The following is a 41,544-nucleotide window of genomic DNA, read 5'->3' on the forward strand; positions in this document are numbered from 1 at the left end:
TAGACGCGGTCGAGCCCCAGAGCGTCTTGGTCGATGACGCCATCGACGCCGCCATCACCAGAACCTCCGATGCGCCTACCTCGCTGTTCGGCTCCCCCGTAGCCCATGGCGAGCAGCAGGTCGACGACTGCCTGCTCGAAGAAATCAGGGTGACTATCTCGAAGGCGGCTGAGCAGCTCCTCGCCTACCTCCGCTTCAATGCGCCTGATTCCGTCTTCGATCTGCTCAATCGGGTCGAGGATGTCAGCGTCGGCCTGAGCGATATCACTGCCGGGCGTCGATGCAGTTACCGTCTTTTTCACCGCAGTGGGCCAGAACGGTTTGAGCACCTCGCGAGCCAGCGCGTAGTCGAACCCCTGAGGGAAACGTTCGAGGGCTGCTCGACCAGCGTCAGTGATGGCGTAGTGCCCGCGGGTGGGCCTACTCACCCAGCTCGCCTTGGACAGGTGACTCAAGGCCCATCCGAGGCGCTGCTCATACCTGAAGCCGCCCGACTGCAGAGTTTCGGAACGAGCTTCACGGGATAGATCCGCTATAACGGCCGCTTCGTCTGCCACGTCTTTCCGATGGAGAGTCTGACCGCCCTCGAGTACCCGAAGTACGGGGATGACGAAGGCGGGCCAGATGGGGACGATCGTGACGGAGTCGTCGGTAGGAGTGCTCACTCTCTCACTGTGACGTATGGCAGCCGCTCTGCGGAATTCCTAGCCAAATTTTCGGGCAGCAATTCGGCCACGGTAACCGGCGCTCCTGCAAATGTGACCTTGCCCAAGGTCAGCTACCGGCCGCTGACCCTCTAACGGGACTGGCTAGATGCACGGCGGCGTCCCGAATCAGGCAACTCATGACCTAAGGTCATGAGAAACCGTCACAAAGGGGACAACGATGGAGTTTGCCGAGCGGCTCGCCGCACTCGCCTTGAAGGTCAAGAACCAGCGCGAGGCCATTCAGACCGAAGAGGCCACGAAGAACGCGTTCATCATGCCGTTCATCTCGACGATCCTCGGCTACGACGTCTTCAACCCCCTCGAGGTGGTGCCCGAATTCACGGCCGATGTCGGTGTGAAGAAGGGCGAGAAGATCGACTACGCGATTATGCGCGACGGCGAGGTGCAGATCCTCATCGAGTGCAAGAAGTCGACTGAACCGCTCCGCATCGAGCACGCCTCGCAGCTGTACCGCTACTTCGCGGTCACCAACGCCCGTATCGCAGTTCTCACGAACGGCGAGAGCTACCACTTCTACACGGACCTCGACGCGCCGAACCGGATGGACGACAAGCCGTTCCTGGTGCTCGATCTGTCGGACATCGACGAGACCCTGCTGCCCGAGCTGAGCAAGCTCACGAAGGACGTCTTCGACCTCGACTCCGTCATCAGCGCCGCCGAGGAGCTCAAGTACGTCGGCCAGCTCAAGCGGGCCATCGCCGCGCAGTTCCGCGAGCCGTCTGACGACTGGATCAAGTTCGTGACCACGCGGGTCTACGAGGGGTCGTTCACGCAGAAGGTGCGCGAGCAGTTCACGCCGCTCGTGACGAAGGCCTCGAAGCAGTTCTTGAACGACCAGGTGAACGATCGTCTGAAGACGGCACTCGGCTCGTCGAGCTTCCCGTCGATCCCCGCGGAGGCGCCCGCCGGTGCGGTGACGAGCGAGGCCGTCGTCGAGGCGGATCTGGATCGTGACACGGAGACCGAGACCACGCTGGAGGAGCTCGAGGGCTACCAGATCGTGAAGGCGATCGCGTGCAGCGAGGTCAAGCCGCAGCGGGTCGTCCACCGTGACGCGAAGTCGTACTTCGCGGTGCTGCTCGACGACAACAACCGCAAGCCGATCGCGCGCCTGCACTTCAACGGCAAGAAGCAGAAGTACCTCGGCCTCTTCGATGCCGCCAAGGTCGAGACCAAGCACCCCATCGAGTCTCTCGACGAGATCTACTCCCACGCCGACGCCATCCGCGAGTCCGTCAAGGCCTACGCCTAGGCACGCACCGTCGACGCGACGGGGGCTCATCCGCCCGTCGGCCGTATCAGCCCCGTCCCGGGAGCACCGGCACCGAATGCCACATCTGCGAGTCGCCGGGCGAGAGCCTGCGCCTCTCACACCACTACGACCTCTCGAACTGCACTGGAGCCACTTGTGACAACAGCCCCATCCTCGTCTTCCTCCACGGCGTCGGCGACGGCGATCAAGACGACAAATGGAAGGCCACCCTGTCGGAGTCTCTGGTGCGCTTGGGGTACCCGGGTCTCGAATCGGCGGAGGTCATGGCCCCGAAGTACGCCCATGCATTGAAGGACTGGGATGTCCGCGAGACGCTCCCGGACTACACCGGGAAGGCTCCCACTCGCGAAGCGGCGAAGACCAACCGCCGGGCCTTCGAAAGCCGGATGGGTGCTGTCGAATGGCGCCTGGGCAAGCACGCGCGGGGAAACGGCTTGCTGGGGTTGGACACCGCCGTGAGTGCTGCCGTGGCCGTACCCTTCTTCAAGCAGGCCCGAAACTACCTCTCGAACCCGCAGATCCGCGCTCAGGTGCTCAACCGGGTGTTGAACGCCTTGCCGTCGACGGGTCGCATCGTGCTCGTGGGCCATAGCCTCGGCTCGGTCATCGCGGCCGATCTCTTGCGCCGCCTTCCTGCCGAGGTCGAGGTGGTCGGGATGGTCACCATCGGGAGCCCTCTAGCGAACGGTGCCTTCGACGTCGACAAGTTGAAAGACGGCCTGAAGGAGCCTCCCTTCAACCTCGCCTGGTGGGTCAACTTCTGGAACGCGTCGGACCCCGTCGCGGCTCACCGCGGGCTGTCGTCCGTGTTCCCGTGGATGGTGGACTTCCGCATCGCCACGACTCCGTCATTCATCCGAGGACACCTCGCCGAGGAGTACCTGGGATCAGACGCCGTCGGCGCAGCGATCGGGTACGCCCTGTTCGGCTCCCTGTCCACCGAGCTCGAGGCTGTCGAAAAGGGCGTGGACATCCCTCTCGATCCGGCCGAATCGATGGCGCTCATGGCGCTGCGTTATGCCCATCTCATGCGGAGGCGACTGAAGGGCGACGAGCTGGACCGATTCACCGGCGCACTCCGCCGTGTTCAGACGGATGTCGTGACGGACATCGTCACGCGCAATGACGCTGAGGGCCGACAGGTTCCCCTGAACGTGACGCGGCTCATGGTCCATCAGCCCAGCCCGACAGGTGACCTCGTCGAACCGCAACCGGGGCGCTATTTGGGCAAAGACGAAGCGGTCGTCCTCCTCACCGTGCTGGCGGCCGAGAACGTCCTCCGTCCCTTCGAGATCGACCTGCCGCGTGAGAAGTGGCTCGAGGCGATGAAAGAACTCTGCGCCGAGATGGGGCTGGGCACGCAGTACGGCATCGACATCTTCGAGGCTGCTAAGCGCGCCCGGAGTGTCCTCAGCCCGGGCCGCGGCGCCGGCTGGATCAAGTGGGGCGCCCTCAGTGTCGGCGCGGCAGCGATAGTCGTAGCCACCGGGGGTTTGGCGCTGGCCGCCGCGCCGGGCCTCGCTGGAGCTGCAGCCATCACGAGCGCGTTGGCGACGTTCGGACCAGGTGGGATGATCGGCGGCCTTTTGACGGCCGGAACCCTCGTCTCGGCAGGCGGCGGTGGCATCGCCTTCGGACTCGCCGGGCAGGGCACGACAGCCGAGACCCTCGAGGCCATCGTAGAGCGTCGCCTCGCCGCGACCATCCTGAGGCAGCTGCAGGGCCTCGAGCCCGACCCCGCGGTCTGGAGCGTGCTCGCGCAGATCGAGATCGAGGTCCGCCGCCAGCACGAACGCATGGACGAATTCAGCGACGAATCCGCACCGGGCCTGAAAGACCTGAAGCGGAAGATCCTCACCGTCGAAAGGGCTCTGCGCTACCTGACGGAGAACGGCCTGGAGCCCGGAGGAGTTTCCGCACAGCAGTGACGGTGCCGCATCGACTAGGACAACTCCCAACCCCCGGGCGTTGGTAGAGAGCCATGCTTGAGGCGAAGCACACGCTCAATATGACGGAGACTCTCTTCAATACCCGTTCGAAGTTCCATGAGTTCGAATTGCCAACGATCGGGCCTGACCTCCACAGCCTCTTTGTACTTGACGCACAGATACACCATCCTCTGGAGATAATCACGCAATGACTCGTTAGGGTGCACCTCGTCTCGGATCTGTGAAATACGATCCTGTGCCGCTTGCACACTCACCCGGCACCGCATTGCTTCCTCCGTGTGGGGACTTAGGCGAGGGGGCTCAATGTGACGTAGGGCACGCCGTGCAGATAAGTCGTCAGCTAGGTTACGGACAAGCTGATTATTGCGGCGGCGGCGTTGGAAATCGAACGCAACCAACGCTACAACGACGGCAGATATCGATCCAAAGAGATCACCGAGGGTTATGGTCATGTCCATCTCAATATCTTCCCCCATCTAGAGCCGAGTGTCTTACCGAAATCGTCGTTGGCGCGCTCGTGATCGACCATGGTTGCGTGGCGCAAATGACATCACGGTTGCGTACGCGGACTAGCTCCCCAACACGCTCAGCATTCCCGTGGCCGGCATCGCTAGCCCAGATGTGTAGAGCACGATCACGTCGGCCTGCCCGAGCATGACCCAGCCCTTGGAGAGGCCGCGGTCGGTTAGGGTCGCGGCAGTGAACACATTTGGGCGGGCGAGCGGGGCGAGGAGGCTGCTTCCGGGGACTCCAACCCTCACCAGCCAGTGCTTTAAACGCTTCTGGCCCTTCTTCTCGGGCTTGCGCCCGAACGTCTCCTCGGGCACCTGCCCCACCAGTTCCTGAACCAGCCGAACGGGCCTTCGGGCAGAGGACCCGTGGAACCGGACGCACCAGGCAGTGCGATGGACGTGATGGATAAAGCAGTCAGCGTGAGGGACATGGTGATCTACTCCGATAGGTGTCGCTGAAGCGGACAGGCGGACCCAACGGTTTAGCCGAGTGGGTCGAGCCGTTGGGTGCGGCGCGTCGGTGTCATCCGCGGCGGGTCAGCGCTGACCAGCCACCGATGACAGGAACCCGCCCCACGCCGCCAGAACGCACCTCACTCCCCCTCCGGGGAAGCGCGTCCTCGAGGGCGGCCAGCGCGTCGAGGGAACCGGTCCTGATCAGGCTGGCGCGATAGAGCACCTCGCGCTGGGCGCCCCTGTAGAGCTCGCCGACCGACTCTGCGACGGTCGCCTCGGCCGAGGAGGCGCTCCCCCGTGCCCGAGACCCCGGATCTTTCAACCACGGATACTTCTCGACCACCGCGGCGAGAACGGGCGCGTACTGCTCGCCGAGACGGCGGCGGGTGGCGCGATCGGCGTCGGCCGGCAGCTCGTCGAGCGCGATGTCGGCCGGGGTGCGCGGGGGGGGGGCGACGAGCATCTGTCGCAGGTCGCGCATCGCGTCGTCGTCGAACACGCGAGATCAGATGAGGAGGAGCGACTGGTCCGCAGCACTCAGGTCGCGCCCCGCTTCGGCGAACCCCTCGGGCAAGGAGGCGCTGGTCCCGTGCTGCAGGATGGCCGCCAGTTCGCGCCGAATCCGTTGCAACCGTTCGATCGTGGCGGCGAGTTCGGCGTCGATGGTGCGCAGGGCACCCTGGGGGTCGTCGTCGGTCGAGACGATCGCTTCGATCTGGGCCAACGGAACGCCCAGCTCGGTCAGCCGGGTGATCTGCAGGAGGCGCACCAGGTGTCGCACCTCGTACTGCATGTATCCGTTACCGAGCCGTTCGGGCTCGTCGAGCAACCCCAGCTGGTGGTAATAACGCACCGACTCCACAGTCGTGCCGGCCAGCTCGGCCAGCTCGCGGGTGCTCCAGGCCACGGGTGGGCTCCTCTCCGTCGCGCCAGCTGGTGTGCCGGCGTGTACCCAGTAGAAACCGTGACCGCGGGGCAGGGTCAAGTGGCGCGTGCACATCGACCAGGAGCTGCCGCCACTGGGTTGCAGCAGCTACTCCGTCCGCGCTCTCCACGTCCTCGCGATGGCCTCCACGGTGGCGCCGACTTCCTCGTGTTCCCAGAACCGCAGCACCGTCCAGCCGAGCGCTTCGAGCCTGGCGGTCGTCTCGAGGTCGCGCTCCGCATTGCGCTGGAGCTTGGGCACCCAGTAGTGGGAGTTGCGCGTCGGTCGCGTGGCGTGCACCGGACACCCATGCCAGAAGCAGCCGTCGATGAAGACGGCGATCTTCTGTCTGGTGAAGACGATGTCCGCGCGGGTGCGCAGTTCGAGGCTCGGCCTGACGTCCACGCGGTAGCGGAATCCTGCTGCATGCAGTGCCCGGCGAACGGCCAACTCGGGCTTCGTGTCCCGTGCCTTGTTCGAGAGCATGGAGCGACGGGTTCCCTCGCTGGATGCCCACGTCATGTGGTCAGCCTAGATACCGCCGAGCGGAAATCGATCTCGTGGTGAGCCGCTCCCCAGCGAGGTAGGCTTTCGGCAGGCTGTGGAGGTTACGGCGACCTCACCTACGAGGCCATCTAGCTGCCGGTCATGACGTGGACGGACAGAACATCACGGGACTAAGTCGCGTTAAGTCCTGCAGCCTTACGGCTGAACGCCAGAAACGGCGTCAAGAACTCGCGGAGGGCCAGGTCGACGACTTATACGTAAGTCCCCCGGATCCCCCGAGTGAGCAGGACGCCGTAGACGTTGAGGACAAACTGGCGCACCTCGCCGTCCGTGTACCGCCGTCCGAGCGATTCAGAACGCTGTAGGAACCATCGGCGGACAGGAGCTGGATGAGACGGGACTCGAGGTCAAGGCAGGCCGACTTGTTAAAGGTCTCGTCGACGATGACGCGGATGCTGTCCAGCTGGCGCTTCTCGGGGTTTACGAGGTGCTGTCTGAGCCGGGCGACGGCGTTACGGGTCTCCCCGACGTAGATATCGCGGAGCCGTTCTTCCGGGTGCCGGCCCGACTTCATCGGACTCGTCTGGTCGAGCTCGTAGACGACTGGCCAGTCGCTGTTCCTCGGGTCGACGAGGCCCCAGACATGGACGGACTCTCTGTCGAACTCGAGCGGAACGATCTCGGAGGGCGTCGTATTTGTCACTTCGCCCCGCGCCTTGTCAACCGGGTACTTCTGGCGAGTCAACTCGAGCTTGTCCAGCACGATCTGATCCGGGTCCACTCCGAGACGATCGGCCAGGAGCCAGCAGTCCGTCAGCCAGCTCGCTCTGAACACGTGCCGCGTCGGAGTCCGCCCCCATTGAAAGCATTCGAGTAGTTCGCCCGCCTCGACTGCGAGACTCCGTGACAGATTGTCCTCCGAATGAAATTGACACCACTCACGCTCACACACAAAGGAGCGGACCGCGTCCTAAGCCTTAGATGATGCCATGACCGAACGCTAACAGCCGTCGTTGAACGGTAAGCCTATTCGAGTGTCGGCTCATATCAACGCCGTCGACGCGTTTGACCCCAACCATCGCTTCAGCCTCGGAGATGGGATGCCTTGGGAGGGCCTCTTGCTGCTGCCCGCCTTTGTGGGCCCACAGGCGGCTCCATGATAAAGTCCGCCCGCGTACACGAAAAGACGACCACGCGGATGTGCCGTCTGTCATCTGATCGGGCTGATAAGGACCGAACCCACGGCCCCTTGACCCCGAGGTGGTAGGCGTAGGGCTGATAGCCCACCTAACCTGCAGTTTTCTGTTTCAAAAACGTGCTCTGGCCACCTCTTTTGCGGGATTTGCAGGCAGTTAGTCACCTAATTGGTCCATTTCCGCTAACGAAGGATACCGGTGCCGTAACCTCTCAATCCCGCATGTTTTGGATCTGTTGTGAAGTTACCAACAAACATTAGAACCCGGTTATCCAACAAGGTTCACATTTGTATCACCAAACCACTCCCGAGCTTGCGCCAACGTCGCCTCGGCTGGCTTATGAATGTAGACAAGCAAGTTTTTCTTTGCCCGACTGCAGGTTACATAAAGCATCATCCGGGACCGATTGTGAACAGAGCTATTACCTTGCGGATCGGACAGTAGTCGTTCGAAGTTGTAGTTGTTCCAGCCTCCGTTATCGAGGGATACGAAGATGTTGTCCCATTCCGATCCCTTCACCCCATGCTGCGTCGAATAGGGAGAGTAATCTTCGACATACTCATGGAGGTTCACGATTTCCTGAAAGGGAACCGCGCTCACGAGTTCGTAGCGATAGGGGTGCTTTGCCTGAAAGCGAAGTACCGCGTCTTTGCGTTTTAAAATCCCTGAGCTCTCCGCGAAGGCTATTACATCACCAATAACTGAAGTGTCCATCGAGTCAAGCGCCTTCAGATCGGTAGCAACTTGCTCACGATCCGCAATACTGGTGATTGTTTTGTCCACAGCACGCATCACTGGACTAAATCTACCTTGTCGGAATAGAACACGAAGCTCCTGAATCGCTATGAGGTGGTTGATGAGCGGGTCGCGTTTCTCTCCACGGTCGCGATCGTCCAGCTCCGAGACTTTCTTGGTACCGAGGAGCCGGTCGGAACTTGAAGAGGTGGTTGTGATGTCCGCAAAAAGGAATCGTCCTGCCAAGGTCAGCAGATTAGGATCACCGTCAAAAGCCTCTTGCTGTCCTCTCGTGGGCGGAGCAAAACTTCCATGAAGCTCGATTACTTCACTGAGAGTCGCATCATCGTTTGGCGAGATTCCCCTCTTGGCCAGCGCCTCCTTTAGCCTCTTGCTGTAGTCAACGGCGCGGTCTTTGTCGTATATCGCCATCAGTCTGAGGAACTGCTTCTCGCGCGCAATCATTGATTTTCCGAGATAGAGCAGCTTGGTGTCTTCTGACGAAAATCTCCAATCTTGACAGAACCCTAGGCTCCTGAGCCCATCTGTATTCAGTTCGTTGCGATCGGTATAGACGAACCTTGCCGTGCCTTCTTGGCCAAAATTGGGCGCGTTCCTGTCTGTAGACTGCACCTGCACAAGTCCATCTGCCCGTAGCCGATTAATAACACTCAGCACGGCGGAAGGGTTACGTCGGTTTTGGTCTTTAGTTATAAGTTGAAGTTGTCCAGAATCAATTGACGACTTGACCACGAGTTGACCCTTTTCGCCCTCATGAATTGCCTGCTCACCATCGCCGAAAAACCCAATCCGCAGGCTACGCTCTTTTGATTCCGGAAGCTTTTCTAGAAGAATGGATAGGACGTCCACGGGGGTATCCTGATACTCATCGATGAGTAGAACGTCATACTGATCCGAAAGAATTTTAGCCAGCGTGGGATGTTCGGAAAAGAGATGTTTCGCAACCTTAAGTAGCTCATCATGGGAGATCTCACCCGCCTCAAGACTAAGCCATTCCTTATAAGTGATTGGCTGTTCCCAGAAGCTGGACGATATAGGCAAATCAAGCGCGGACTTTACCACCCCTTCGTTTACCAAAGTTGCCAGTGATTCGCGAATGTTCTTCTGGAATCGTCCTACAAGCGACCATAAAAATTCGTGAATGGTAGACACTCTCAGGGCTGGTGTCGGGAAGCGGCCTCGGATCTCATTTACTGCCACGTTCGTGAATGTCACACACGCAACACTCGTCTCTGGGCGTAATGCGTACAGCTCTTCAAGGAAGCTAAGCATTGAATGGGTCTTACCGCTTCCAGCTCCTCCCTGCATGATAAAGTCTTTGCCGGTTTGTGCGTATTCCAGGGCTTTCCTGACTTCTGGTTCCACTTCCTTCATCATGCGTCCCTTAGCCACCCAAGGCCTTCCATAATGTACGCCGGGATACTCCACGAACTAATGGAAGCCGTCTCTGCATATATGACATCCAGCGCAAAATGTGTCTTTTTGCTGACGCAGGAATCCGCAAGTTCGTAGGCATCTATAGTGCTGTCGTTGAACTTTCCAGTATTCTTCAAACCTCTAAAGCTACTGAGATTGTCGGTAATAAAATCGCGATTCAGGTGTATGAATGCATCCTCGTAGCTACGCGCTTCATAGCCGTTCTCCGAAGTCTGATAGGCAACGAAGAGGGACGAATCTGCGCTGTCTCTCTTCCAGGCGCCTGACTGCTTTTTCAGTTGCTTGGCCTCGGACGTAAGCTTCCGAAGGTTATTGAGGTCACCGGTATCATCTACGCCTGACTGTTTCAGACCGAGGAAGTGCTTGAGGGCACCGTTGGTTGTATGAGTTCCTTTGTCTACGGCACAGGCAGTAAGCACTTTGCCGCCAGCCGTGCTCGTTGCCACCTCAGCACTATCTATGTCAGTGATGATGAGCGTCTTCAAGCCCGTGAACTCGATGAAGTGGTCGAAAACCTGAGAGTGCGCTCCAACTTCAACTACCGAGATATTCTGGGATCCAAGTGGCGATTCATGCTCGGGATTCACTTCGTCGATCTTGCGCATCATCGCTCGCATGAGAATTCGTTCGGTGTCGCCTTCGATGAGGATGGCTTTATCGGCAAAGAAGAGTTCAGCCCTTGTGAGAGTTAGGTACTGAGTGAGAAACTGATACTGCTTCTCATCTTCGCCATACTTCTGTTGGAGATCAGTCATATTGCGCGCTTCGACACGATCCCCGATACGGCGGAAGTATTTGATATCTTCGAAATCACTTTCTGCAGTAATGTGCGACGAATGAGTGGTAATTATCGTCTGAAGCTGAATGCCTCCGTCTTCACGATGCTCTTTGAGTAGCTCCTTTATCTTCTTGATGAATATGTACTGAAGTTGTGGGTGGGTGTGCGCTTCCGGTTCTTCGATCACCAGTAAGTTGATATCGGCAGGTGCAGAGTTGTTTGCTGATTTTATACGCAATAGCCGAATTTCAATCTCCATGATGATGGCGATTAGGTTCAGATAGCCCAATCCGTTATGGTCCTCTGGAAGCAGAGTGTCAGGCTCTCCGTACTTTACCGATGTGCTGTCGTTCAGGAGTGTGCTTGGCTGAATCGTTGACATCACATGAATGTCACCCCCTAGCCCTGCCACTGCCCCAAAGCGCTTCACTTTGGCTATAACGTCCTCGAAGACCCGTTTGTAGGCCTTTGTGAATTCACGATCGGTGACGGCCGCTTGTGCAGAGAGCTGAATAAAGGGCACGCTCTCTTCGTTGCCCCCGGTGTGATCCTCGAAGTAGTCACTTGAAAGCCGAGAAAGAGCACGTGCAGATGTTTTCCCGCCTTTGCCTGAATCTCTGTTCTCAACAGACCTTCTTGCACTCACATATTCGATGTTGAGTACTCGTCTAACCGAGGAGAGCTGGTCAGTGAGGTTCAGGTCAGCACTGGCATCATCCGGGTCAAACGAGACCACTTTACGCACGAGGTAGTGTTTGATCTTCTTTGACAAGAAACGCTGAACTTCATCTCGCTTTTGATCCGCTTCGAGACTCTTGCCCAGAGCTTCTTCGACCGCAGACAAATTCGCGTGGAGATCCGCGTGCAATTGCTCGAGGTGATTCGTTGCAATCTCGCTCGAGAACCGGAGGTGCACCTCACGTGCGTCGGGAGAGAGATCCACCATGAGGTTGGAGAGATTCCGCAGGTTGTCTTCCTCGTCATAACAGATCGTGAGGGTAAGGGTAATTGAGGGCATAGTAGCCGGAATGACTAGCTCCTGGTCTATTAGGAGGGCCAGCAGTTTCCTCTGCGTTGCTACCGAAAAGTCTTCGAAGACGAAACCTGACTGCGAGCCTGATAGATAGACACTAAGAACGTTCAATAGTGATGTCTTGCCGGTATTGTTTTTTCCGATGACTAGAGAGAGGTCATCTCTGAGATCCATCGTGAATTCATTTAGCAGTCGGTATCCGTCAACGTTGACTCTGGAAATCTTCACAAAACTCTCTCCTGATTGGTTCTTTAGCCTGATTGTGCCAGCGCCATCGATTTAGTCAACGTCGCTATGCTTCGCTCATCTTGACAGACACCTACGTACGGTTCAGGTTCAAGTATGGCCTCAAACTAACGGAGATGTTGGCGTGAGGGAAGCCGCGTAAGTCACCCACGGTTTTCATCCGGACGATCGAAGCTTCTGATTCGAGTGCAGTGACAAGAGTCGACACCACCTATGACAGCGCTGTTGCTCTCCTTATCACCTCACTGTTCCAGGCCGCATTTTCAGCATCGTCGGGATTGCCACTATCAGTGAAGCGAATACGACGGAGTCTTCGCAGCGCCCCATCTCCTAGCTTCTCAGCGTGCTTGGTCCACTCCGCGCCTTTTCCTCGGCGAGTGCAGCCGCACGGCCAATCAGCCCATGGACGAGATCGCCAGCGAGTCGATCGAAGAGCTGTGCGGCTTTCAGCGTAGTGCTGGTCTCGGTTTCCTCTGGGTTTGGCTCGGTGTCAGTGGCGAATGCGCCGAAGTAAGCCCACGGTCTTCGTCCGGGTGTCAGCCTTTCGATTGCCGCCTCCACCTCGTCTACTTCAGCGAGAGGAGAGCGGTCACTGGGCAGCTGACGACGGTGCGATCAGAGGCGAGCCAATGCCCCGGCGGGCTGCCCTCCTCCGCGTAGTACCTCGTCAGCGGCGTCGAGAGGGAGTGATCACCGTCGCCGGCGGCGACCGTGCGCGGCAGGTACTTATACCCATCGCCCGCGCTCATCGCGCGCATCGAGACCGTCACAACGCCCGCCTTCACCACTCCCCTCATGAGGTGAGCGGATGCCCATCGAAGCAGCGCGTCCAGCGCCCCGACGTGCGCTGGAGCGACGCGGCCCCGAGGGGCTATTGTCCGGGCCGCCCGGGCGGTGCGTGCCTGGCTATCGTGAGTGCATGATCTCCCGCTACCACCTGAAGTGCCCCGGTTGCGAGCAGGCCTTCGTCGCGCGGCTCGGGGTAGAGCCGACAAGCGGGACTCGGTTCTATCTTCCGTGCCCTCACTGTCGTTTGCCGATCCGAGGCTCCATGTCAGGAACGGAGCTTGAGGACCACAGGATCAATCTCGAATGCGAGGTATTTAACGGCGTCGAGTCGGACTTGCCGGGCGATCGTGTCGTGACTATCAACCCGTTCGTGCCTTCGCTTTATGAGGCCGATTCGTTCGCTCCGAGCGGCGCCTTTCCCACGTTAACCCTGGCACGGATTCTCGGCGACCACGTGTTCACGGAGTTCGAGACTGAGAGGCACGAGGCGCTCGACGCCGGACGGCTCCTGTGGCCCCGGGTTCGAATGCTCTTCCAGTACTACCTTCAGGGCAACACGCAGATGTTCACGCGCATCGCAAAGGAGCAGTTCGGGCTCGACTGGGAGCCGAGCAAGGCGCATCAGCGGACCAGCGTCGCCTACCAGGCGATGGGCACGGTAACCACGATGATGGCGGGTACCACGGGTAACCGCTCGGCCACGGTCATCGATCGCTTCGCCAGAAAACACACTGCGGCGATGAAACGCCATAAGGAGCACCTCCTTGCCTTCCGGGCACGGGGCAAGGAATCGGCTGCGCTAGAACGAGACCTCTTCACCGAGTTGAACCGCTTCGTCGAACGGCACGAGTCCTGGGAAATGGGCCTGCTCGTCAGGTTCGTTGGGCCGGCAGAGCAGGCTAAGTTCGAGAACCTTGTGCTCTACCGAGACGAGTTCGCGACCGTTAGGGACCTGTACCAGCAAGGCTTTGAGCTTGCTTCCAAGTGCATCTGGCCGCTCGTCGCCGTGCAAAACACAGTCAAGCGCGGCACCCCTGATGACTTCGGAAGCGATCACCCCCAGAGCGTGCCGGTGAACAAGCAGGCTCGAAGCCTCGCGCAGTTCGACAGGCTCGCAAATGTGCACAAGATCGCCTACGCGGCTCAGGTTCCGGGATGGGAGTCACTCGGGGAACTTCTAGATAACAAGCGCCGCAACGCGATCGGCCATGCCACGGCGCACCACGATCTTCAGACCGGCCGCGTTGTCAGCGACACGGACCCCTCCGGGATGCGCTACCTCGACTTCCTCGGACAGACACTAGGAGTCTTCGACGCATTGTCGACACTCGCACAAGTGCTTCGCGCCTGCCGAGTTGCGGCCTCACCGGACTTCGACGTCGCATAGACCTCGACCTGCAAGACGCGTGGTGGCTCTAAGGAATGGCCGGGACGACGGCGCCGGACTGCGCTGGGCGGGCGGGCCGAAGCAGCGTGCGGGAGGCGAGGCGTGCACCTGGCAGGTGACCAGCCCGGCGTCGAGTTCACGAGTGGACGATGGCACGGGGTGACCGATCCGCCGGAGTCCTCATGCACGAGCCGAACAACGAGAGCACGGACCGTCGTCTGCGTGTTGGTTCGCTGTTCTCCGGCTACGGCAGACTCGACCTCGCCGTAGAAGAGGTCTTCGACGCCCACGCCGTCTGGTTCTCCCAAAGCAAAGAACCCGTCGCCCGGGTCTTCGCCCACCACCGGCCCGACGGCCCGAACCTCGGCGACATCACCGCCATCGACTGGAGCTCGGTCGAGCCCGTTGACGTGCTCTGCGGCGGCTTCCCCTGCCAGGACGTCTCCGCAGTCGGGAAGATGGCCGGCCTCGCACCCGGCACCCGCTCCGGCCTGTGGGCGCACATGGCGACCGCCATCGAGACACTGCAACCCGAATGGGTTGTCATCGAGAACGTCCGCGGGCTGCTCTCCGGACCCGCAATCCGCCCAGCCCCGGAAAGAGATAAGAATGACCGACGCAACCCCGAACTCGCAACCCCCGACGATGCAACCTTCGCAGTGTGGAACCCGACCCGTGGTGTATGAGGAGCCCAGTCAGCCCGACCTCTACGGGCTCATGGCGCCGTACTCGGAGACCTGGCCGACCTCCGGTACGACGAGAGGTGGCTCGGCTTACCCGCTTCCGCAGTCGGCGCTCCGCATCCACGGTTCCGCATTTTCGTCCTCGCCCACCGCGCTGTTCTGAACGCCGTCGGCCTCGGACTCCGCGAGGGGCGGGGAGTCACTGGACCAGGTAAGGGCAAGGCGAGGCACGATCGCTCACAGCCACCAGATCATCGACCTCATGATGAATAAAGGTCGGCGGGGCACGCCGGAGGAGACGTTCGCGCTGATCGAGGAGTTCTTCGCCGCTAGGGACGCTACGCCGCGGCCGTCGCTCGATGGGAACGCATCACCGGGCGACCGGCACCAGCGCCCGACATCGACCGACCCGATCAGCAGGCGCCGGGTGATCCGCTCGGAGATTGTCGCCAACGAGGCCTCCGAGCACGTGATCTTCGACTCGCTGCGGCAATTGTCCGTGATGAACATGAACGTGTCCATGACCCTCACCGAGCTCGTCACCGCGATCGGGGACCGATGGGCGCGCGGCCTGGACCCGACCTCCACCGGCGAGACATTCGGGTACGGCCTCAAGCTCCGCGTGCTGCCCACGCTCGGGCATCTACCGGTCACGCAGAGCACCGCCGGGGTGATCGACCACACCATCGACGCCTGGGAGACACGGCAAGGAGCGTCGACGATCAAGTACGCGATCGCGCTGCTCGTGCGCGTCCTGGACGAGGCGGTGCGGGACGGGCTCATCACGATCAGGCCGGCGAAGAACCATGCCAAGGGCAGCCTGAACCGCAACGCCTTCCGCGCCCAGCCCGCCGAATAGTCTTCACCCCGGGCGCATGCGATCCCGGACATAAAAACTCTCACCCGACTCGCGAACACTCTTGTAAAGATCGTCCAGTCCTACAGCGACTTCGTCATGCTCGCCGCCCTCCTGGCCGCACGCTCCTCCGAAGTCTCCGGCCTCCGGGTCGATAACGTCCGGTTCGAGAAGAACCTCGTCGTCATCGCCCGCCAGATCTACCCCGGCAGAGGCGGCCCGATCACCAAACAGACCAAGAGCCGGAAGGAACGCCTCGTCCGAATACTCGACCCGCTCCGCCCCGTCCTCGATAGCCTCACCGCAGGCAAAGACCCCGAGGATCAGCTGCTTGTCGGCCCTCAAGGCGGCGTCCTCACCACCGCGACGGTTCGCGACGCGACGAACTGGGACAAGATCGTCGCCGGCATCGGCCTGCCCGACCTGACCCGCCACTGCCTGCGTCACACCGGAGCTACCTGGATGCCCGGCGCCGGAATCCCGCTCCGTGTCCTGCAGGAGATCCTCGGGCAGGCCTGGATGGAGACAACCCGCGGGTACCTGCACGCCGATGACCGGCACCTCGCTTCCGCCGCCAAGCAGGGCAGCGCGTTCCTGTCCCTGTCCGGACAACGCCGCCGAGCACGCCAGAAACCCCCGCCCGCGCGTGGCAGGACGCCGGTCACGCAGCCCCCCACAGCGTGCCGGCTATGTTGTGGTTCCCTTATCCACGGGAAGGGACACGCGACCCGGCCTACTGTTCACAGCCAGGCCAACCGAAAAACGTTCGGGGGACCAGTGGGGACCAACGGAAATCTGACCCAAGACACAACAAAGCCCCGATGAAAATAAATTTTCATCAGGGTTTTACGGTCGGGCTGACAGGATTTGAACCTGCGACCCCTTGACCCCCAGTCAAGTGCGCTACCAAGCTGCGCCACAGCCCGAGAAAACTGTTGCTGAGCAACTGATTCCTTGGTGTTGCCCCGACCGAGGCAACCCGATCAGCATAGCGGATCGTCGAGGCGGTTCGCGCCACGCGAGACACGATCAAGTCGCGGCCGGTCGACCGGAGCCTCACGCAGACGACTCATCACGGCGGCGTTCACCACAACCCGGCCCGCGACAAGACACCCCACGTTGCGCCGCGTTACGCCCGCCAAGCAGCAACTCCCCCGGCCACCTACCGTCAGGGCATGCCCACCATCGCGACCACCGCCTCCCGCGCCCTGCCGATCTCGGTCCGCGGTGTCGGTCGACGGTTCGCGCGCGACGTGCTGCGCGCGGTCGACCTCGAGGTGGCGGCCGGTGAGATCGTCGCCGTGCTCGGGCCGAGCGGCTGCGGCAAGTCGACGCTGCTGCGCCAGATCGGCGGACTCGACGTGCCCGACAGCGGCAGCGTCGTCATCGACGACTCCCCCAGCCGGCCCGCCGACCAGCGGTGCGCGATCGCGTTCCAGGAGCCGCGCCTCCTGCCCTGGCGCACCCTCCGCGACAACGTCGCCCTCGGCCTGCCCAAGCGCAAGACAGACGGCAGCAAGCCCACGAAAGACGAGAACCGCGCCCGCATCACCGAGCTGCTCGACCTCGTCCAGCTCGGCAGCGTTGGAGGGCACCGCCCCCGCCAGGTCTCCGGAGGCATGGCCCAGCGCACCTCCCTCGCCCGCGCCCTGGCCCGCGAACCGACCATCCTGCTGCTCGACGAGCCGTTCGGAGCTCTCGACGCCCTCACTCGCCTCCGCATGCAGGACCTCCTGCTCGATGTGCACGACGCGCTGCCGACCACCGTCGTGCTCGTCACCCACGACGTCGACGAGGCCCTCTACCTCGCCGACCGCATCGTCCTCCTCGACGACCTCGCCGCGGCCGACGCCACCCCCGCCCCGCCCCGAGGAGGCGCGGTGCCAGCCCCCCACACCGCCCACCCCTCCAGCATCCGCCGCATAGTCGACGTCCCCGGAGCCGGCCTCGGCCGCCGCGACCGCGACGACCCCGCCCTCGCCACCCTCCGCCACGACCTCCTCGCCGAGCTCGGAGTAGTCCGCACCCCCCGCGCCACCCCCGCCCCCACCGCCACCCCGCACTAGCTACTACGCATGCACGCGTAACAGCGCCTCCCCCTCACGCCCCACCAACCCCGCCCCCAGCCACCCAGCCCGACACCCCACTACGCATCCACACGTAATAGCGAAAACGCGAACACCCCGCCCCGCGAAACGCGCCCACACCCCAGATCCTCCCCACGAACTGCACCGCCCCCGACAGCACGGAGACGACACGATGACGACCCGCCCCTCCTTCACTCGCCGCACCCGCACCTCCTGGGCCGGCGCCCTCGCCCTCACCGCCGCGACCGCGCTCGCCCTCACCGGCTGCGTCGCCGGCGAAGACGCCCAGGGCGACGCGGCCGGCGCGGGCACCGACTCCGATGCCGCCGCAGGCAGCAGCACCAGCGGCGAGTGGTCCACCGACACCCTGAACATCGACTTCGCGACCTACAACCCCCTCAGCCTGATCGTCAAAGACCAGGGCTTCATCGAGGAGGCGCTGGGCGACGACGTCGAGGTCACCTGGACCCAGTCGGCCGGCAGCAACAAGGCCAACGAGCTGCTGCGCGCCGGAGCCGTCGACGTCGCCTCCACGGCCGGCTCCGCCGCTCTGCTCGCCCGCTCGAACGGCTCACCCATCCACACGATCGACATCTACTCGCAGCCCGAGTGGTCGGCCCTCGTCGTCCCCGAAGACAGCGACATCACCGACGTCGACGACCTCGAAGGCAAGACGATCGCCGCCACGACCGGCACCGACCCGTACTTCTTCCTGCTGCAGGCGCTCGACGAGGCCGGGCTCAGCGCCGACGACGTCACCATCGAGAACCTCCAGCACGCCGACGGACGCGCCGCCCTCGAGAACGGCAGCGTCGACGCCTGGTCGGGCCTCGACCCGATCATGGCCGCCAGCGAGGCCGAGTCGAACACGAAACTCATCTACCGCAACGTCGACTTCAACACATACGGGTTCCTCAACGCGACCGAGTCGTTCATCGACGAGTCGCCCGACGTCGCCCAGGTCGTCGTCGACGCCTACGAGAAGGCCCGCGCCTGGGCGGAGGACAACCCCGACGAGACCGCGAGCATCCTCGCCGACGTCGCCGGCATCGACCCCGCCGTCGCCACCAGCGTGCTCGAGCGCACCCACTTCGACGTCGACCCCGTGCCCGGCGACGACCAGCGCGCCGTCCTCGAGGTCGTCGCGCCGATCCTCGTCGAGACCGGCGACGTCGCCTCGCAAGACACCGTCGACGACGCCCTCGACTCGCTCTTCGACCCCTCCTTCGCCGAGGAGGCCGACCCGTCGTGACCGATCTCGTCTCCGGCAGCACCCGCGAGGCCGACGCCCGTCAGGCCGTCCGCGACGCGACCGTCCCTCCGACCGCAGCAGCAGCCGAGGAGGCGCGGCGCACCTCCTCGGCTCCCTCCCGTCGCCGACGCCTCCCCCTGGCACTGCTCGGGGTGCTGTTGCCCGTCGCCGTGCTCGCTGCCTGGCTTCTCGCCACCAGCGTCGGAGGCGTGCCCAGCTATCGCGTGCCGTCGCCGCTCGACGTCTGGACGGCCGGCGTGCAGCTCGCCGGCACCGGGCAGCTCGGGCAGTACGTCGCGATCTCGGTGCAGCGGGTGCTGATCGGCTTCGCCGTCGGCTCGCTGATCGGACTCGTGCTCGGTGCCGTCGTCGGGCTGTCGCGGGTGGGCGAGGCCGTGCTGGCGCCGTCGATCGCGGCCGTGCGCGCCGTGCCGTCGCTCGCGTGGGTGCCGTTGCTGATCCTGTACCTGGGCATCGGCGAGGACTCGAAGATCACGCTGATCGCGATCGGCGCGGCGTTCCCGGTGTTCACGACCGTCGCCGGGTCGCTGCGGCACGTCGACCCGCACCTCGTCGAGGCGGGGCGGGCCTACGGGCTGCGCCGGGTGTCGCTGTTCACGCGGGTGCAGCTGCCGGCGGTGATCCCGTCGCTGGTGTCGGGGCTGCGGCTCGCGCTCGCGCAGGCGTGGCTGTTCCTGGTCGCGGCGGAGCTGATCGCCTCGTCGATGGGGCTCGGGTTCCTGCTGACGGAGTCGCAGTCGAACGGTCGCGTCGACCGCATCTACCTGGCGATCCTGCTGCTGGCGCTGCTCGGCACGCTGAGCGACACCGTGCTGAACGTGGTGCAGCGCGTGGCGCTGCGCCGCTGGCGCTAGCCGCCCCGCTCGCGCCAGCAGACCCGCTCGGCCGCCTCATGAACCGCGTTCGCGAAGATGAACCGCGATCTATCGCAGTTCATCTTCGCGAACGCGGTTCATCGGAGCACGAGCGCCCCGTGACGTGGTCATCGCCTCGACGATGCCGCGGGCCGCACCGGCTTGGGGAACGCGGCGCGCATGTGGTCGCTGGTGAGAAGGTCGCCGATGCCGATCATGAGCAGCGAGAACACGATCTGCTCGACGACCATCCAGCCGGGGTAGAGCCCGGGGATGGTCGCGACGATCAGCGTCACGATCGGGAAGATGCGGCTGAAGAGCCTGAGTCGTGCGTACGCCCAGTAGTAGCCGAGCTGGGCGCGCCAGGCGAAGACGTAGAGCGAGGCGGTGATGAACAGGACGACGGTCGACCGGAACCACACCGCCCAGGGGACGTGCTCGCCCCGGCTGGCGAGGACCGCCGCGATGAAGATCGCGGTCAACCCGACGACCGTCTCGCCGAACAGCAGCCACCGGATGCCCCCGAAGCTGCGGACGGTGCGCGGGTGCTCGCGCATGTCCTCGTGGATGACGTAGCCCGCGTGCCGCCCGCCCGCGAACCGGTCGAGCTGCAGCCGCTGCCACACCCGGTCGGCGGCCGCCGACAGCCCAGTCACCGAGGAGGCGCGGTGCCACAGCCCAGCGCCCGTCACCTTCGCACCTCGCCCACGCGTCTCACGAGAGACAATGCTGCCCTACCCGAGCCCTCCTCGCGCTCCGCCTGCTCGGGATCAGCGGTGGATCACGCTCAGTAGCTCGGCCCTCGGACCTCGCCGGGCTCGATGTCCGCGCTCGGCGACATGGTGGAGAGGTGCGCCGACCGACGGTCCAGGGCCATGGACAGGAGATACACGGAGCCTCCCGGGCCGGTGATCACCAGCTGCGGGGAGCCGTCGGGCATCTGATCGCGTTCGGCAGTCCAGCCGTCACGGCCTCCCCAGTGGTCGACCCCCGTCTCGAAGTACGGCTCGGCGTCGACAGGCCCGGTGAAGACGATGTCCAGGTGCCCGGCCCAGTGATGCGTCCCGTCACTCGAGGTGAGGATGCTGCCCTTCGGGTTCTGCACCACTGACGCGACGAGAGGCTGCGGAATGACCTTCGCCACCTCCAGAGCCGTCTCCTGGGTCTGTGCCTTGGCCTCCGCCAGGGCGACTCCTGCGGTCGTCTCCGTCATGTCCACCTGCTCCGTCATCTCCACCTGCTCCTTCTGCTCCTCCTTCTCCGTCGAACATCCGCAGATGACGAGAGCTGCAGCGAGAACGACCGACGGCACGAACACGGACGTCAGTCTCACCGCGCCACCAGCCGTTCGATCCGCTCGAGTGCTTGCAGATTCCGGGCATTGTTCTGCGCGATGAGCGAGTGGTTCTCGACCAGGATCTCCATCTTCCGTTCGAGTGACGTCGTCAGAGCGAGTTCCGCATCATGCGGACCCTTGAGGAGTCCCTCGTTGTCGAACGCCCAGTGGTTGCCGGGGTTCCTGCCGCTCCACACCTGACCCGACCACTGCGCGACCTGCAGGAAGTCGAGGTAGCGGTAGTCCGTGTAGGTCGTCCCCTCGCGGGGCTGCCAGGTGCTCGGCATGCCCGCGCCGGCCAGGGACACGACGTGGTCGTAGTGGGCGCCCGCCACCTCCGACGACGTCACGTTCGCCAGGCCCCAGCTGTGCCCGATGCCCGCCTCGCTGACGAGCGCGGGGTCGTAGGACTGCCGGAGTCCGTTCTGCAAGCCGACGAGCCGGGCGGCCGTGGGCTCGGCCAAGGCCGGCACGTTCGCCTCGGGGATCGTCTGCGGGAATCGCCCGTCTTTCGCGACGAACGTGACCGTGCGTCCGTCACGCGCCGCGAACCAGTCCCCCACCTGTTGCACGCCTCGTGGCTCCTGATAGAACGAGTCGAGCGTCGTCCCCGTGCCCGGCACGTAGGTGGCGATCGTCGTGGTCTCGGGGCCGAACTCGCCGATCATCTCGACGATCCGATCGGCGGCCGGGTCGAAGAGATACAGCTTCACGACGGGAGGCTCGGCGACGGCCCCCGCGAGATAGGCCCGCTCTCGTGTCATCGCCGCGATCTCGTCGGCGGTGAACCGGGCGCCAGGTGGCCCCCCGGAGGCCATCATCGCCTCGAGCTCGTCGCGACGACGTCCGGCGTTCACCCGGTTCGCGAGCACCCGCGCCGACGGCGGCAGACCATCGAGCGACCCGACCACCATGGGCGCCCCCACCACCAGCGCCGCCTGCTCAGGGCTCAGCCCGTCGTCGTCGATCGGCCCTGTGCGACCCAGCTCGTCCCACCACGCTCGCACCCGCTCGGGGTCGGCCCGGAGCGCCTTGTCGACCAGCTCGGGGTGGTCGTCGAGCAGCAGTCCGAGATCCGTCCGTGACAGCCCGCCCAGCAGCGCCAGCAGCTGCTCGGCCGACGGGGTCGCGACCGCCGCCTCGCCGATCGCCCGCGGTCGACCGATCACGACCGGGTCCGTCAGCTCGTCGATGCATCGACGATCGGCCGCCGCCCGCTCGTGCTCCAGCTCGTCGACGGCACGTTCGACAGTTCGCAGCTCGCGCTGGTCGTCGTCGATACGGCGCTGCAGCGTCGACCTCTCGCCCGCCCGGAAGTCGACCGCCGCCGCGACCCCGGTCGGATCCGCCACCGCCAGCTCGGCTGCCTCGCGCGTGATCGCCTCGACCCGCGCCTCCCCCAGCATCAGCGACGTGTGCGCCTTCGTGCGCCGTGCCTCCAACGCCCGCAGCCGGTCTTGGATCGCCTCGACCGCACGCGCGTAGACCCGCAGAGTCGACGCGTGCTGCTCGAGCCCGGCGGCCAGCGCCGTCAACTCGGCGGCGACGTCGGCGGTCGCCGCCGCGAACTCCCGCCCCGAACGCCCCTGCCACGAACCGGCCGCCCACGACGCCGCCTCTCTCAGCTGGAAGGCGGCCAGCTCGTGGTCGTCGGCCTTCTGCGATCGCGCTCGTGCGGCCCGCTCGATCGCCTCCACCGATCCCGACCCCGGACCGGCGCCCGATCCCGTCCCGCCGATAACCCCCGTCGCGGTCATGGACGGCCCCCCGCCGCAGCCCCGACCCCGGTCCCGGCCCCGGTGAAGGTCCCCGCCCCGACCCCAGTCTCGGCCCCGGTGAAGGCCCCCGAGCCCGAGCCAGCCTCAATACCGGTCCCGGCCCCAGCCCTGGCGCCAGCAGCAGCCGCAGCGCCAGCGCCAGCCGCAGCCCCAGCGCCAGCCCCAGCCCCAGCGCCAGCCCCAGCCCCAGCCCCAGCCGCAGCCGCGACCCTCGACGAGACGTCGCGAACCGCACCCCCGGCCCCCGACACCCCCGTCGCAAGTGCCGAGTCGGTGCGCCCGACCTCACGCACGAACGCCGCGGGGAACAGACTCAGGCGCTCGAGCACCCCACCCAGGAACTCGACACGACGACGGAGCTGCCGCGTCGTCTCGTCGAGCGCCTCGGCCACCCGGGCGGCCCCCACCGCGTCGGACGACCCTCGGGTCAGAGCCGCGTCGAACCCGATGTCTCCCCGCGCCCCCGACACGGCCGATGCCACCCCCGACAACGCCGACTCGTCGACCTGCAGATCCGCCACTCGCTCCCTCTTCCACCTCGCCCCACGGCTTCGCATACCGTACGTGATTCACATCACACTAGCAAGGTGAACGAGGGGGTCAGGACATCGTGGAGACGCCCTGCCCGGCCGACGCCTGTGGAGGGAGGGTCGATCACGGCCCAGGAGGCGCGGTGCGAGATCGGCCCGGCATCCCTCGAGTCCGCAGATCGCCGCACTCTCACCGCCACCGACTCGACACCCCGCCACCAGATCAGATGGCGGGGTGTCGACAAGGTGGCGGCGTATCACGGACGCCCAGCCCCACACCGCGCGGCCCCACAACGCCAGAAGGTGGACACAGCACCAGGCTTAAACCCGGCGTCGTGTCCACCTTCTGGCGTCGAGCGACCAGCCCGACTACGCGCGCTTGCGCTTCTCGCGCACCCGCATGTTCACGGTGATCGGCGTCCCCTCGAAGCCGAAGATCTCGCGCAGGCGGCGCGTGATGAAGCGGCGGTACTGCGGGTCGAGGAACCCGGTCGTGAAGAGCACGAAGGTCGGCGGGCGGTTGGCCGCCTGGGTGCCGAACAGGATGCGGGGCTGCTTGCCCGAGCGCAGCGGGTGCGGGTGCTCGGCGACGAGCTCGGCGAGCAGGGCGTTGAACTTGCCGGTGGGGATGCGGGTGTCCCACGACTCGAGGGCGAGCTCGAGCGCGGGCACGAGCTTCTCGAGGTGGCGACCGGTGCGGGCCGAGATGTTGACGCGCGGTGCCCACGACACGTGATCGAGGTCCTGTTCGATCTCGCGCTCGAGGTAGCGGCGACGGTCGTCGTCCAGGAGGTCCCACTTGTTGAACGCGAGCACGAGCGCACGGCCCGACTCGAGCACCAGGTCGATGATCCGCAGGTCCTGAGTCGAGATCGACTCGGTGACGTCGATGACGACGACGGCCACCTCCGCCTTCTCGAGCGCGGCCGAGGTGCGGAGCGACGCGTAGAAGTCGGCACCCTGTTGGAGGTGCACGCGCTTGCGGATGCCGGCGGTGTCGACGAAGGTCCACACGCGCCCGGCGATCTCGACCTGCTCGTCGACGGGGTCGCGGGTCGTGCCCGCGAGCTCGTTGACGACGACGCGCTCTTCGCCGGCCGCCTTGTTCAGCAGCGAGCTCTTGCCGACGTTCGGGCGACCGAGGATCGCGACGCGGCGGGGCCCGCCGATCTCCTCCTTCGCCACGGTCGACACCGCGGGCAGCTTCGTCATGCAGAGGTCGAGCAGGTCGGCGACGTTGCGACCGTGCACCGCCGAGGCGGGGAACGGCTCGCCGAGACCGAGCGACCAGAGCGATGCGGCCTCGAGGTCCTTGCGGGCGTCGTCGCTCTTGTTGGCGACGAGGATGACGGGCTTGTGCGAGGCGCGCAGCATGCGCACGACGGCCTCGTCGGTGGCGGTCGCTCCGACGTTCACGTCGACGACGAACAGCACGGCGTCGGCGAGGTCGACGGCGATCTCGGCCTGCATGGCGACGGACTTGTCGATGCCGATGGCGTCGGGCTCCCACCCGCCGGTGTCGACGAGGGTGAAGCGACGCCCGCCCCACTCGGCCTTGTACGAGACGCGGTCGCGCGTGACGCCGGGCTTGTCTTCGACGACGGCCTCGCGCCTCCCGAGGATCCGGTTGACCATGGCGCTCTTGCCGACGTTCGGGCGACCGACGATGGCGAGCACCGGCAGGGCCGGGGCGTAGGTGAGGGCGTCAGGGTCCCATTCGCCGCCCTCGAGGACGTTGACGTCCTCTTCGTCGAGGTCGTAGTCGGCCAGGCCGGCGCGCAGTGCGCGAGCGCGCTGGTCGGCGTCTTCGTCGGGCATCGCCTGGATGCGGCCGACCATCTGCTCGTCGAGCTCGGGGTACTTGTCGTCGTCTGCCATGGTGATTCCTTATTAAGAGGGGGTGCTCGCTCGCACGAGCCCGACCACGGCGTTCACCGTCTGGTCGAAGTCGAGATGGGTGGAGTCGACGGTCGACACGCCGGGGGCGGCGGTCATGAAGTCGACGACCTTGCTGTCAAGCCGGTCACGGTTCGACAGCTGCCGAGCTGTCTCATCGGCACTCTGCCCGGTGACCTCGGCGGAACGCCTGGCCATTCTAGCCTCTTCGGTCGCCGTGAGCAGGATCCTCACCTGGGCATCGGGTGCGACGACGGTCGTGATGTCGCGCCCCTCGGTCACGATGCCGGGCTTCTCGGTCGACGCGATGATGCGGCGGAAGAGGTCGACCATGTACCGACGCACCTCCGGCAGCTTCGCGACGTGGCTCACGGCGGTGGTGACCCGCGGGGTCCGGATCTCGTCCGTCACGTCGCGACCGTCGATCGTCACCGAGGAGGCGCGGGCCGGGTCGATCGTGATGTCGTACCGGAACGAGGGCAGCACCCCGATGATCGCCTCGGCGTCGTCGAGGTCGACGCCGCTGTCGAGGGCGTGCAGGGCGAAGGCCCGGTAGGCGGCCCCTGTGTCTTGGTAGTCGAACCCGAGGGCCGACGCGGAGGCGCGGCTCACGCTCGACTTCCCGCTGCCGGCCGGGCCGTCGACGGCCACCACGAGGTGACGGTGCACGGCCTCGGCGGTCTCGTCGCGCAGCTCGGCGGTGTGGGCCTCGCCGGCCGGCCCGCCCACGCCGTGCTCGCCGGGCGAGCGCTCGACGTCGAGGGCCGGGTCGACGGCGGGGTCGACGCCCGGGTCGACGGTGGGCTCGGTGCCGCTCATGCGAACGCCCCCGCGATGGTCCAGCCGCGCCGTTCGAGTTCGGCGACGAGTCGTTGTTCTTGGTCGGGCACGATGGCCACCTCCGCGAGTCCTACCGGGGCGCCGGGCGAGTGCTCCAGGCGCAGGTCTTCCAGGTTGACGCCGATCTCACCGATCTCGGTGAGCAGCCGGGCGAGCTGCCCCGGGGTGTCGTCGACGAGCACGATCACCGAGCTGAACTGGGTCATCGAGCCGTGCTTGCCGGGCAGGCGCGAGACTCCCCCGTTGCCGGCGCCGATCGCCTCGGCCACGGCCCGGCGTGCGCCGGGCGCCTCGGGGGCGGCGAGCGCGCCGATGACCCCGTCGAGGTCGACGCGCAGGGCGCGCAGCACCTCGACGACGCGCGAGGCGTTCGCACCGAGGATCTGCACCCAGAGCGCCGGATCGCTGGCGGCGATGCGGGTGACGTCGCGCACGCCCTGGCCGGCGAGGTCGAGCGACGAATCGGGGGCGTCGGCGAGTCGGCTGGCCATGAGGCTGGCGACGACCTGGGGCACGTGGCTGACGAGCGCGACGCCGGCGTCGTGCTCGTCGGGGGTCATCTCGATCGGGGTGGCCCCGAGATCGAGGGCGAGGTCCTCGACGGCCGCGGCGCGTCGGTAGGTGATGTCGTCGTGCCCGGCGATGACCCACGGGCGGCCGATGAAGAGGTCGGCGCGGGCCGAGACGGCTCCGCCCCGCTCACGACCGGCCATGGGGTGCGAGCCGATGTAGCGCGAGACGTCGGCGCCGAGCTGACGCAGCTCGACCAGCGGCGCGACCTTGACCGACGCGACGTCGGTGACCAGTGCCTCCGGAAATCTCTCGAGCTCGGTCGCGACGATGGTCGCGGTGACGTCGGGCGGCACGGCGACGACGACCAGCGTGGGCCGGTCGTCGCTCGCGGGTGCGCGACCCGCGCCGTAGTCGATGGCGAGGCTGCGGGCGGCCGGCGAGACGTCGTCGAGGATGACGTCGACGCCGTGCTGCCTGAGCCGCAGCCCGATGCTCGTGCCGAGCAGGCCGGAGCCCACGATCCGCACCTGACCGGCCAGCCGTCGGCTGCCGTCGGCGAGACCGTGGGCGTCTGCCTGCTCGTCGGTCTGTTCGTCGATGCCGACCGCGTCAGCCGAGGAGGCGCGGGTCGGCTCGGTCACGACCGGCCACCCCCGCGAGGACCACGCCCTCCGTCGTCGCCACGGGGCTTGTACGGACGGTCGCCGCCGCGCGACCCGCCGCGACGGTCGTCGCCGCCGCGGTCGTCACGAGCGGGACCGCCGCGCGAGCCGCCACGGTCGTCACGACCCTGGTAGCCGCCGCGGTCGCCGCCACGGTCGTTGCGACCCTGGTAGCCGCCACGGTCTCCGCCGCGCTGCTCGCCACCACGGTCGTTGCGACCCTGGTAACCGCCGCGCTCGGAGGAGCCGCCGTCGCGCCCCTGGTAGCCACCACGGTCGTTGCGACCCTGGTAACCGCCGCGCTCGGCACCACGGTCGTCACGACCCTGGTATCCGCCACGCTCGGCACCGCGGTCGTCGCGGCCCTGGTAGCCGCCGCGGTCGCCGCTGCGGTCCTCACGGCCGCCACGGCCGGGGCCGCCGGCGCGGACGCCGGAGGGACGCCCAGTGCGGGGGTCGCGGTTCTGGTCGCGGTTCGGGTAGCCCGCCGCACGCTCTTCGCCGGGGCTCAGCGGACGGTCGCCGCCGCGAGCGCCGGGCCCGCCACGGTCGTCACGCGAGACGAAGCCGCCGCGCTCGGGTCGGCCGCCACGGTCGTCCCGCGACACGAAGCCGCCGCGATCCGGGCGTCCGCCGCCGTCCGGGCGTCCGCCACGCTCGGGGCGCCCACCACGGTCGTCACGGCTGTACCCACCGCGCTCGGGCCGGGCACCACGGTCGTCGCGGTCGTAGCCGCCACGCTCGGGTCGGCCACCACGGTCGTCACGGTTGTAGCCACCGCGCTCGGGGCGCGCACCGCGGTCATCACGGTTGTAGCCACCACGCTCGGGCCGCGCCCCGCGGTCATCGCGGTTGTAGCCGCCACGCTCAGGTCGCGCACCGCGGTCGTCACGGGCGGATCCACCCTGCGCCGCGCCTCCTCGGCTGCTGCTGTAACCACCGCGGTCGTCACGCGAGCCGTAGCCACGGTCGTCACGAGCCGGACGGGCACCACGGTCGTCACGCGACGCGTACCCGCGGTCGTCACGAGCCGGTCGAGCGCCACGGTCGTCACGCGAGCCGTACCCACCACGGTCGTCACGAACCGGTCGGGCCCCGCCCGCACCGCGGTCGTCGCGCGTCTCGCGGCGGCCGGCCTGCTGGCGGCGCACCTCCGAGCGTCGTGACGTGGCCGCACCGGTGTCGCCCTTGAAGCCGGACGGGCCCCGGCGGCGCTTGGCGTCGCGGGCGTCGGTCGCGGGGTCGAACTCCTCGTCGTCCTCGTCGTAGAACTCCTTCTCGACCTCGTCGTCGTCGAGGGCGACCTCGACCACGTCGGCCTCGACGACCGGCGCATCGGCGCTCTCGGTCACCGGCGCGGCGTCGACCCTGGGCGAGGGCGTCGCGTCGCGCGCGATCGTGAGGATCGCCCCGAGCTCGGCCTTGTTCAGCGTGCGCATGTGGCCGACCTTCAGCGTGCCGAGGTGCAGCGGCCCGAACGAGCGGCGCACGAGGTCGATGACGGGGTGGCCCACGGCCTCGAGCATGCGGCGGACGACGCGGTTGCGACCCGAGTGCAGCGTGATCTCGATCAGCGACGAGTCGTTCGAGCGCGACAGCCCCGCGCCGCCGCCGACGAGCGCGGCCTTGTCGGCGGAGATGGGGCCGTCGTCGAGCTCGACGCCCGACAGCAGCTGGGCGATGACGTTGGGCGTGATGACGCCGCGCACCTTCGCGATGTAGGTCTTGGTGACACCGAACGAGGGGTGCGCCAGCACGTGGGCCAGCTCGCCGTCGTTGGTCAGCAGCAGCAGACCCGAGGTCTCGACGTCGAGGCGGCCGACGTTGAAGAGGCGCTCTTCGAACTCGTTGGTGAACTGACGGAGGTCGGGTCGCTCGTTCTCGTCGCTCAGCGTGCTGACCACGCCGACGGGCTTGTTCAGCATGACGTAGCGGCGCGTCGTGTCGAGCTGCACGGCGCTGCCGTCGACGACGACCTTGTCTTTGTCGGGGTCGATGCGTCGACCGGCCTCGGTGACGACCTTGCCGTTGACCGTGACCCGGCCGGCGGCGATGAGGTCTTCGGAGACGCGACGCGAGGCCACGCCCGCCGCGGCCATGACCTTCTGCAGGCGCTCGCCCGAGGGCAGCTCGGACTCGTTCTCAGGCGACATCGTCGAACCCTTCTTGACCGTCGGAGAGCAGCGGGGAGATGAGCGGCAGCTCATCGAGTGAATTGAGGCCGAGATGGGTCAACAGGAGTTCCGTCGTTTCGTAGGTGATGGCTCCGGTCTCGGAGTCGGTGGCCGACTCGGTGATGAGACCGCGCCCGAGCAGCGTGCGTACGACCGAGTCGACGTTCACCGCGCGGATCTGCGCGATGCTGCTGCGGGTGATGGGTTGCTTGTAGGCGATGACCGCCAGCGTCTCGAGAGCCGCCTGCGACAGTCTGGACGGGTTCTGCGTCAGCACGAAATCGCGGACGACCGGGTCGAACTCGGGGCGGACGTAGAATCGCCAGCCGCCGCCCACCTCGCGCAGCTCGAATCCGCGCCGGGTGCCGCCGTCGGCGCCGTCGAAGTCCGCCACGAGCGACTCGACGGCCTGGCGCACCGCCGCCGTCGGAGCACCGACCGCGGTCGCCAGCGACACGAGCGACTGCGGCTCGTCGGCCACCATCAGGATCGCCTCGAGCGAGCGGGCGATCGCCTGCCCCGACACGGCGCCCTGCCCCGAGGAGGCGCGGGTCGCCGAGGAGGCGCGGGTCGCCTCGCGAGTGCCGGTCGCCTCAGTCGTCATAGTCGGCCCCCAGGCTGTCGAGCGCCTCGTCGTTCCAGTCGAGCGCCGTCCATCGGACGCTGAGCTCGCCGAGCGGCTCGATCTGCTCGAACGAGATGACGGCGTGACGGTAGAGCTCGAGCAGTGCCAGGAACCTCGCGACGACGACGCCGCGCTCGTCGACGCCCGATACGAGCTCGCGGAAGGTCAGGGTGCCGCCGTCTCGCAGCATCGAGACGACGACGGCCGCCTGCTCGCGGATGCTGACGAGCGGGGCGTGCAGGTGGTCGAGCCCGACCGTCGGCAGCTCGCGCGGGGCGAGCGCGAGGGTCGCGAGGGCGGCGAAGTCGTCGGGGCTGAGCGTCCAGACGAGCTCGGGGGTCGTCACCCGGTACTTCTGCTCGAGCCGCACCGATCGAGCGTGCCGGGCCGCTTCGGCCGTGCCGTGCTCGCCGAACCACTCGGCGGCCTGCTTGAACGCCCGGTACTGCAGCAGCCGGGCGAAGAGCAGGTCGCGCGCCTCGAGCAGCGCGACGTCTTCGGCGTCGACGAGTTCGCCCTGCGGCAGCAGACCGGCGACCTTGAGATCGAGCAGGGTCGCGGCGACGACGATGAACTCGCTCGCCTGATCGAGGTTCTCGCCGGTGTCGACCGTCTTGAGGTATGAGATGAACTCGTCGGTGACGGCGCTCAGCGCGACCTCGGTGACGTCCATCTCACGTCTGCCGATCAGCGTCAGCAGCAGATCGAACGGGCCGCTGAAGTTCGACAGCGTGACCGCGAACCCGGTGCCGACGGCATCGGGGGCGGAGAGGGCGTCGGTGACGACGCTGGCGTCAGGCCGCGGCACCACGCGCGATCAGCTCTCGGGCCAACTGCCGGTAGGCCTGGGCCGCCGGGTGCTCGGGGGCGAACTGGGTGATGGGGGTGCCGGCCACGGATGCGTCGGGGAACTTCACGGTGCGGCCGATGACGGTCTCGAGCACCTCGTCGCCGAACGCCTCGACCACGCGCTCGAGCACCTCGCGGCTGTGCAGCGTGCGCGAGTCGAACATGGTCGGCAGGATGCCGTCGAGCGTGATGGCGGGGTTGAGACGGTCGCGGACCTTCTCGATCGTCTCGACCAGCAGGGCCACACCGCGCAGGGCGAAGAACTCGCACTCGAGCGGGATGAGCACGCCGTGCGCGGCGGTCAGCGCGTTGACGGTCAGCAGACCGAGCGAGGGCTGGCAGTCGATCAGGATGACGTCGTACTCGTCGCTGACCTGACGGATGATGCGGGCCAGGATCTGCTCGCGGGCGACCTCGTTGACCAGGTGCACCTCGGCGGCAGAGAGGTCGATGTTCGCCGGCATGACGTCGAGGTTCTCGACTCGGGTGGGGACGATGACCGCGTGCGCGTCGCGCTCGGTGCCGATCATCAGGTCGTAGACCGTGGCCTGGTCGTGCGCCTGCACGCCGAGCCCCGCGGTGAGGGCGCCCTGGGGGTCGAAGTCGATGGCGAGCACGCGTCGGCCGTATTCGGCGAACGAGGCGCCGAGGTTGATGGTCGTCGTGGTCTTGCCGACACCGCCCTTCTGGTTGCAGAGGGTGATGATGCGCGCCGGGCCGTGACCGTCGAGACGCTCGGGGACGGCGAACTCGGTGCGAGGGCGACCGGTGGGGCCGTTGACCGGCCCGGTCGACGCCGGGGTCGACGGAGCGGCCTCGAAGAGGGCGGGTGTGCTCGATGTCGGCTTGGTGCTCACACGACGATGGTAACGGCGACCCCCGACACCGGCGGTCTGCCGCGCCCGACCCGAGGGCGAAGAAGGTTCATGCCTTGCCTGAGGGTTTTACCTGGTCAGACACCAGGTGCCGCGGTAGGGCGCGGAGTCCGCCGACGCGCCCGGGGGTGCGCCTGCGAGTACATGTCGCGCAGCGCGTCGGCCGTCACGAGCGTGTAGATCTGCGTGGTCGCGACCGACGAGTGACCCAGCAGCTCCTGCACCACCCGCACGTCCGCGCCGCCCTCGAGCAGGTGCGTCGCGAACGAGTGGCGGAACGTGTGCGGCGAGACGTCGACGTCGAGCTCGGCCCGCTCGGCGGCCGCCTGGATCACCAGCCAGGCGTTCTGACGCGACAGCCGAGCGCCGCGAGCGCCGAGGAAGAGCGCCGGCGTCGCCTCGCCCCGCACCGAGAACCCGGGGCGTGCGCGCACGAGGTAGTCGTCGAGAGCACGGCGGGCGAAGCTGCCGAGCGGCACGATGCGCTGCTTGCCGCCCTTGCCGAACAACCGGACGACGTCGCCCTCGATGACGTCGTCGACATTGAGCGACACCGCCTCGCTCACCCGCGCCCCGGTCGCGTAGAGCACCTCGAGCAGGGCCTTGTCGCGCACCCGCACGGGGTCGTCGCCGTCCGTCGCAGCCAGCAGGGCCTCGATCTGCGCGACCGAGATCGCCTTCGGCAGGCGACCGGGCAGCTTGGGCGGACGCGTCGTCGCGGCGACGTCGGTCTCGACCAGGCCCTCCTCGAGCAGGAACCGGTGCAGCCCCCTGACCGACGACAGCACGCGGGCGACGCTCGCCGCACCGAGCGGTCTCTCGGCGCGAGTCGAGAGCGCGACCGGGAACGCGGCCACGTCGGCGACCGTGACGTCCCCCGGGGAGGCGCGGTGCGCCTCCTCGAGATGCCCCTGCCACAGTGCGAGATCGCGTCGATAAGCCGCCACCGTGTTGGCGGAGAGACCCCGCTCGACGGTGACGTGCCTCAGGTACCGGTCGACCGCCTCCTCGATGGTGGTCATGCGAGACCGGGCCGTCGGTGCGCGGTCAGCGCGAGGCGTGGGCCGCGAGGGCGGCGATGGCGAGGATGGAGTTCTGCAGCCGGCCGGCGAGCACACCCGAGACGATGTCGTCGAGGGCGACCCAGCGCACCTCGATGTCGGCCTCCTCCGCCTCGCGGGCGAACGCCGTCTCGGTGGCCGAGACGCCCGTCGCCTGGAAGACCGTCACCGTCTCGTCGCTGCCGCCGGGGGTCGTGCGGAAGGTCACGAGCTCGCGCCAGTCGGTCGCCGCGAGGTCGGCTTCCTCTGCGAGCTCGCGCTGAGCGGCGGCCAGCTTCGGCTCGCCGTCGACGTCGAGCAGACCGGCGGGGAGCTCCCACTCGCGCGACCGGATCGGGTGCCGGTACTGCCGGATCACGAGCACACGCGCCTCGTCGTCGACGGCGAGGATCGCGACGGCGCCGGTGTGGGCCACGTACTCTCGGACGATCGTCGCGCCGTCGTAGTCGAACGCGTCGCGGCGGATGTTCCACACGGCGCCCTCGAAGACGACGTCGGACGACGTGACCTCGGGCTCGAAGGCCTCGTCGGCGAGCAGCTCGCTCATGCGCCGACCGTCTCGGCGTCGACGTGACCGACCTGACCGGCCTGGCCGGCGTCGTCCGCGTCGTCGGCGAACAGTCGGCTCGAGTTCTGACGCTCGAGCGACGCCTCGACGAGACCGCTGAACAGCGGGTGCGCGTGGTTCGGGCGCGACCGCAGCTCGGGGTGCGCCTGCGTGCCGATGTAGAACGGGTGCTCGCTGCGGTCGAGCTCGACGTACTCGACCAGGGTGCCGTCGGGCGACGTGCCCGAGAAGCGCAGGCCGGCGTCGGCGATCTGCTGGCGGTACTGGTTGTTGACCTCGTAGCGGTGGCGGTGACGCTCGTCGACCAGCTCGGAGCCGTACAGCTCGGCCGCCAGCGAACCCGGTGTCAGCGCGGCCGGGTACAGACCGAGGCGCATGGTGCCACCGAGGTCTCCGCCGGCGATGATGTCGACCTGCTCGGCCATCGTCGCGATGACGGGGAACTCGGTCTCGGGGTCGAACTCGGACGAGGAGGCGCCGGCCAGGTCGGCCTCGTTGCGCGCGTACTCGATGACCATGCACTGTAGCCCGAGGCACAGGCCGAGCGCGGGGATCTTGTTCTCGCGGGCGAACCGCAGGGCGCCGAGCTTGCCCTCGATGCCGCGGATGCCGAAGCCGCCGGGCACGCAGATCCCGTCGACCTGCGACAACGCGGCGGCCGCGCCTTCGGGGGTCTCGCAGTCGTCGGAGGGGATCCACACGAGCTTCGCCTTGGCCTGGTGCGCGAACGCCCCGGCCCGCAGCGCCTCGGTGACAGAGAGGTAGGCGTCGGGCAGGTCGATGTACTTGCCGACCAGACCGATGGTCACCTCGTGCTTGGGCTGGTGCACGGCGTCGAGCACGGTCTGCCAGCCCGACCAGTCGACCTCGCCGGCCTTCTCGTCGAGACCGAGGTGACGGATGATGTACGAGTCGAGGCCCTGCTCGTTCAGCATGGTGGGGATGTCGTAGATGCTCGCGACGTCCTTCGCATTGACGACGGCGTCTTCGTCGACGTCGCACATCAGGGCGATCTTCCGCTTGTTGCTCTCGCTGACGGGACGGTCGCTGCGGAGCACGAGGGCGTCGGGCTGGATGCCGATCGAACGGAGCGCCGCTACCGAGTGCTGCGTCGGCTTGGTCTTCTGCTCACCCGACGCGCCCATGTACGGCACGAGCGAGACGTGCACGAAGAAGACGTTCTTGCGACCGAGCTCGTGACGCACCTGACGGGCCGACTCGATGAACGGCTGGCTCTCGATGTCGCCTACCGTGCCGCCGACCTCGGTGATGATCACGTCGGGCTTGAGGTCGCCCTCGGCCTGCTGACGCATGCGGCGCTTGATCTCGTCGGTGATGTGCGGGATCACCTGCACGGTGTCGCCCAGGTACTCGCCGCGGCGCTCCTTCGCGATGACGGTCGAGTAGATCTGGCCGGTCGTGACGTTCGCGGCCTGATCGAGGTTGATGTCGAGGAACCGCTCGTAGTGCCCGATGTCGAGGTCGGTCTCGGCGCCGTCGTCGGTGACGAAGACCTCGCCGTGCTGGAAGGGGTTCATCGTGCCCGGGTCGACGTTGAGGTACGGGTCGAGCTTCTGCATCACGACGCGGAGTCCGCGGGCGGTCAGCAGGTTGCCGAGGCTGGCGGCGGTGAGGCCCTTGCCGAGCGACGAGACCACGCCGCCGGTGACGAAGATGTGCTTCGTGACGGAGGGTGTCACCGAGTCGCTCGTGAGGCCGGCGCGGCCCGACGAGGCGGCGTCAGAAGGGCCGCCCCCGTCGATCGAAGAGGAATCAGGGCCCGAGTTCTGTACGTTCACCACGGGATTCCATCCTATGTCACGAGCGGGGCGCAGACCAGCCACGGGGTGTTACGAACGTGTGTCGGCTCGGTCTCGCGCCAGGTCGAGCAGTTCGCGGGCGTGGTCCAGCCCGCTCGTGCTGTCGGGCAGCCCCGAGAGCAGCCGCGCCATCTCGGCGACCCGGTCGTCGCCCTCGAGCTGCTGCACGCTGCTCGCGGTGACCTCGCCCGAGGCGTCCTTCACGACCCGCAGGTGGTTCGTGGCGAACGCGGCGACCTGGGCGAGGTGAGTCACGACGATGACCTGCGCTCGATCGGCCAGGGCGGCGAGCCGCCTGCCGATCTCGATCGCGGCCGAGCCGCCGACGCCGGCGTCGACCTCGTCGAAGACGAACGTGGGCACGTCGCTCGATCCGGCCATGACGACCTCGAGGGCGAGCATGACGCGCGACAGCTCGCCGCCCGACGCACCCTTGCCGAGCGGGCGGGGCTCGCTGCCGGGGTGCGGCCGCAGCAGCAGCGACACGACGTCGGCCCCCGAGGCTCCGAGCTCGTCGCGGGGCGTCACCTCGACGACGATCTCGGCGCCCGTCATGGCGAGGGCTCCGAGCTCGGCGCTGACACGCTCGGACAGGTCCGCTCCGGAGGCGCGGCGCAGCTCGGTCAGTCGCGCCGCCCTGGTCTCCGCCTCGGCCCGGAACTCGCGCACCTCGTCGTCGAGCTGGGCCAGGCGGTCGTCGTCGCCGTCGAGCTCGAGCAGACGACGGCTGCCGTCGTCGAGCAGACGGATGGCGTCGTCGAGGGTCGGGCCGTGACGGCGGACGAGCGCCGACAGATCGGCGCGTCTGGTCTGAACGGCCTCGAGATCGCCGGCCGCGTCTCCGTCGAGACCACCGAGGTAGCTCGAGAGCCGAGACGACGTCTCGGAGACCTGCACGCTCATCTCGGCGAGCAGATCGGCGATCGGCCCGAGGGCCGGGTCGTGGGGTGCGACGCGATCGATCTGCCGACGGGCCTCCTCCACGAGCCCGAGGACGTCGCGGGTGCCGTCGACGGCCTCGGTCGACAGGATCTCGTGGGCGAGCCCCGCGGCGAGACGCAGGTCTTCGGCGTTGCTCAGGCGTTCGGCGGTGGCGTCGAGCTCGTCGAGCTCGCCGGCGACGGGGGCGACCCCCTCGATCTCGGCGATGGCGGCCCGGAGGTCGTCCGCCTCGGCCCGGCGGGCGTCGCGGTCGCGGGTGATCTCGTCCAGCTCGGCACGCGCGGCCAGCCAGGCGTCGTACGCGACGCGGTACGACGCGGCGGCCTCGGCGAGCGGCGCACCGCCGTGGGCGTCGACGGCGGCGCGCTGGGCGGCTGCCGACTTGAGGCGGATCTGCTCGGACTGCCCATGCACGACGACGAGGTGGTCGCCGAGGTCTCCGAGCACGCCGATCGGTGCGGCACGACCGCCGACGATGGCGCGGCTGCGCCCCTCGGCCGAGACGACGCGGCTGAGCAGCAGCTCGCCGTCGTCGACGTCGCCGCCGGCCTCGGTCACCCGATCGACGACCGGCCCGTCGGCGGCGACCAGCCAGCGCCCGTCGACGACGGCCTGACCGCTGCCCGAGCGGACGATGCCGCTCTCGGCGCGCTGGCCGAGCAGCAGCCCCAGGGCCGTCACCACCATGGTCTTGCCTGCGCCCGTCTCGCCGGTGACGGCCGTGAAGCCGGGTCCGAGCGGAAGGGTGGCGCGACCGATCACGCCGAGGTCGCGGATCGAGATCTCCTCGATCACGAGGTGGCCGCCTGATCCGGACCGCGCCAACCGGTGACCGGCAGGTGGAACTTCGCGACGAGCCGGTCGGTGAACGGCCCCTGGCGCAGACGCGCCAGACGGACCGGCTGCGTCGACCGCGTGCACTCGACGCGGGCGCCCGGCGGCAGGTCGTGCTCTCGCCGACCGTCGCACCAGAGGATGCCCTTCGCCTCGGTGCGGTTCAGCACCTCGACGGCGAGCACGGAGTCGGGGCCCACCACGAGGGGGCGGGCGAAGAGCGCGTGAGCGCTGAGCGGCACCAGCAGCAGCGCCTGCACCTCGGGCCAGACGACGGGGCCGCCGGCCGAGAACGAGTACGCGGTCGAGCCGGTCGGGGTCGACATGACGACCCCGTCGCAGCCGAACGACGACAGGGGCCGACCGTCGACCTCGATGACGACCTCGAGCATCCGCTCACGCGACGCCTTCTCGACGGTCGCCTCGTTCATCGCCCAGGTCTGGTAGACGATCTCGCTGCCGTTGGTGACGGTCACGTCGAGGGCGAAGCGCTCTTCGACGTCGTAGTCGTGGGCGAGCACGCGCCGCACCGTGTCGGTCATCTCGTCGCGCTCGCTCTCGGCGAGGAAACCGACATGACCGAGGTTGACGCCGACGATGGGCGCCGAGGTGCCTCGGGTGAGCTCGGCGGCACGCAGGATGGTGCCGTCGCCGCCCAGCACGATCACGCACTCGAGGTCGTCGCAGCTCACGTCGTCGCCGAGGATGCCCACTCGCCCGAGACCCGGTTCGGCCGCCTTGATGTCGTCGAACTCGTCGTGGGGCAGCACCGGGACCACGTCGGCCGCCGCGAGCAGCCCGCAGACCACGAGGGCGGCGTCGATCGAGTCGCGTCGCCCCGTGTGCGAGACGACGAGGATGTGCCTAGTCGAAGTGATGTCTCTCACGCTCCCGTCAAGCTGTCGGCCGTGCTGAGCCATTCTGTCGGATTCGTCCCGGCGGAGGCCGAGAAGCGGACGCAGTACTCCTGGTTCCCCGCGCCTCCGACGACCGGTGAGGGGATGAGCCCGGCGGTACCGAGCCCCAGGTCGTGCGCGGCCCACATCACCGTCGTGACGGCCTCGTTCCGCAACCCGGGGTCGTGCACGACGCCCTCGCGGATGCCCTGTCGCCCCACCTCGAACTGCGGCTTGATCAGCAGCACGAACTCGCTGTCCACACCAGCGCTCTCGACGAGCGCGGGCAGCACCATCGTCAGCGAGATGAACGAGACGTCGGCGACGACGAGGTCGATCGACGCGGACTCGGCCGACATCGAGCGCAGCTGCGGGCGGGTCAGGTACCGCGCGTTGACGCCCTCGACGGTCGTCACGCGCGGGTCGGAGCGCACGCCGGCAGACAGCTGGCCGTGCCCGACGTCGAGTGCGATCACATGCCGCGCCCCGCGCTCGAGCAGCACCTGGGTGAAACCGCCGGTCGACGCTCCGACGTCGAGGGCCGTGCGACCGGCCGGGTCGACTCCGAACGAGTCGAGTGCGGCGATCAGCTTGTGGGCGGCTCGGCTGACGTAGTGGTCGAGCCCGGCGACCTCGACTCGATCGGACTCGGACACGCGGGTCGAGGCTTTCAGCACACCCGAACCGTTGATCGACACGAGACCGTCGGCGAGCAGCCGGGCCGCGTGTGTGCGCGATCGGGCGAGTCCGCGCCGGGCGAGCGCGGAGTCCAGGCGCTCCCCCTCCGCGGTGGGGGTCGTCGCGTCGCTCACGAGCCCTCCGGTCCGTCCGCGGCGGCGCCTTCGAGGACGTCTCGCAGCTCGTCGTGGACCTCGCCGAACGCCGCCACGCGCTCGCCGAGAGGCTGCTGCTCGATCTGCTGGAGGCGCGCCTCCAGACCTTCGACCGCCTCCGTCTGGTCCGTGGTCGGCACCGTCGTCTCGTGGTCCTCGCTCATGGTGGCGTCCACCTTAGTCAGCCGCGTGCAGGGCGGGGTCGACGTCGAGGGCGTAGATGGCGCGCTTCGTGCCCCAGACCGCTGCGGTGCCGGCTCGGACGAGATCGGTGGGGTCGGCGCCGGGCGAGAGCACCCGGACGACGTGGCCGCGCACCGCCACGCTCGCGTCCCGGACGCTGACGACGTGCACGTCGTCCTCGTCGTGCTCGACGACCTCGGGGTAGGGCTGCTGCAGCTCGCGCAGGTCGCCGATGATGAAGTCGGGTCGTGACGCGGCGTCGGCGGACAGCAGCTCCTTCGAACCGTCGATGCCGGTCAGCACGAGCGCGGAGAGCAGCCCCGCGCGATTGGCGCCGATGATGTCGGTGTCGAGCCGGTCGCCGATGAACAGCGCCTTCGTCGCGCCGAAGCGTTCGACGGCAGCCGTGAAGATCGGCGTCTCGGGTTTGCCCGCGACCTCGGGCAGGCGCCCGACGGCCGTGTGGACGGCCGACACGAGCGTGCCGTTGCCGGGAGCGATGCCGCGCTCCTGCGGGATGGTCCAGTCCGTGTTCGTGGCGATCCACGGGATGCCGCGGTGCAGCGCGAACGACGCCTCGGCCAGCTGCGCCCAGCCCACCTCGGGGCTGAAGCCCTGCAGGACGGCGGCCGGCTCGTCGTCCGCCGAGCGGGTGACGACGTAGCCGTTCTCCTCGAGCACGGAAGTCAGCCCCTCGCCGCCCACCACCAGCACCGTCGAGCCTGCGGGCACGGTGTCGCCGAGGAGGCGCACAGCCGCCTGCGGGGACGTCACCACGTCGTCCGCGGTCACCTCCAGACCGTAGCCGCTCAGCTGGTTCGCGACAGCAGCGGCCGTGCGCGACGCGTTGTTCGTGATGTAGCCGACTCGGAGCGTCTCCGCGATGGTGGTTAGGGACTCGACCGCGTGCTCGATGGCCTGACTGCCCCGGTAGACGACGCCGTCGAGATCGGCCAGGACGGTGTCGACACCGTCGAGCGGTGCGGGGCCGTCAGCCACGGTCGCCCTCGTCGTCGGTCGAGGTCTCGTCGGCGGGAGCGGGCTCCTCCACGGGAGCCTCCTCCACGGGAGCCTCCTCCACGGGAGCCTCCTCCAGAGAAGCCTCCTCCAGAGAAGCCTCCTCGGCGGGAGCCTCCTCCGCGGAGTCGTCCTCCCACTCGATGTCCTCTTCGACGATCTCGATCGTCTCGCCGTCGTCGCCCTGCAGGTGACGGTCGATGGCGTCGGAGGCCCGCTCGGACAGTGCCCGCCACTCGTCGGCCTCGGTCTCCCTGCCGAGGTCGTCGAGCACCGTCGCGTACGCGTCGAACAGATCGGGGCTGTACGAGAAGGCCTTGGAGCGGTCGAGCTGAGGGATCTCGAGTTCACGGAGCGCGGCCTCCGCCTGACCGAGATCGAGGCGGGCACCCGACATGGCGATGGCGAGCTGCACGCGCACCGGCACGTCCAGGGTCGCCGGGTCCACGGAGCGACCGAGCTCGAGCGCGCGCTCCGGGCGCTCCAGACCTCGCTCGCTGTCGACCATCAGGGGGAGATGGTCCTCGCGACCCGAGATGCGCCGGTAGGTGCGCAGCTCACGGAGCGCCATCGCGTAGTCACCCACCGTGTAGGCGGTGATGGCGATCGTCTCGCGGACGACACCGATCCGACCGGCACGGCGACCGGCCGAGAGAGCGTGCTTGTGTGCCTCCTCGGGGTCCTCCTCGATGAGGCGTCCGGCCATGACGAGGTGACGAGCGACCCAGTCGGCGTTGTCCTTGCTGAGGGTCTTGAGCTCACCGCGGGCGACCTTGTCGAGGTCGCGGGGTTCCACGTCGTCGGGCACATGCGCGACGTCTTGAGGCGGGCGCACCGACTTGATGCCGAACGGGTCGCGATCCTCGGGGGTCTCGCGGGGGCGGAACGAGTCACGCCCGGAGCGAGGAGCGCCACCACCGCGAAGGGCACCACCGCCGCGACGATCGTCTCCCCCGCCGTTGCGCCCCGAGGAGGCGCGATCCGATCGCTGAGGACGGTCACCGTACGTGGGGCGCTCGCCCCGACCCGCGCGGTCGCCGTACGACGGACGGTCACTGCGTTGGGGCCTCTCCCCCGACGACGGACGATCGGTGCGCTGCGGCCGATCCCCCGACGACGGACGGTCGTTTCGCTGGGGCCGGCCTGCCGAAGACGGGCGGTCCGACCGTTGCGGTCGGTCACCGTACGACGGACGGTCACCGCGCGGCGGGCGGTCACCGCGCGGCGGGCGGGAATCATGTGGCTGATCGCGTCGAGGGCCCCCAGGCCCACTCGACGGTCGGCGGCCGGCAGCCGATCCGGAGTCGTCGGAGCGTCGGGGACGGTCGTTGCGGTCGTCGTCGTCTCGGTCACTCACGGAGGTACTCCCTAAAAATCTCTGCCAGCTGTTGTGTTGTGAGGGTCGACTCTACCAACCCGGAGCCTCGCCTGCAGACGGGGCGTTAAACGCAGAAAGCCCCTTCCGAAGAAGGGGCTCTCTGATCTTTCAAAAGGAGTCCGGCGGTGTCCTACTCTCCCACAAGGTCCCCCTTGCAGTACCATCGGCGCTGAGAGTCTTAGCTTCCGGGTTCGGAATGTGACCGGGCG

At 67.0% G+C, this 41,544-nt stretch carries 35 protein-coding genes, 1 tRNA gene, 1 rRNA gene and 2 pseudogenes (1 of these 39 cut by a window edge); 9 read left to right on the forward strand and 30 right to left on the reverse strand.

All coding sequences use genetic code 11. The features are described 5' to 3' along the window. Positions 1-665 carry the 5' portion of a restriction endonuclease gene (locus SOM11_RS04590; RefSeq protein WP_320477315.1) on the reverse strand. The gene continues 277 nt to the left of window position 1, outside the view, so 665 of the gene's 942 nt are visible here — the first part of the coding sequence; its start codon is at positions 663-665; its stop codon lies beyond the left edge, outside the window. Between the two features lie 220 nt (positions 666-885). On the opposite strand from SOM11_RS04590, the gene SOM11_RS04595 reads away from it, so the two are divergent. After that, positions 886-1,980 (forward strand): type I restriction endonuclease, encoded by a 1,095-nt coding sequence (locus SOM11_RS04595; RefSeq protein WP_320477316.1) that lies wholly within the window; start codon positions 886-888, stop codon positions 1,978-1,980. Positions 1,981-2,264: 284 nt separating this feature from the next. Continuing rightward, a complete protein-coding gene (locus SOM11_RS04600; protein ID WP_320477317.1) occupies positions 2,265-3,929 on the forward strand; it encodes an alpha/beta hydrolase in 1,665 nt (554 codons plus the stop codon). 590 nt (positions 3,930-4,519) lie between these two features. Here SOM11_RS04600 and SOM11_RS04605 read toward each other — a convergent pair. The 8 genes and pseudogenes from SOM11_RS04605 to SOM11_RS04640 form a co-directional block, all read right to left on the reverse strand. Further along, entirely contained in the window at positions 4,520-4,777 is a 258-nt protein-coding gene (locus SOM11_RS04605; protein WP_320477318.1) for a hypothetical protein, read from the reverse strand. A gap of 208 nt (positions 4,778-4,985) precedes the next feature. Beyond that, positions 4,986-5,417, reverse strand: coding sequence for a hypothetical protein (locus SOM11_RS04610; protein ID WP_320477319.1), 432 nt, complete (start codon positions 5,415-5,417; stop codon positions 4,986-4,988). Between the two features lie 6 nt (positions 5,418-5,423). Further along, complete coding sequence (locus SOM11_RS04615; RefSeq protein ID WP_320477320.1) at positions 5,424-5,825, reverse strand: MerR family transcriptional regulator; 402 nt, start codon at positions 5,823-5,825, stop codon at positions 5,424-5,426. Between the two features lie 126 nt (positions 5,826-5,951). Then, entirely contained in the window at positions 5,952-6,365 is a 414-nt protein-coding gene (locus SOM11_RS04620) for a very short patch repair endonuclease (protein WP_320477321.1), read from the reverse strand. A 205-nt stretch (positions 6,366-6,570) separates the two neighbouring features. Further along, positions 6,571-7,113: a GIY-YIG nuclease family protein gene (locus SOM11_RS04625; protein WP_320477322.1), complete on the reverse strand. Its 543-nt coding sequence runs from the start codon at positions 7,111-7,113 to the stop codon at positions 6,571-6,573. A gap of 700 nt (positions 7,114-7,813) precedes the next feature. Next, positions 7,814-9,679, reverse strand: coding sequence for a UvrD-helicase domain-containing protein (locus SOM11_RS04630; protein WP_320477323.1), 1,866 nt, complete (start codon positions 9,677-9,679; stop codon positions 7,814-7,816). After that, positions 9,676-11,778: an ATP-dependent nuclease gene (locus SOM11_RS04635; protein WP_320477324.1), complete on the reverse strand. Its 2,103-nt coding sequence runs from the start codon at positions 11,776-11,778 to the stop codon at positions 9,676-9,678. The genes SOM11_RS04630 and SOM11_RS04635 overlap by 4 nt, the downstream gene beginning before the upstream one ends. Before the next feature lie 635 nt (positions 11,779-12,413). Continuing rightward, positions 12,414-12,593: pseudogene (locus SOM11_RS04640) on the reverse strand (hypothetical protein); the annotation flags it as partial. A gap of 122 nt (positions 12,594-12,715) precedes the next feature. On the opposite strand from SOM11_RS04640, the gene SOM11_RS04645 reads away from it, so the two are divergent. From SOM11_RS04645 to SOM11_RS04660, 4 genes are all read left to right on the forward strand, one after another. After that, entirely contained in the window at positions 12,716-13,972 is a 1,257-nt protein-coding gene (locus SOM11_RS04645) for a hypothetical protein (RefSeq protein ID WP_320477326.1), read from the forward strand. Between the two features lie 182 nt (positions 13,973-14,154). Continuing rightward, entirely contained in the window at positions 14,155-14,658 is a 504-nt protein-coding gene (locus SOM11_RS04650; RefSeq protein ID WP_320477327.1) for a DNA cytosine methyltransferase, read from the forward strand. Positions 14,659-14,917: 259 nt separating this feature from the next. Then, positions 14,918-15,514 (forward strand): hypothetical protein, encoded by a 597-nt coding sequence (locus SOM11_RS04655; protein WP_320477328.1) that lies wholly within the window; start codon positions 14,918-14,920, stop codon positions 15,512-15,514. A gap of 96 nt (positions 15,515-15,610) precedes the next feature. Further along, positions 15,611-16,336 (forward strand): tyrosine-type recombinase/integrase, encoded by a 726-nt coding sequence (locus tag SOM11_RS04660; protein WP_320477329.1) that lies wholly within the window; start codon positions 15,611-15,613, stop codon positions 16,334-16,336. A gap of 27 nt (positions 16,337-16,363) precedes the next feature. Here the strand turns inward: SOM11_RS04660 and SOM11_RS04665 are convergent. Continuing rightward, positions 16,364-16,437 (reverse strand) — tRNA-Pro (locus tag SOM11_RS04665). A gap of 249 nt (positions 16,438-16,686) precedes the next feature. On the opposite strand from SOM11_RS04665, the gene SOM11_RS04670 reads away from it, so the two are divergent. From SOM11_RS04670 to SOM11_RS04680, 3 genes are all read left to right on the forward strand, one after another. Next, on the forward strand, positions 16,687-17,577 hold the full coding sequence (locus SOM11_RS04670) for an ABC transporter ATP-binding protein (protein ID WP_320477330.1): 891 nt from the start codon (positions 16,687-16,689) through the stop codon (positions 17,575-17,577). A gap of 193 nt (positions 17,578-17,770) precedes the next feature. Continuing rightward, on the forward strand, positions 17,771-18,850 hold the full coding sequence (locus SOM11_RS04675) for an aliphatic sulfonate ABC transporter substrate-binding protein (RefSeq protein ID WP_320477331.1): 1,080 nt from the start codon (positions 17,771-17,773) through the stop codon (positions 18,848-18,850). Then, the gene (locus SOM11_RS04680) at positions 18,847-19,725 is read left to right on the forward strand and encodes an ABC transporter permease (protein WP_320477332.1); all 879 of its coding nucleotides are present in this window, start codon (positions 18,847-18,849) and stop codon (positions 19,723-19,725) included. Before SOM11_RS04675 ends, SOM11_RS04680 begins: the two co-directional genes overlap by 4 nt. Before the next feature lie 128 nt (positions 19,726-19,853). On the opposite strand, the gene SOM11_RS04685 is transcribed toward SOM11_RS04680, so the two are convergent. The 20 genes and pseudogenes from SOM11_RS04685 to rrf form a co-directional block, all read right to left on the reverse strand. After that, on the reverse strand, positions 19,854-20,417 hold the full coding sequence (locus SOM11_RS04685) for a hypothetical protein (protein WP_243216188.1): 564 nt from the start codon (positions 20,415-20,417) through the stop codon (positions 19,854-19,856). Positions 20,418-20,512: 95 nt separating this feature from the next. Continuing rightward, positions 20,513-21,058, reverse strand: a complete 546-nt coding sequence (locus SOM11_RS04690; protein ID WP_320477333.1) for a hypothetical protein — start codon at positions 21,056-21,058, stop codon at positions 20,513-20,515. Then, a complete protein-coding gene (locus tag SOM11_RS04695) occupies positions 21,055-22,818 on the reverse strand; it encodes a hypothetical protein (protein WP_320477334.1) in 1,764 nt (587 codons plus the stop codon). Before SOM11_RS04695 ends, SOM11_RS04690 begins: the two co-directional genes overlap by 4 nt. A gap of 920 nt (positions 22,819-23,738) precedes the next feature. After that, a complete protein-coding gene (gene der, locus SOM11_RS04700) occupies positions 23,739-25,187 on the reverse strand; it encodes a ribosome biogenesis GTPase Der (protein WP_371740743.1) in 1,449 nt (482 codons plus the stop codon). Positions 25,188-25,259: 72 nt separating this feature from the next. Then, the gene (cmk, locus tag SOM11_RS04705) at positions 25,260-26,084 is read right to left on the reverse strand and encodes a (d)CMP kinase (RefSeq protein ID WP_197981877.1); all 825 of its coding nucleotides are present in this window, start codon (positions 26,082-26,084) and stop codon (positions 25,260-25,262) included. Beyond that, the gene (locus SOM11_RS04710; protein ID WP_320477355.1) at positions 26,081-27,217 is read right to left on the reverse strand and encodes a prephenate dehydrogenase; all 1,137 of its coding nucleotides are present in this window, start codon (positions 27,215-27,217) and stop codon (positions 26,081-26,083) included. The genes cmk and SOM11_RS04710 overlap by 4 nt, the downstream gene beginning before the upstream one ends. Positions 27,218-28,650: 1,433 nt before the next feature. After that, positions 28,651-29,433, reverse strand: a pseudogene (locus SOM11_RS04715) (pseudouridine synthase); the annotation flags it as partial. Further along, positions 29,423-30,058 carry an SMC-Scp complex subunit ScpB gene (scpB, locus tag SOM11_RS04720; RefSeq protein ID WP_320477335.1) on the reverse strand — a complete coding sequence of 212 codons (636 nt, stop codon included), beginning with the start codon at positions 30,056-30,058 and terminating at the stop codon, positions 29,423-29,425. The pseudogene SOM11_RS04715 and the gene scpB, both read right to left, overlap by 11 nt. Further along, a complete protein-coding gene (locus tag SOM11_RS04725; protein ID WP_414655444.1) occupies positions 30,048-30,890 on the reverse strand; it encodes a segregation and condensation protein A in 843 nt (280 codons plus the stop codon). Before SOM11_RS04725 ends, scpB begins: the two co-directional genes overlap by 11 nt. Further along, positions 30,874-31,785 carry a ParA family protein gene (locus SOM11_RS04730; protein ID WP_192060563.1) on the reverse strand — a complete coding sequence of 304 codons (912 nt, stop codon included), beginning with the start codon at positions 31,783-31,785 and terminating at the stop codon, positions 30,874-30,876. Before SOM11_RS04730 ends, SOM11_RS04725 begins: the two co-directional genes overlap by 17 nt. Positions 31,786-31,880: 95 nt before the next feature. Further along, positions 31,881-32,825 carry a site-specific tyrosine recombinase XerD gene (gene xerD, locus SOM11_RS04735; RefSeq protein ID WP_320477336.1) on the reverse strand — a complete coding sequence of 315 codons (945 nt, stop codon included), beginning with the start codon at positions 32,823-32,825 and terminating at the stop codon, positions 31,881-31,883. Positions 32,826-32,850: 25 nt separating this feature from the next. Further along, a complete protein-coding gene (locus tag SOM11_RS04740; protein WP_320477337.1) occupies positions 32,851-33,411 on the reverse strand; it encodes an NUDIX hydrolase in 561 nt (186 codons plus the stop codon). Continuing rightward, positions 33,408-35,132 carry a CTP synthase gene (locus SOM11_RS04745; protein ID WP_320477338.1) on the reverse strand — a complete coding sequence of 575 codons (1,725 nt, stop codon included), beginning with the start codon at positions 35,130-35,132 and terminating at the stop codon, positions 33,408-33,410. Before SOM11_RS04745 ends, SOM11_RS04740 begins: the two co-directional genes overlap by 4 nt. Positions 35,133-35,282: 150 nt before the next feature. Beyond that, positions 35,283-36,989 (reverse strand): DNA repair protein RecN, encoded by a 1,707-nt coding sequence (gene recN, locus SOM11_RS04750; RefSeq protein ID WP_320477339.1) that lies wholly within the window; start codon positions 36,987-36,989, stop codon positions 35,283-35,285. After that, on the reverse strand, positions 36,986-37,948 hold the full coding sequence (locus SOM11_RS04755; protein WP_320477340.1) for an NAD kinase: 963 nt from the start codon (positions 37,946-37,948) through the stop codon (positions 36,986-36,988). Before SOM11_RS04755 ends, recN begins: the two co-directional genes overlap by 4 nt. Beyond that, positions 37,912-38,736, reverse strand: a complete 825-nt coding sequence (locus tag SOM11_RS04760; protein WP_320477341.1) for a TlyA family RNA methyltransferase — start codon at positions 38,734-38,736, stop codon at positions 37,912-37,914. The genes SOM11_RS04755 and SOM11_RS04760 overlap by 37 nt, the downstream gene beginning before the upstream one ends. Continuing rightward, a complete protein-coding gene (locus SOM11_RS04765; RefSeq protein ID WP_320477342.1) occupies positions 38,733-38,921 on the reverse strand; it encodes a hypothetical protein in 189 nt (62 codons plus the stop codon). Before SOM11_RS04765 ends, SOM11_RS04760 begins: the two co-directional genes overlap by 4 nt. A 13-nt stretch (positions 38,922-38,934) precedes the next feature. Continuing rightward, positions 38,935-39,939, reverse strand: a complete 1,005-nt coding sequence (locus tag SOM11_RS04770) for an HAD-IIA family hydrolase (RefSeq protein WP_320477343.1) — start codon at positions 39,937-39,939, stop codon at positions 38,935-38,937. Beyond that, entirely contained in the window at positions 39,932-40,765 is an 834-nt protein-coding gene (locus tag SOM11_RS04775) for a hypothetical protein (RefSeq protein WP_320477344.1), read from the reverse strand. Before SOM11_RS04775 ends, SOM11_RS04770 begins: the two co-directional genes overlap by 8 nt. A gap of 687 nt (positions 40,766-41,452) precedes the next feature. Further along, positions 41,453-41,544: ribosomal RNA gene (gene rrf, locus SOM11_RS04780) — 5S ribosomal RNA — on the reverse strand; the annotation flags it as partial.

Source organism: Frigoribacterium sp. CFBP9029 (genome assembly GCF_034045305.1).
Taxonomy (GTDB): Bacteria; Actinomycetota; Actinomycetes; order Actinomycetales; family Microbacteriaceae; genus Frigoribacterium.

Excerpts from the sequence above, each read along its gene's own strand:
- SOM11_RS04755 (WP_320477340.1), bottom strand. The coding sequence starts at position 37,948 with ATGGCTCAGCACGGCCGACAGCTTGACGGGAGCGTGAGAGACATCACT.
- SOM11_RS04595 (WP_320477316.1), top strand. The coding sequence starts at position 886 with ATGGAGTTTGCCGAGCGGCTCGCCGCACTCGCCTTGAAGGTCAAGAAC.
- SOM11_RS04600 (WP_320477317.1), top strand. The coding sequence starts at position 2,265 with ATGGCCCCGAAGTACGCCCATGCATTGAAGGACTGGGATGTCCGCGAG.
- SOM11_RS04740 (WP_320477337.1), bottom strand. The coding sequence starts at position 33,411 with ATGAGCGAGCTGCTCGCCGACGAGGCCTTCGAGCCCGAGGTCACGTCG.
- xerD (WP_320477336.1), bottom strand. The coding sequence starts at position 32,825 with ATGACCACCATCGAGGAGGCGGTCGACCGGTACCTGAGGCACGTCACC.
- SOM11_RS04620 (WP_320477321.1), bottom strand. The coding sequence starts at position 6,365 with ATGACGTGGGCATCCAGCGAGGGAACCCGTCGCTCCATGCTCTCGAAC.
- SOM11_RS04695 (WP_320477334.1), bottom strand. The coding sequence starts at position 22,818 with ATGACCGCGACGGGGGTTATCGGCGGGACGGGATCGGGCGCCGGTCCG.
- SOM11_RS04630 (WP_320477323.1), bottom strand. The coding sequence starts at position 9,679 with ATGATGAAGGAAGTGGAACCAGAAGTCAGGAAAGCCCTGGAATACGCA.
- der (WP_371740743.1), bottom strand. The coding sequence starts at position 25,187 with ATGCCCGACGAAGACGCCGACCAGCGCGCTCGCGCACTGCGCGCCGGC.
- SOM11_RS04650 (WP_320477327.1), top strand. The coding sequence starts at position 14,155 with ATGCACGAGCCGAACAACGAGAGCACGGACCGTCGTCTGCGTGTTGGT.
- SOM11_RS04655 (WP_320477328.1), top strand. The coding sequence starts at position 14,918 with ATGATGAATAAAGGTCGGCGGGGCACGCCGGAGGAGACGTTCGCGCTG.
- SOM11_RS04660 (WP_320477329.1), top strand. The coding sequence starts at position 15,611 with ATGCTCGCCGCCCTCCTGGCCGCACGCTCCTCCGAAGTCTCCGGCCTC.
- SOM11_RS04765 (WP_320477342.1), bottom strand. The coding sequence starts at position 38,921 with ATGAGCGAGGACCACGAGACGACGGTGCCGACCACGGACCAGACGGAG.
- SOM11_RS04675 (WP_320477331.1), top strand. The coding sequence starts at position 17,771 with ATGACGACCCGCCCCTCCTTCACTCGCCGCACCCGCACCTCCTGGGCC.
- SOM11_RS04645 (WP_320477326.1), top strand. The coding sequence starts at position 12,716 with ATGATCTCCCGCTACCACCTGAAGTGCCCCGGTTGCGAGCAGGCCTTC.
- SOM11_RS04670 (WP_320477330.1), top strand. The coding sequence starts at position 16,687 with ATGCCCACCATCGCGACCACCGCCTCCCGCGCCCTGCCGATCTCGGTC.
- scpB (WP_320477335.1), bottom strand. The coding sequence starts at position 30,058 with ATGACGACTGAGGCGACCGGCACTCGCGAGGCGACCCGCGCCTCCTCG.
- cmk (WP_197981877.1), bottom strand. The coding sequence starts at position 26,084 with ATGAGCGGCACCGAGCCCACCGTCGACCCGGGCGTCGACCCCGCCGTC.